This window comes from Proteus sp. G3927 (assembly GCF_963894685.1).
In the GTDB taxonomy this organism is placed as follows: Bacteria; Pseudomonadota; Gammaproteobacteria; order Enterobacterales; family Enterobacteriaceae; genus Proteus; species Proteus mirabilis.
Window position 1 is genome coordinate 230,686 of sequence record NZ_CAWQGX010000027.1, and the last position, 57,671, is coordinate 288,356.

Here is a 57,671-nt window from a genome sequence, read left to right on the forward strand (position 1 = left end):
GACTACTAAAGGAATAGGCTCATTCATTTGTAATTGGAAATCAGGGGCACAATGCCACAAAACAGGCGCTGTACGTAACGCTGTGCGTGGATGATGTCCAATACGTGCAGTGGTTAATGCTAAGTCGATTTCGTGGTTATCAAGCATAGTCTCAATAAATTGAGAACGCTTAATACGCACATCAACCGCTAAACGTGGATATACAGATGCGATACGATTTAACAAAAATGGTAATAGTGTATCGACGGAATCATCAGATGCACCAATACGTAACTCACCTTCAGCATCACTATATGTTAATGAAGCAGTTGCATCATCATTAGCACGGAGAATTTGACGTGCATAGCCTAATAATTGTAAGCCATGCTCTGTTAACAGTTTATTACGACCATGACGGGCAAAGAGTTCTCTGCCGACTAATTGCTCTAAACGTTGCATCTGCTGACTGACTGCAGATTGAGTTCGACATACAGCGGCCGCGGCGGCTGCAAAAGTATTCAAATCTGCTACAGCAACAAACGTTCTAAGCAGATCGAGGTCGAGATTCATTATCGGACGATTTGCATTAATCATTGTTTATTCTTCACTTATTTTTGATTTTTAAATTACATATACCTGGTGTTTTTTATCAAAAGTCTAAATTGGACTTCCGATTCAGACAGTACCTTACTCTGAAAAAGAGAGCAAAGACATACTGAATACTTTACATTTGTTTGTTGTCGTTTACACCTCCTAGTTCGCAAGCAACTGCATTTTTTTGTAACAAATTAAATTTTATTATCATTCTAAGGATCTACAAGAAAGAACTGTATACCATCATTACAAGTTAGATGTAGATCATACAATGCTCTCTAGGAATACATAAATTTTAACATTTTTAAAATAATTTAAATTACCTTAACTGTGTATGCTATTTTAAGTATCCACCCTTATAAAATATATTTAAGATTTCAATTTAATTTATATAAAAACTATTTGATTGATATGAATAAAAATAGATTTAACCATATTATTTGAAAATTTAATATATTAAGTAAGATAATACAAATCCGATAAAATTATTCAATAATTGATTATGCAACATCTTATCAACTTCCCTCTCACATCTGGTTATTGTTAAAAAACGCACTAAAAACCCTCTCTTCACCAGCATAATATTTTTGGTTTTTATTCAAAATAAGAACATACCACCAGATTAAGTGATACTTTCAGTCATCAAAATAAGTTCTTTAGAATAAACTGACCTTTTACACCAAAAATTATCTAGCATCTTCAAAAGTTTGTAGTGTAAGAGTAGAGTGATAGAACAGTTAATTTGCTGGGACAGCCTTTTCATTTATATCTTTCCGAGATGTGTATGAGAAATATAAATGTCGCTATGTAGATAAAGTCATACCCGATTAGGTAAACGTGCTATGAATCAAATAAAAAAATCAAGTAAACTCGACCATGTTTGTTATGACATTCGAGGACCGGTTTTGCAAGAAGCAAAACGTCTGGAAGAAGAAGGTAATAAAGTATTAAAACTCAATATTGGTAACCCAGCACCTTTCGGTTTTGAAGCGCCAGATGAAATCTTAGTAGATGTTATTCGTAACCTACCTAGCTCTCAAGGCTATAGCGACTCTAAAGGGCTTTTTTCAGCACGTAAAGCCATCATGCAACATTACCAAGCCCGTGATATGCGTGATGTAACTGTTGAAGATATCTATATTGGTAACGGTGTTTCAGAGCTTATCGTACAAGCTATGCAAGCATTATTAAATGATGGCGATGAAATGCTAGTTCCAGCGCCTGATTACCCATTATGGACCGCTGCGGTTTCTCTTTCTGGGGGTAATGCTGTTCATTACATGTGTGATGAGCAACAAGGTTGGTTTCCTGATTTAGATGATATCCGTCGTAAAATCTCCCCCAGAACGCGCGGTATTGTGATTATAAACCCTAACAATCCAACCGGCGCGGTATATAGCAAAGAGATTTTGCTGGAAATTGTTGAAATTGCCCGTCAACACAATTTGATTATTTTTGCTGACGAAATTTATGACAAAATTCTTTATGATGATGCCCAACATCACTCTATCGCCGCAATGGCACCTGATTTATTAACTGTTACCTTTAACGGTTTATCGAAAACCTATCGCGTCGCAGGATTCCGCCAAGGTTGGATGGTACTTAATGGCCCGAAAAAACAAGCAAAAGGCTATATTGAAGGCTTAAATATGCTGGCATCTATGCGCTTATGTGCCAACGTGCCGATGCAACACGCGATCCAAACGGCATTGGGTGGCTATCAAAGTATCAGTGAATTTATTCTACCCGGAGGCCGTTTATACGAGCAACGCAACCGCGCATGGGAGCTTATCAATCAAATTCCAGGGGTTTCTTGCGTTAAACCAATGGGAGCGCTGTATATGTTCCCTAAAATAGATTTAAATCGTTATAGTATTAAAGATGACCAAAAAATGATCCTCGATTTACTATTACAAGAAAAAGTCTTATTAGTGCAAGGTACTGCATTTAACTGGCCTCACCCTGATCATTTCCGTATTGTGACACTCCCCCGTGAGAATGATTTAGAGATGGCGATTCAAAAATTTGGTCGTTTTATTGTCGGCTACCATCAATAGTTATTATTAATAAAGATAAAACGCAATATCACTGAGGTTATATTGCGTTTTTTTATTTTCTTACTGATCACCGTTTACATCTAGTGTCTATCCACTCACAATAATCTCTTCAATCACGCTATTGGGAGATATTATGAGTTACTTTTTTGCCCACCTTTCTCGTTTAAAGCTAATTACACGCTGGCCTCTGATGCGTAATATTCGCCAAGAAAATGTCTCTGAGCATAGTTTACAAGTGGCTTTTGTTGCCCATGCATTAGCGGTGATTAAAAATCGTAAATTTGATGGCAATGTCAACGCCGAGCGTATTGCACTACAAGCAATGTACCATGATGCCAGTGAGGTTATCACCGGTGATATGCCAACTCCTATTAAATACCACAATCCACAAATTGCTCATGAATATAAAAAAATAGAAAAATATGCTCAGCAAAAATTGATTGAAATGTTACCCGAAGAGTTACAAGAAGATTTTCGCCCTCTTATCGATGAGCAATTACATAGTGAGGAAGAAACTTTTATTGTCAAACAAGCTGATAGTTTATGTGCCTATTTAAAATGCCTTGAAGAGTTAGCTGCGGGTAATAGCGAATTTAATTTGGCCAAAAATCGTTTAGAAAAAACGTTAGCAGAAAGACATAGCCCTGAGATGGACTATTTTATGAAAGTGTTTGTACCGGGCTTTAGTTTATCCCTAGATGAGATCAGTGAGTAAGTCGCAAAAACGCCGTTTATAATAAATGAAACTAAACGGCGTTTTTACAAAAGATAACAGATTAAAATGGGAATAATAGCGGTATTAAGAAAACGCTAATCAACATCACAATGATGGTAAAAGGCACCCCTATTTTAATAAAATCAGCAAATTTATAACCACCAGGCTCAAGGATCAGGGTATTAACCGGGGATGATACAGGTGTCATAAACGCCGCCGATGCAGCAACACCAATAACCATTGCAAAAGGTAACGGAGAGACATTCATTTGATGGGCCGCTGCTATTGCAATCGGTGCCATTAACACCGCCGTTGCCGTATTAGAGATAAATAAACCAATAGTGGCACAAAGTACAAATAAACAGACTAACATAACCTGTGGCCCAGCATTCCCTGCTACATCCATAAGTCCATTAACGATAAGCTCGATACCCCCAGTTTTTTGCAATGCAGCCGCAAAAGGCATCATCCCGACAATCAAGATAATACTTGGCCAATGAATAGAACGATAAGCACTTTCCATATCTATACAGCGAAATTTTCCCATCAATAAGCAAGCAATTAACGCGGCAATAAAGTTAGGTACTTCATTGGTCACCATTAATGCAACCATTAATGCTAATGAAAAAAGTGCATGTGGTGCTTGCGATGAGGCCGGTGCAACAGTATCAATTTCAGCCGCTAAATTTAATACAATAAAATTACGCGGTTTTGTCGAAAGTATACGAATTAATTTCCAATCACCAATAACCAGTAACACATCTCCCAGACGTAATGGCTCATCAACAATTTTCCCCGGTAAAGCACTCCCTTCACGGCGAATAGCCACAACGTTTAGCCCATAACGTGTACGGAATTTGATTTCTCTTAATGATTTTCCTAATAATTCTGAGTCAGGGTTCATAGAGACTTCCGCTAATCCCACATCACGAGATTGCTCAGAAAAATACTCTCCACGTAACACCATCGGCTCTAACATTTGTTCACGACAGAACTCTCGTAAATCTACCTCACTTGCTGACATATCCACTAATAGGACATCTCGCTCTCTTAATTCAGTGCCTCCCGTCGCACTGACCATAACACGCCGAAAACGCCTCCAGCGTTCAATACCGACAACGTTTGCTCCATAGCGAGAGCGTAAATGTAATTCATCTAGAGAGTGACCTATCAGTGGTGAGCCTTTACGTATGGCTAAGCGACGTGCACGCCCTGCTAATTGGTAATCACGGATAAGATCACGAAAAGTACGACGATAAACCTCTTTTTGCTTACCCCCTTCACTTGAACCTAACCAACGACGTACCACCAGCATATATAATACACCCGCAATTAATACAGCGATCCCTATTGGGGTAATAGAGAAAAACTGAAAACTGGGTAGCCCTTCCCTAACTAATTCACTATTAACCACCATATTAGGCGGTGTCGCAACTAGGGTCATTAAACCACTAATTAACCCCGCAAAGCCAAGAGGCATCATTAATCGACTGGGAGAAGTTTTCATCCGTGCCGCCACACTGAGCACCACAGGAATAAAAATAGCCACCACCCCTGTCGAGCTCATAAAAGCCCCTAAACTTGCAACACAGATCATTAATAGCACCAGCATTTTTACTTCGCTACTACCCGCAACTCGTACTAGCCAATCTCCCATTTGATATGCCACACCTGTTCTTACTAATCCTTCCCCAATAACAAAAAGGGCCGCAATCAGTAATACGTTCGGATCGCTAAATCCTACCGTGGCTTCATTTAATGAGAGTGTGCCGCTAAGAACAAAAGCGACGATGACAAGTAAAGCGACCACATCCATGCGGATTTTGTTGGTCGTAAAAAGGACAATAGCTATCAATAGCAGGCTTAAAACCCATAATAATTCGCTATTCAAAATGGCCTCGATCAGCAATAAGTGAAAACAGATTAATACGTCAATTCACTGCATTGATAAGTAGACCATTTTTACCAATATAAATCTCGTTATATGATCAAATAAATGATTAACATTTATGCTTAATAACGACTTGCTGATTTTCTTTGTCAATTTGTAAATCATTTAATGAATCAATGATTAAATCAATTTCATTACGACGAGGAAGGGAAATCGGAGCATGTACGGCAATAACCTGACACCCGGCATCTAAACCAGCATAAATACCTGCAGCAGCATCTTCAAAAACCACACACTCTTCGGGAGCCAAGCCTAATTTTTTTGCCCCTAAAAGGTAAGGCTCAGGGTTGGGTTTCCCTTGAGTGATACATTCTGCCGTCACCCAATGTTTAGGCTCTGGAATACCTGTAACTGACTGACGAGTAGAGGCAATTGGTACTGTGCCTGAGGTGACAATTGCCCAAGGGATCGCTAAGTCGTTTAAGCGATTAATGAGTTCGATAGCCCCCGGAAGAGGGGCTAATCCTTCTGTTTGTGTCGCTTCTAACTTTTCTAGCCAACGAAAAGTCTCTTCAATCTGTGCTTGCGTAGCATTAGGCATAAAATGGCGAATCGACTCAATGGCCGGCTTTCCATGGATATAGTTATTAATTTCTTGTGTTGATACCCCTACTCGCTCACCAAATAGTGCCCAACAGTATTCAACAACAGGCAATGAATCAACTAATGTACCATCTAAATCAAAAAGAAAGCCTTTACAGGTGATTGTCATATTTTATGCCTACCTTATCGTGATGCGTTAATAATTACGCATTCAGTATTTGTTGGATCTCAACACTGCTTAGGTGATATTGACGTGGACAGGCTAACCAAACAGCCAGCATTCTTTGGTATTTCTCCCACATAGGCGTTTGAGAGTTAAAACCATGACTACCACTATCAAAATGCGTATATCGCCCTTCAGTATTGACCATAAAGCGTACATAGCTAAGATAACGAGATTCTGTTGCTGCATCAAAGCCCATAAATGCCACTCGACGAGCATCCGGCATTTCTGGTGATTTTAAATTTTCTCGAGAAACTTGCAATGCATGGTACATTTCCATGATGTTAATAATGGTTCGGCAGGTCTCTTCTGACATCTCATCAAAATCGCGGTCTAATTCACGTAATTGTAATCCATAACCACGTTCAATAATTGTCTGATAGCGACGATAACGTTCAGCGTTATCAGGATCCATCATGGTCATCATTTTATATTGATTAGAGAGGATCAAGCGTTGTGCGTGTGTCATTTCCATCATTAATTCTCCAAAGAAATTATTGGAGAGAGCATGGCATTAATCAAAACACTTGAGTAGTGCTAACAACACGTTTTTTGATCTAAACAGGGGTAATTTTAATCCATTAAATAACCCATGAAGAAGGTAGAACAAATGTTCTACACATCATCAAGAAAAGAGCGATCAAGTTGCTTAAAAGCACGTTTAAGCAAATGCGCTAATGAGAGATAGGTTGGCGTCTTTTCTACTGGGGCTAATGCAATGCCCGCTTGCTCAAATTTTTCACGAATTTCATAAAACCAATTGAGTAACACAGCGGGTAATGGCGTTGCAGCGCGTTTTCCTAACCACCATAATCCTTGCATTGGCAAGCTACAGGCAAAAAGTGCAGTAGTGATCGCCGGCCCCAAATCGCCACCTAATGCAATTTGCCAGGTTAATGTAAAAATAGCGATAGGAGGCATATAACGTATGCCAAAACGCGTTGCTTTTATCATTCTATTTTCAGGAAAAACTGGGGCTAATTGCTTCTCAACCGGCCAGGTTTTTAGATACTCGTTCCCTAGGCGTAACTTTTTAAAGAAACCTGGGGGAGTCACTGTCGGTTCGTTCATAATGACCTCAATCAATTTTTTCTATAACTTTTAAAAAACATCTATAAAGAATAAAAATCTTTTAGTAGAATTAAGTATATTTTGTCTTTGTTGCCTTTACTCTGTATCCTGTGCTCATTCTAAAGGTTTGTGGCAATAAAGCGCTATATTTTGTTTGCCGGCGTGATTTTCAACCCTTTTCGCCGATTTTCGGGCAAAAATTTTGGGGTGAATAAAAATCGTCCAATTGATGATTGGCAACTATAATTAGCATCAAGTTTTTTACCCTAAGCATGATGCGTATCATTAATGTCATCATAGTAATGCGATAGGCTTTTATGAGTGACGTTTTATTAACCATCGTCTTTATAATATAAAAGACACTACGACAACAAGATAAATAGGTAATTCCATGTCAAGTAAGCTGGTGCTGGTACTGAACTGCGGTAGTTCTTCTCTTAAGTTTGCAATTATTAACCCAGAAAATGGTGAAGAATTCCTTTCAGGCTTGGCTGAGTGCTTCAACCTTCCTGAAGCCCGCCTGAAGTGGAAAATGGATGGTCAGAAACATGAAGCGGCTTTAGGCGCTGGTGCTGCCCACAGCGAAGCATTAAACTTTATTGTTAATACTATTCTGGCTGAAAAACCAGAACTTTCACAACAAATCGCAGCAATTGGTCATCGTATTGTTCACGGTGGCGAGAAATTTACTAAATCTGTCGTCATTACTGACGAAGTCATCAAAGGTATTGAGGCGGCTATTCCATTTGCCCCATTACATAACCCAGCTCACCTTATTGGTATTGAAGAAGCGCGTAAAGCCTTCCCTCATTTAATTAATAAAATGGTGGCAGTATTTGACACTGCATTCCACCAAACAATGCCAGAAGAAGCTTATCTGTATGCTCTGCCATACAGCTTATATAAAGATCACAGCATCCGCCGTTACGGTGCTCACGGAACTAGCCATTTCTTTGTTTCCCGTGAAGCAGCTAAAATGTTAAATAAACCTGTTGATGAACTGAACGTAATCACTTGCCATTTAGGTAATGGTGGTTCTGTTTCTGCTATTGTTAACGGTAAATGTGTTGATACTTCTATGGGTTTAACACCATTAGAAGGTTTAGTCATGGGTACTCGTAGTGGTGATATCGATCCTGCTATCGTGTTCCATTTACATGACACTTTAGGTATGAGCGTTGAAGATATTAATAAACTGCTCACTAAAGAATCTGGTTTATTAGGTTTAACGGAAGTTACTAGTGACTGCCGTTATGTTGAAGATAACTACGAAACAAAAGCTGATGCTAAACGTGCAATGGACGTTTACTGCCATCGCTTAGCAAAATATATCGGTTCTTATTGTGCACTGATGGAAGGTCGTTTAGATGCCATTATCTTCACTGGGGGTATCGGTGAAAATGCAGCAATGGTTCGTGAATTATCACTGAAAAAACTCGCTCTATTAGGTTTTGAAGTTGATCATCAGCGTAACTTAGATGCACGTTTCGGTAAATCAGGCACCATCACTACCGATAACAGCCGTCTTGCTGTTGTTATCCCAACTAACGAAGAGTTAGTTATCGCTCAGGATGCTAGCCGCCTGACCGCTTAAGTTTTTTGATGTACTGCCAGTGTTATGCTGGCAGTACTGTTTCACATAACGAGCAACCGATATTTAAAGAGGTTTCCGTGTCCCGTACAATTATGCTAGTCCCAACTGATACACGCGTAGGTTTAACCAGCGTCAGCTTGGGTGTAATCCGTTCTATGGAACAAAAAGGCGTTCGCCTTAGTGTATTCAAACCTATCGCACAGCCTCGTGTTAAAGGCGCATTAGATCAAACCACTGCGATTATCCGCTCTCACTCCACAATTCAATCCGCAGAACCTTTAAATATGGATTACGTTGAGTCATTACTCAGCTCCAATAAAAAAGATGTTCTGATGGAAGAAATTGTTGCTAGATATCACGAAAATACTGCTGATGCAGAAGTTGTACTGATAGAAGGCTTAGTGCCAATGCGTAAGCACCCTTTTGCACAATCTTTAAACTATGAGATTGCCAAAACATTAGGTGCTGAAATTATTTTCGTTACTGCATTAGGCAACAACACCGCTGAGCAGTTAAAAGAGCGCATTGAATTTGCTCGTGCTGAATTTGGTGGTGTAAAAAATCAAAATATCACAGGTGTGATTGTTAATAAATTAAATGCCCCTGTGGATGATCAAGGTCGTACTCGCCCTGATTTATCAGAAATTTTTGATGACTCAAGCAAAGCGATTATCTCTAATATCGATTTAAATACCATCGAAAAAAATAGCCCACTTCCTTTATTGGGTTGCATTCCATGGAACTTCGATTTAATCGCTACTCGTGCTACAGATATGGCAAAACACTTAAATGCGACTATCATCAATAAGGGTGATATTGAAACTCGTCGTATTAAGTCTGTGACTTTCTGTGCTCGTAGTATTCCACATATGTTAGAGCATTTCCGCCCAGGTTCATTGCTTGTCACTTCTGCCGATCGCCCAGATGTTTTAGTTTCAGCATGTCTTGCTGCAATGAATGGCGTTGAAATCGGTGCTATCTTACTCACAGGTGGTTACCAAATCGATGCACCAATTAAACAATTGTGTGAGCGTGCATTTGAAACTGGTCTACCTATCTTTATGGTTAATTCAAACACTTGGCAGACTTCATTAAATCTGCAAAGCTTTAGCTTAGAAGTGCCAGCAGATGACCATGAGCGTATCGAAAAAATTCAGAACTATGTTGCTCAACATATCAATAACCAATGGATTGATTCACTGACAGCAAACTCTGAACGTCCTAATCGTTTATCACCACCAGCATTCCGTTATCAATTAACGGAATTAGCTCGTAAGGCGAAAAAACGCATCGTATTACCTGAAGGTGATGAACCTCGTACCGTTAAAGCCGCGTCTATTTGTGCTGAACGTGGTATCGCAACCTGTGTACTGTTAGGTGATCCTGAAGAAATTCGTCGTGTTGCTGCAGCACAAGGTGTTGAATTAGGTACAGGTATTGAACTCGTCAATCCTAAAGAAGTACGTGAAATTTATGTACCTCGCTTAGTTGAACTGCGTAAAAACAAAGGTATGACAGAAGTTGTTGCTCGTGAACAGTTAGAAGATAACGTTGTTCTCGGTACCTTAATGTTAGAAAAAGGCGTCGTTGATGGTCTTGTTTCTGGCGCTGTTCATACAACCGCTAACACTATTCGCCCACCACTACAGTTAATTAAAACTGCACCCGGTAGCTCATTAGTGTCTTCTGTGTTCTTTATGCTATTACCAGAACAAGTCTATGTTTATGGTGACTGCGCAATTAACCCAGATCCAACCGCAGAACAACTGGCTGAAATCGCTATTCAATCTGCAGACTCAGCAAAAGCGTTTGGTATCGACCCACGCGTTGCGATGATCTCTTACTCTACAGGTAACTCAGGTGCTGGCAGTGACGTTGAAAAAGTGCGAGAAGCAACTCGTTTAGCACAAGAAAAACGTCCAGATCTGATTATTGATGGTCCTTTACAATATGATGCGGCTGTAATGGCTGACGTTGCTAAATCTAAAGCACCAAACTCACCTGTTGCGGGTAAAGCAACTGTGTTTATCTTCCCTGATCTAAACACCGGTAACACTACCTATAAAGCAGTACAACGTTCAGCAGACTTGGTTTCCATTGGACCAATGTTACAAGGTATGCGTAAACCTGTTAACGACCTTTCTCGTGGCGCGTTAGTCGATGATATCGTCTACACTGTTGCATTAACTGCAATTCAAGCAAGCCAACAAGAAAATGCCTAATTATTGAATTCACTTCAATAAATTATAAAAACGCCAGATTATCACTGGCGTTTTTTTATAATGGTTGATAAATCAAAGAACGCATTACAAACCCCACTTATAAAACAAAATAACCCATTGATTTAATAAATCTTTTTAGCTTTGTTTTGCCAAAATAAACAGAGACACACGGCTATTTTCTGTTAGTATACAGGCGGGTGCTTGGATCATTTTGGTTCAAGCATTTGCAAGGACCAAAAAGACGAAAGCCCCGAATTCTATTTACATAAAATTCGAGGCAGTCTCAAGCCATCAACAACTTGATTCTGTCTCCTTTAACAAGGAGTGTCAAGAGAAATGACTAAGCTTGCCCTTATTGGGCTGATTACTGTATGTATTACAGTTTTGTGTTTTACCCTACTGAGACATGAAAGATTATGCTCTTTTAATATCAGCAGTGGTAACACCCTAGTTCAAGCGAATTTATCTTGCGATAAATAGCTTTGTGGGGGAATTTTCCCCCACAATTTCTCACCCAATGTTGTTGCGCCTTGTGTTCACAAGCACCCTACTTTAAACAATCATATCACTTGCGTTCAATATATATCACGGACGTTTTTAAATAGATCATAAATCAAACAACGCATTATAAACCCCACTTATAAAACAAAATAACCTATTGATTTAATAAATCTTTTTAGCTTTATTTTGGCAAAATAAACAGAGACACACGGCTATTTTCTGTTAGTATACAGGCGGGTGCTTGGATCATTTTGGTTCAAGCATTTGCAAGGACCAAAAAGACGAAAGCCCCGAATTCTATTTACATAAAATTCGAGGCAGTCTCAAGTCCAGACAACTTGATTCTGTCTCCTTTAACAAGGAGTGTCAAGAGAAATGGCTAAGCTTGCCCTTATTGGGCTGATTACTGTATGTATTACAGTTTTGTGTTTTACCCTACTGAGACATGAAAGATTGTGCTCTTTTAATATCAGTAGTGGTAACACCCTAGTTCAAGCGAATTTATCTTGCGATAAATAGCTTTGTGGGGGAATTTTCCCCCACAATTTCTCGCCCAACGTTGTTGCGACTTGTGTTCACAAGCACCCTACTTTAAATAATCATATCACTTGCGTTCAATACTAATGCTAGTGTTTTATATTAAAATTTCTCATAAATGCATATTAATGCAATGGTTGTTAGAGACAAACAGGTGAGCTAATAAATTATTGTCTATTCTATTTATAAGATGGTAAGAAAGAATAGGACGATAGCATTATGAAAATATCACATTTCTATCGATGGATAGTATTCATCATACTCACAATATTGGCTCTTTACTTTACTGTACTCGGAGGGTATTTAGTTTCATTAGCAGGATCGCCTTTTTATCTCTTTACCGGTGTCATGCTTCTTATTATTGCAGCTTGCTTTCTAAGTCGAAGGAAAAGCACCCTATTACTCTTTAACTTTCTATTTTTAATAACGATTGTCTGGAGTATCTGGGAGTCAGGATTTGATTTTTGGGCACTCGCCCCTCGCTTAGATATTATTTTTATTCTAGGCTTACTCCTTATTCCTTTCACACTCAATAATAATGTTTACACTTGTCGTACCAATAAAATTGGCTTATTCACACTATTAGCCACAACACTTATCATTATATTAGGTAGTTCACTAACCGATCCTCATGCCATTAATGGTCAATTTACACAACAACAGCCCACCAACTCTATATCTCCTATCGGAGTAAATGATAATGACTGGCCCGCTTATGGCAGAACGCAAGCCGGAATACGCTATTCACCATTAACTCAAATCAACAGTGATAATGTTGATAAGTTAGTTGAGAAATGGACTTTTCATACCGGTGATGAAAAAAGAGCTAATGATGCCGTTGAGATAACCAACGAAGTTACGCCTATAAAAATTGAAGATAATCTCTTTCTATGTACACCTCACCAATATTTAATTAGCTTAGATCCCGCAACAGGTAAAGAGAAGTGGCGTTTTGATTCTAAATTGCAATATAACAAAAGCTTCCAGCATATGACTTGCCGAGGGGTTGCCTATTATAATCAAAATAATAGTGCCGAATTTGCCAAAAGCCTCGAAGTTCGCCAACCAAGCATATCAGATGAATGTCCTGAAAAAGTCTTTCTTCCAGTCAATGATGGCCGCCTAATCGCAGTTAATGCGCAAACGGGTAATGCATGCCGTGATTTTGGTCAGAATGGAGAAATCAATCTGTTAGCTTCTATGCCTTATGCTTATTTGGGTGGATATAACCCAACATCTCCCCCTATCGTCACCGGTAATACTATTATCATTGGTGGCTCTGTTACTGATAACTTATCAACTCAAGAGCCTTCTGGTGTGATCCGTGGCTATGATGTTAATAGCGGAAAATTAATATGGGTATTTGATACTGGCGCAGAAGATCCCAATGCGATGCCAGGTAAAGAGACTCAATTTGTTCATAACTCTCCTAATGCATGGGCGCCTTTAGCTTATGATGCACAAACGGATGTGGTCTATATTCCGACAGGAGTAGGTACACCCGATATTTGGGGAGGCGATCGTCATCCATTAAAAGAGCGTTACGCTAATTCAGTTTTAGCACTAAAAGGGTCGACAGGTGAGCTATTGTGGCATTTCCAAACCACCCATCATGATTTATGGGATATGGATGTTCCTTCGCAACCATCACTGGTTGATATCAAAACTGATAAAAATGAAACAATACCTGCCATTTATATCGTCACGAAAACAGGGAATGTGTTTGTTCTTGATAGAAGAGACGGTACACCTATTGTTCCCGTAACAGAAAAACCCGTTCCTACCAGTGTCAAATATGGTCCACAAACACAAGGTGAGCATTACTCACCCACTCAGCCTTTTTCAGCACTTAATTTAGCACCCAAAAATAAGTTGCAAAGTTCAGATATGTGGGGTGGCACAATGGCAGATCAGCTGTTATGTCGTATCGCTTTCCATCAGTTAAATTATGAGGGAATTTATACACCACCATCAGAAAACGGTACGCTTGTTTTTCCTGGTAACCTCGGTATTTTTGAATGGGGCGGTATTTCTGTTAATCAAGATAGACAAGTCGCGGTAATGAACTTTATTACCTTGCCTTTTATCTCAAAACTTTATTTAAAAGATCCTCAAAACAGTCAAGCAATTGACGCAGGCCACGGAGAGCAAGGTTTACAACCCATGACGGGAACACCTTATAGTGTTGATATTCATCCATTCTTATCACCACTAGGATTACCTTGTAAACAACCCCCTTGGGGATTTGTTGCTGGTGTTGATTTAACAAAAAATGAGCTTGTTTGGCAACAACGATTTGGCACCATTAGGGATAGTTTGCCTAATTTAGTGGAATTACCACCATTAAAAATTGGTGTTCCTGGGCTAGGAGGCGCTATCTCAACCGCAGGTAATGTGATGTTTGTTGCTGCTTCTCAGGATAATTATATTCGAGCATTTAATGTGACGAATGGCAAAATGTTATGGGAAGCACGATTACCCGCAGGTGGACAAGCAACGCCAATGACCTACTCTATTGGAGGCAAGCAATATGTGGTCATTATGGCCGGCGGACATGGTTCATTTGGTACTAAAATGGGCGATAGCTTAGTGGCTTATGGGTTACCTGATAATTTATAGCTTTAAGTTATCAATAATATCAGGCGATTGTTATTTTCAATCGCCTTTTTATTATTTGGTAACACTCACAACCTAGCTTAATCAACTAATACCCGTTGATTGGTTGCTCCCCATAAAATTGACATTTCGGTAAACAATGCACCACTGATATCTTCAATTTCTTCTGCGGTAATTTCGCTATTACCTTGTTTGCCAAAAAATACAACTTCATCACCTGGTTTGATATTGTTAAGATTGGTAATATCAACCATAACGGTATTCATTGATATTTTTCCTAAAACAGGTACGCGTTGCCCAGCAATTAATGCATGCCCCGCATTACTAAAAACGCGACGATAACCATCTGCATAACCTACAGGAATATTAGCTAGTACTGAGTCACGTTTTAATGTGTAAGTACGATCATAGCCAACCGTATTACCTTTAGGATAATAATTGATTGAAGCAATGTTGGATTTAAAGGTCATCACACGTTTATAGTCTGTACTCGCAATGGTATCACCATAAAAAATACCTCCCACACGTACCATATCCAGCCATGACTCAGGCACGGTAATTGTCGCAAAGGTATTTGCCATATGTAATGTGACATTGTTACGCTCTAATCCCATCACCTCTAACACTTGCTGAGATTGTTGCTTAAAACGAGCCAGATCTTCCCTTACTTTATTAGCATCTTCTTCGGGATAATGAGACATAATACCAACCACTTTTAGGTTAGCTAATTGAGAAATTTGTTTTGCTTTTTCAAGCCCAGATTTATTATCGACCTCTAAACCATTACGAGACATGCCACCTGAATTTAATGCTAAATGAATAGGAATGACTTTATTTTGTTGCTTGGCAATAGCATCTAATCTTTTTGCCATATCAAGATCACCAATTAACTCTTCTACGTTATAGTTGGTTGCCTGTGCCATTTCTTGTTCTGTCGCATTACGTACTCGCATTAAACGGCCTTTAAATCCTAAATCACGTACTTCTTTTAATTCTTGGTTATTTGTTACACCAATACATTGCACATTATTTTCTATCATAATTGGGGCAACTAACGATAAATCATGCCCATAAGCATCTCCTTTTAACACTGCACAAAGAGAGGATTGCTTACCTAATAATGATTGGACTTTTTTTACATTAAAGTCGAGTGCGCTTCGTGAAATTTCAATCCATGAATTATTGACAATAGCAGGCTGAGCTTGAGCCACTTGAGTTGCTGGTGGATTATAATTTACAGGCTGTTGGCAAGCAGTAATAACGAAAAGTGGTAATAACGCAAGATATCGAATAGCTAAAGACATCTTCTTTCTTCCTTAGTGATTATGATGTTAAACCTATTTTTATAATTAATTAGGCACAAAAATATACACTTTGTGAATATTCACTTAGGATAATAGCATTATTATTCATATAATAAATATAAAAATTCATCTCTGCATACATACCAAGTAAGAGAGAAGACTTGATGATAATTTATCCCCGTGTATACGGGGATGAACCGACAGATGCGCCACTATCGACAAAGACACACATGTGTTCCCCGTGCATACGGGGAACACTCTAATCATAATAGATTGAATCTATAAAGAAAATTTAAATACACTATTTCTACCAAAAAAATGCCCGACGGGTTAAAAAGTCGGGCATTTATTAAAATTCCACTAATAAGTAATATCAACGTCGGTAATATTAACGAACAATAATCCCTAATAGAATACCAATCACACCAAAGTCTGCATCACTAAATGTGGTATTGGCAATACCAATATCACCAAGTACGGGTAATAAAAATACGGGTAAGAAAGTAATCAATAAACCTTGAGCAAAAGCACCTAAAATAGCGCCACGGCGTCCCCCTGTGGCGTTACCAAATACGCCTGCAGTTGCCCCCACAAAGAAATGAGGTACCACCCCGGGTATAATCACAGTCCAATCTAAAGCATAAAGAATAAACATGCCAATGACACCCGCTGCAAAACTACTCAGAAAACCGACTAAAACGGCATTAGGTGCATAAGGAAATACCACGGGACAATCAAGCGCAGGTTTTGCATTGGGGACTAACTTATCAGAAATGCCTTTAAATGCAGGAACAATCTCTGCAATCACCATACGTACACCTTGTAGGATAATATAAACACCTGCCGCAAAGGTGATGGATTGCATTAAGGAGAACATAAACCAGTTTTTACCACCACTAACTTCACGAACAAAAGTGTCACCGGCAAATAAACACGTAATAATAAAAATTATGCCCATGGTGAAAGCGATCGCAACTGGCGTATCACGCAAAAAGAGTAAACTCTTAGGTACATTCATCTCTTCCGTTGAATGCGCTTTATTGCCAAATTTACTACCAATAAAACCAGATACAACATAGGAAATAGTAGAGAAATGGCCTAATGCGACATCATCAGAGCCGGTGATCTTTTTCATATAAGGATGTGCAATGGCTGGGAAAAATACCATTGATACCCCAACAACTAATGAACCTACTGCAACTAATACCGCCCCTTCTAAACCCGCTGTTGCCAAAATCACCGCGACCATCATCGACATAAATAAAGTGTGGTGACCCGTTAAGAAAATATATTTCCACGGTGTTAAGCGTGCAATTAATATATTGATTAACATGGCAAAGAACATAATCAGTGCCATCTCTTTACCAAAGCTTTTTTGTGCAATAGAGACAATGGCTTCGTTATTAGGTACAACACCTTGAATGCCAAATGCATGTTGGAAAATCGTTGAGAAATCACCAAGCGAGTTAATGACTAAACCTGCCCCTGCACCTAAAATAACAAAACCCATAATGGTTTTAACGGTGCCCTTAATACATTCTGTCGCAGGTTTTTTCTGAGCAATTAAACCAATCAATGCGATTAAACCCACCAATATAGCAGGCTCTGAAAGCACATCGCTCATTAGAAAGCGGAAAAAGTCCATACTAGGCTCCTTATAGCGCGCCTAATTCACGTAATGCGGTCGAAAGTTTCTCTTTCATCGCGACTTTATCAATCATATTATCTAAAGAAACAATTTTGCCATTGACCGCTTGAGCATTAAGTTGTTCCGCAATATCACGAGTTCCCACATAAATATCACTCGGTGTCCCTTTTGCCGAACCTAAATCGACATGATCAACATCAGCATTGACGGCCAGATCTTTTAAAATACTTTTGATGCTCATTTCCATCATTAAGCTACTGCCTAAACCATTTCCACATACAACGGTAATTTTCATCATATTCCCCTTGGTTATTTAAAATTGAATTAATAGTGATTAATAACAGCCAATACTTCTGCCTTACTTTTTGCTTGCAACAAAGTGTCTATATCATCTTGGTTATCAAAAAGTTCAGCTAATTTCACAATGGCATTAATATGGCTATCGTTATCTGTTGCGGCTAAAACAATTAAAAGTTTCACCGGATCATTTTCATCAGCACCAAATTCCACCCCTTTTTCGATGATAGTTAATGCTAAAGAGAGCTGATTAACCCCTTCTTCAGGACGTGCATGAGGCATAGCAATACCTGGCCCTAATACATAATAAGGGCCTATTTGCTCGTGTGATTTATAAATCGCATCAACATAACGAGGCTCAATACAACCTTTGTCAATTAATGGCTGACAGGCGATTTTAATTGCTTCACGCCAATCTTTGACTTGTGGGATCACTTGTACCACATCCGGTGTTAATAATGTTTTAAGCATATTTATAACCTCAGTAAGGTGCTTTTTTGATCTCTGTATTAAGGATAATAATCACTAATGGTAGCGCTATCTAGATAGATTATGTGTAATTGTGATAGCGCTATCATTTTGATGAAATGTTAATTGCGAACAAGTGCAACAATTGACACTGTATTGTTTCTGCAGAGTGAGAAAATTTCAGGTAGGATCTGCGAATTAAAAATAAAGCCGAATAAATCTGATCACGATGATAAAAACACGTAAACGCCGAAATACAGGTCGCGTCACTTTACAAGAAGTTGCTAAACATGCCGGAGTCGGTTCAATGACCGTATCTCGCGCATTGCGTACGCCTGAATTAGTGTCGGATAAATTAAGAGAAAAAGTTAACCAAGCAGTGGCAGAGTTGGGATATATCCCCAATGCCTCAGCAGGGGCCTTAGCTTCCGCTCAAAGCCATATTATTGCTGTACTACTGCCCTCTTTTACTGATAAAGCCAGTGCTGATTTTATGCAATCATTGCAGCAGATCCTCAGCCGTCATCATTATCAAATATTAGTGGGATGTTATGAATATCAGCTCCATAAAGCAACTGATGTGATTAATATGCTATTACAGAGTAACCCTGCCGCATTAGTTGCCTTTGGCTCCCAATTAAGTGATGTACAGTTCTTACATATCAGTAATGCCAATGTGCCTGTTGTCAGTGTCGCGAGTCAATCTAATGAGCAATCTGCAATAAGTATTGATTGCGGTTATGAAAAAGCGGCATTTGATTTAACCCATTATTTAATTCAGCAAGGTAAACGTTGTGTCGGCTATGTTGGTGCGCTACAAGGACAACGTTTACACCACCAGCAAATTACCGGCTGGTCGCGTGCTTTATTAAAAAATTATTTAAATGCTGAGCAAAGTGTTACTACGCCCGACCCCGCTTCTATGGCATATGGTCGACAAGCATTAACAGAGATTTTATTACGTCAGCCCGAACTAGATGCCGTTATTTGTAGCCATGAGAGTATTGCTTTGGGAATGATGTTTGAGTGCCAACGAAGATTAATTAAAATTCCCCAAGATCTCGCTATCGCCTGCTTAGAAGGCTCTGAAAATAGCGCCCAAATAGCACCTTCCCTGACATCTATACATTTTAATTACCATAAAATAGGTAAAGAGGCAGGTAAGCACCTAATTGCACTATTGCAACATTTACGTGATGAGGTTGATAACGCTATGTTTGAAAATACCGTTATCAACTATGCTTATCGTTTAGAACTCGGACAAAGTACCCCTTAGTCAGTGGTTTCTTTTGTGTCCAAGCGAGTACTATTATTTCGCGTTAACCATAGAGAGAGTGCTTTAAGTGAATCAGGGGTAAATTCATCACAACGTTCCGTGATTTCTAAGGGAGTAAGCCAGCATACTTCCTCAATTTCTTCTGGCTGTAATGCAAATGGCCCATGTGATACACAACTAAATAAGCTTCCCCAAACGCGGCAACTCTCATCGTCATAATAGAATTGTCCATGTTCGGCAAAAGGAACTCCGGCAATACCTAGCTCTTCTTCTGCTTCACGACGTGCACTTTCGAGTGCATTTTCACCTTGTTGTACTACACCACCCGCGGTTGCATCTAACCAACCTGGATAGAAATCTTTTGTTTCAGTACGGCGTTGTGCCAAAATTTTTCCCATGCCATCGTGCACGACAATATAAGTTGCTCGGTGACGTAGGTTTTCTGCTCGCATTTGTTGACGTGTTGCTTGTGCAACAACTTCATTTTTTTCATCAACAATATCAACCCACTCGACCACTGCCGTATTTTCTTGTTCCATCCTCAACAAACCTTTTTTAATCGATGCTAAACGATCGTAATTTTTATCCTGAATATACCAAAATCACCATATTTCACCACTATAATAATCATAGGTAATTTGCTTTATTCATCTTGCGATTTTTTGCTTTTTATGATGTTACTAGGCAGACTGTAAAATATACGCTATTGAATATCACCTTATTGCGGAGGTTTTTATGATCGATCTTTATTATGCAAACACCCCGAATGGCCAAAAAATTACGCTTTTCCTCGAAGAAGTCGCCATGCCTTATACTTTGCATCATGTTGATATTGGCAAAGGTGATCAATTTAAACCCGAATTTTTAGCTATATCACCCAATAATAAAATTCCTGCTATTGTCGATAATGCTCCCGCTGACGGTGGTGAGCCACTCTCTATTTTTGAATCAGGTGCTATTCTTATCTATTTAGCAGAAAAAAGTGGCAAATTACTTAGCCATGATCTGCGAGAAAAAATGACCCAACTGCAGTGGCTATTTTGGCAAGTGGGGGGATTTGGTCCTATGCTTGGACAAAATCATCACTTTACCCGTTACGCCCCTGAAAAAGTACCTTACGCAATTAATCGTTATACAAAAGAGACCGAGCGTTTATATCAGGTGTTAGAGAGCCGACTCGCTCAATCTCCTTATCTTGGTGGAAACGATTATAGCATTGCTGATATAGCCACCTATACTTGGGCTCGTTACCATGACACACACCATATTGATCTAGCAGATTATCCTGCGGTAGAAAAATGGCTAAATACAATAAGCCAACGTCCAGCAGCCAAAAAACTGTTTGGTTAGTGACTAATCTCACCTATCAGGATGATACAACCTTAATTAGGATAGAGTAATCAGGAGGATGGTGATGAATATACTTATCACAGGTGGAACCGGATTAATTGGCAGAGCACTTATCTGCCAACTCGCATTAGATAAACATAATATTACCGTACTTTCCCGTTCGCCACAGAAAGTCTACTCTCATTTCTGTAATGAAATGACGTGTTGGACTCATTTAGATGATAAAGAAAACTTAAACCAATTTGATGCAGTGATTAATCTTGCTGGAGAACCAATTGCAGACAAACGCTGGACACCGGAGCAAAAACAAACGTTAGTTAATAGTCGATGCAAATTAACCCAAAAGCTGGTGGATTTAATAAAAGCCAGCGACTCTCCCCCTAGTGTTTTAATTTCTGGCTCTGCGGTGGGTTTTTATGGTGATCAAGGTGAAAATAATGTCACTGAAGAGACGCCACCTAAGGATGAATTTACTCATCAACTCTGTGCCAAATGGGAAAATATTGCACTCGATGCACAAACGCCATTAACACGGGTGTGTTTGCTACGTACTGGTATTGTACTCTCTACAAAAGGAGGGGCATTACCTAAAATGAGCCCGCCTTTTAAATTAGGTTTAGGGGGAAAATTAGGTAATGGTAAGCAATATATGCCATGGATACATATTGATGATATGGTCAATGCCATCGTATTTTTACTTAATAATAACAATACCCAAGGCGCCTTTAATCTGACAGCCCCTCATCCAGTACAAAATAAAGCATTTACCACGACTTTAGCTCACGTACTGAAACGCCCTGCATTTATGACGGTTCCTGCCACAATATTAAAATTAATGATGGGAGAAAGTGCCACATTAGTTTTAGGTGGGCAACAAGCGTTTCCTAAGAAACTGCTCGATGCAGGATTCAGCTTTCGTTACCCACAACTGGAAGGCGCTTTAGAAGATATTATTCGCCATAAAAAATAGTCACTCGTCACACAGGGGATCAACGGGCAGGTTTATCCCCTTGCCAACGCTGAAAAAGATCATCCGGCAAGTCAATGTCAAATTGATCAAGCACTCGATTTACTGTCTGATTAACAATGTCATCGATCGTTTTAGGCTGAAAATAAAATGCAGGTACTGGTGGCATAATGATGGCACCAAGCTCAGCAGCTTGAGTCATTAAACGTAAGTGCCCTAAATGTAACGGTGTTTCGCGTACACATAGCACTAATTTACGTCCTTCTTTTAACACGACATCAGCGGCACGTGTCACTAACGTATCAGTATAGCTATGTACAATACCGGAGAGGCTTTTAATCGAACAAGGTAAAATAACCATACCATTGACCCGAAACGAGCCTGAAGAGATAGTCGCCCCTATATCTCGATCGTCATAAATAATATCAGCTAAAGCATGAATATCTTTGAGAGAATAATCCGTTTCTAATGAAATGGTACGACGCGCCGCTTGACTGATCACCAAGTGAGTTTCTACGGTTGGCACGGATTTAAGTATTTCTAATAAACGAATACCATAAATTGCGCCACTGGCACCTGTTAGCCCGACAATCAGCTTTTTCATTATAATCCTCAGAATATATATCTTTGTTAATCATTATGATGATTAACCCTCAAAAAACAAGCGCCGATGTAGTGTTACGCTAGCATCGACGCTTGATAAAGGTGGCTATTTTAACGGAAAATTAGCCTTCGTTATAGATTTCTAAGTTCTCAGCTTCATGTTGATCACGAATTTTATGTTCATCATCACGACGTAAATTTTCAAGGTAATCTAAATAGCCTTGATCAATATCTTTTGTGATATAGACACCATCAAATACAGAGCATTCGAATTGGTTGATATCTGGATTTTCTTCTTGAACAGCGGCAATTAAATCAGAGAGATCTTGAAAAATAAGTCCATCAGCACCAATCAGTTTACGTATTTCATCCACTTCACGCCCATGAGCAATTAATTCATTGGCATTAGGCATATCAATACCATAAACATTAGGGAAACGCACTTCTGGAGCGGCTGAGGCAAAATAAACTTTTTTAGCCCCCGCTTCTCTCGCTAACTCAACAATTTGCTCTGATGTTGTGCCACGTACGATAGAGTCATCGATAAGTAACACATTTTTATCGCGAAATTCTGCACGGTTGGCATTTAGTTTACGACGTACTGATTTACGACGCTCTTGCTGACCGGGCATAATAAAAGTACGTCCAACATAACGATTCTTCACAAAACCTTGTCGATAAGGTTTATTTAAGATGTGGGCAATTTCTAATGCAATATCACAAGAAGTTTCAGGAATAGGGATCACCACATCTATTTGTAAATCTTCCCACTCTTTAGCAATTTTAGCGCCGAGCTTTTGCCCCATACGTAGACGGGCGTTATATACGGAAATTTTATCAATAAAAGAGTCTGGGCGCGCAAAATAAACATACTCAAATAGACAAGGCACTAATTGCGGATTTTCAGCACATTGACGGGTAAACAGTTGTCCTTGCTCTGTGATATAAACAGCCTCACCGGGTGCTACATCACGCAAGAATTCAAATCCTAGTGTATCTAGAGCGACACTTTCAGACGCAACCATATACTCACTGCGTCCATCTTCTAAAGTACGTTTGCCTAACACTAAAGGACGAATGCCATAAGGATCACGAAAAGCTAATAAGCCGTGGCCGATGATCAAAGCAACGCAAGCATAAGCGCCACGTAATTTTTTATGCATAGCCGCAACAGCGGTAAAAATATTATCTGGCTCTAGCGGAAAATGATCGAAGCGATCTAATTCATACGCTAGCACATTGAGTAAAATTTCGGAGTCTGAGGTGGTATTGATATGTCGACGAGCAGTTTCAAATAATTGACGACGCAGCAAATGCGCATTGGTTAAATTACCATTATGTGCAAGTGTGATCCCAAAAGGTGAGTTAACATAAAAAGGTTGCGCTTCTGATGCACTCGAACTGCCCGCGGTTGGATAACGTACATGTCCTATTCCGATAGTTCCTTTTAAACGCAACATATGACGCGTTTCAAAGACATCTTTCACCAGCCCATTTGCTTTGCGTAGACGAAAACCGTTATTCTCATCAATTGTTGCAATGCCTGCTGCATCTTGACCTCGGTGTTGTAACACCGTTAACGCATCATAAATCGATTGGTTTACTGGATTAACTCCAGCGATACCGACAATACCGCACATGAAAAGATCCTCATCAGCCAGACGGAGAGGTTACATTTTCTCCGACACGAAACTTGACGCATTTTGTAGGTAGTCAAAGAACCACCTAATAATATGGTTGAATTGAGGAATAAGCTCAGAACGTTGCCAATCGGCACTGTCTGCCATAGGAGTAAAAGCACCCAAGACAAAAAGTAACGCTGATACAATCAGCACACCTCTTAAAGCCCCGAAACAGATCCCCAACACACGATCTGTACCTGATAACCCTGTGCGTTGAACAAGAGAGCTAATCACATAATTAATCACCGCACCGACAATTAGCGTTGCAATAAACAGTGTGACAATCGCAATCCCGTTACGAACCAGCTCATCTTCAAACCGAGTAAAATAGACGGCTAGATAAGGATAAAACTGACTTGCAACAAAAAAACCACAACCCCAGGTGATAAGTGATAATGCTTCACGAACAAAGCCACGGATCAGGCTAACTAATGCAGAAAAACCGATAATGGCAATAATGGCGTAATCTATCCAGACCATAAATCTCTATCCAATAATGATGCCCCGCATTAATACGGTAGCATTCTAACAGAAAACGAAAACGTTTGCGTAACCCTAATTTTCGATAATTTTAAAATAATTTACGGCGACATGAAAAATCATAATCGCCGCAATAAGTTAACACCTTGTTACTTCACTCATCTGATGTCTCATCAACATAGTTATGGTTTATAGGCTCTTACTTCACCTTGCAGGCCTGTTAGCTCTTTAAGGCGAGGTAACATCGCCTGTAACTCTGCTTTTGAGGCATTAGGCCCAATATAGATACGTGTCACTTTTCCTGAAACAGGGCGAGCAGGCACGGTATATACTGGATAACCGGAGAGATGCATTTTTGCAATAATTTCTTCAACCTTCGCCGCATTTTTCAAGGCACCTAACTGCACAACCCAAGCCTCACCTTTCGGCGCGGTTGTTTCTGATACCGCCGGTGGCGGAGTAGTTGGTGGCTCTACAGGCGGATTAACCACTTTAGGTGGCTCAACAACCGGGGTTGATGGTGCTACTTGAGGCTCCGATACTTCAGGAGTAGAAACTTGAGGCTGTTCAACCCCCGTTACCGCTTCAGAGATCATCGCCTCAGAAGCACCCTCTGATGGCGTTGACGGTGTCGTGGTTTGCTCAATCGGCGCTATTGATTCAATATCTTGCTCATCACCGGGTTTGGGGACTAAAGGAATAGAGGCAAATTGGTCTTCGTTATATTTCTTATCGCCGTCAAATAATGTAGGAAGAAAAATAACCCCTACCGCCACAAGAACAACGGCTCCGACTAAGCGATTTTGAAATTTACTTGCCACTCGCACTCTCCTTTTCCAATAGTTCCATTACATGAGCAACGGTATGGAATGATCCACATACAACCACAATATCATTTTTTTGCGCCTCAGATATTGCTTGTTGCCATGCTTGCTCGACACTATCAAATACTGCCGGATAGTCGAGGTGCTGAGCTAATACCTGGGCTGATGCGCCACGAAACTCATTCAATGGCGCAACATACCACTGATCGGCTTGAGGGGATAAACACGCTAATGTACCCGCAATATCTTTATCACCCAGCATACCAACAACAATGCGCACTTTGGTATCAGAATAACGCGGTAATTGCGCCAGTTTTTCGGCTAAATATCCAGCAGCATGCGGATTATGAGCAACATCAAAAATAACTAATGGATGCTGCGAAATTATCTGAAAACGTCCCGGCAACTGAGCTTTACTCATTCCCTCAACGATACTTTGATGGGTGATCCCTTGACTCACTTTATCATCGGTTTTCAATAAGCAGCGTATTACTGCCATTGCCGTACCTGCGTTGGCTAAGGGAATATTAGGGATGGGAAGTTTTTCAAACTGCTTATCTGCACTACGCCAATGCCAGTGATCACCATCAATAGAAAATGACCAATCAACACCACGACGAAATAATTTAGCCTGTTTCTGTTGCGCGACTTGTGCAATAGAAAGTGGCATATCTGGCTCGCCTACAACAGCATAGTGATTTTTACGGAAGATACCGGCTTTTTCATGACCAATATGCTCTCTATCAGCCCCTAGCCAATCGGTATGATCAAGGGCAATACTGGTGATAGCTGCAATATCGGCATCAACAATATTGGTCGCGTCTAAACGCCCCCCTAACCCAACTTCAAGAATAACCACATCAAGCTGAGCTTGTTGAAATAGTTTCAATGCCGCGAGTGTGCCGTATTCAAAAAAAGTCAGCGAAATATCGCCTCTGGTTTGCTCTATTTCAGCAAATACTTGACAAAAATCAGCTGGTGAAAGCTCTTTACCTTGAATGCGAACACGCTCGGTATAACGGACAAGATGAGGTGAACTATAAACCCCCACTTTCAATCCTGAAGCCATCAAAATTGACTCGAGCATATGGCAAGTGGTTCCTTTACCATTAGTACCCGATACAGTGATAACTTTAGGGGCAGGACGTAATACATTCAGTAATTGACCTACCTTGCCCACGCGCTCAAGTCCCATATCAATAGCACTTGAGTGTAAGTGTTCAAGATAAGAAAGCCACACCGACAAAGGCGATGTGGCTTGAGGAGCAGTTATGATATTAGACATCTTCTTTTTTATTCGTTTCGATGTTAATTTCTGGCTCATTGTCAGAAGATTCGATGTCATCAGCGATCATTTCTTCGCCTAGCAGTTCATCTTCGTCTTTCGCTAAATCATACTGAGTCAGCTTAGCCAGTAATTCAGCTAGCTCATCACGCATTTCAGGACGGCGAACTATCATATCTATCGCCCCTTTTTCTAGCAGGAATTCACTACGTTGGAAACCCGCGGGTAATTTCTCACGTACAGTTTGTTCAATAACACGTGGACCGGCAAAACCAATCAAGGCTTTCGGCTCAGCAACATTAATATCGCCTAACATTGCTAAACTTGCAGAAACGCCACCCATAGTAGGATCGGTCATCACTGAGATATAAGGTAAACCACGCTCTTGCATTTTAGCTAATGCGGCACTGGTTTTTGCCATTTGCATTAATGACATCAATGCTTCTTGCATACGTGCACCACCACTTGCAGAGAAGCAAATCAGTGGACAATTATCTTCTAATGCTTGTTCAACCGCACGAACAAAACGCGCACCCACAACAGACGCCATAGAGCCGCCCATAAATGCAAATTCAAAAGATGCAGCCACAACAGGCATTTCTTTTAACGTACCTTTCATCACCACTAGGGCATCTTTTTCATGGGTTTGTTTCTGAGCCGCAGCAATTCTGTCTTTATATTTTTTAGAGTCGCGGAATTTCAGAATATCTTTAGGCTCTAACTCACTGCCCAGCTCAGTCGTGCTTCCTGTATCAAGAAAAGTTTCTAAGCGACGGCGTGCTGAAATACGCATGTGATGATCACATTTGGGGCACACTTCTAAATTACGCTCTAATTCTGCGCGGTAAAGTACTTGCCCACAGCTATCACATTTTGTCCAAACCCCTTCTGGGATATTGGCTTTACGTGAACTCGTGATATTGCTTTTATTAAGAATTTTTTCAATCCAGCTCATTAACGGACCTTTTCGTCTGAATCTGACCTTCGCCAGTTTATACTCGTCATATTTTAAGTTGCAGCATGTTGACTGCGTTAATTGCACAAGTCACCTACTTTGTCGGTGTGCTTTTCGTGCTGCATTCACTTATCGCCTAGCTACAACCCTAATTATTTAGAGCAGATTATTGTGAACATGTTAACTCACAATATACTGGCTATGTGGTTAGCAAAGTTTATGATGATACCGCTTACTGAATTTCAGCGCATCTCTTTATTATTGCTATTCTACGGCAAAAGCTAATGATAACTGCTCAAACCTCTTGGTTATCACTCTCTTTTTTGGCCTTTGCACTCGCTCTACGATGGCGTATCACTTCGATAACACCAGGTAAAATAGAAATAACAATAATGGCAACAATTAGCAATTTTAAGTTCTTTTGAACAATATCTAAGTCACCAAAAAAGTATCCAGCATAAGTAAATAGCAGTACCCATGCAATGGCACCCGTAACATTATAAAAAGCAAAATGACGATATGACATTTTGCCCATTCCTGCAACGAATGGCGCGAAAGTTCGGACAATCGGCACAAATCTTGCCAAAATTATCGCTTTACCACCATGTTTTTCATAGAAAGCATGGGTTTTATCTAAGTATTCTCGTTTAAAGATACGTGAATTGGGATTACTAAAGAGTTTTTCACCAAAAATGCGCCCAATAGAATAGTTAACCGCATCACCTAAAATCGCAGCGAAAAGCAGTAAGAGAACCATTAGGTGAACATTAACATCATTGGTATCTAACGCAGATAAAGCCCCCGCAACAAACAGTAACGAATCGCCCGGTAAGAATGGCGTGACAACAAGCCCCGTTTCACAAAAAATAATTAAAAATAGAATGGCATATACCCATGTACCATATTGAGCGACTAACTCGGCTAAATGGACATCAATGTGTAAAATAAAATCAATTAGAAATTTTATTAAATCAGCAAATTGCGTTAATAATTCCATAAATCCTCAGAAAACGGGGTAATTTTATGTTTAAAGTATTTAAAATGGGTTATCTGCTAAAAATAGCGGCCCCATTGCAGGTTTAGGAAGTTCGAAACGTTCAGGGTAATCAACCGAAACAAGATATAAACCATTTGCTTTTGCAGTTGCTGCTGCTTTAGTCCTATCTTTTAAGGCTAATAATTCAGCCATCCAAGTAATAGCCTGATTACCACAGCCAATTTCCAATAAACTCCCCACAATATTTCTTACCATATGATGGACAAAAGCATTGGCTTTTATATCTACCACCACATAATCACCATAGCGTGAAACATTCACATGCATCACATTACGCCAAGGTGTTCTAGATTGGCATTGTACGGCTCTAAACGAGGTAAAATCATTCTCGCCCAATAAACATTGGGCAGCTTGATGCATTCGTTGTGCATCTAGAGGGTAATGGAAATGCGTTACCCCTGAGGATAAAATTGCAGGACGATAGCGATGATTAAAAATCACATAACGATAACGTCTTGCGGTTGCGCTAAATCGAGCATGAAAATCATTCGCTACCGTTTTTACCCAACGAACGGCAATATCTTGTGGTAAATGGGTATTAACCCCCATCGTCCATGCCGCATCTTTGCGATGAGCCGTTGTCTCAAAGTGCACAACCTGCCCGGTTGCATGAACTCCGGCATCAGTTCTGCCGGCACAAAAAACAGAGATAGGCTCATTTGCTACTTGAGATAACGCTTTTTCTAACCTTTCTTGGACACTACGAACCTCATTTTGACGTTGCCAGCCATAATAGTGGCTACCGTCATATTCAATGCCTAGCGCTATCTTTAATGGTGTACTTTCTGCCACAATCGCAGGCTCACTGATTGACTGCGCTATCACATCAGCACTCTCTTGGTCGTTCATCAGTAAAACTGCTCCTGCACTAATTTTTCAGCCACTTCTACAGCCATTAATGCTCCGCCAAAACGCACGTTATCTGCAACAGACCAAAATTGTAGCGCTTCAGGCACACCATAATCATTACGCAAGCAACCTAAGTTCAAGCTAACATTACCGGAGGCATCGGTGACTTGAGTTGGAAAATCATTTTCATCACTAATATTGAGGGAGTCATGTTCTTGTAATGTTTCCCGTGCTTCTTCACTTCCCATTGGACGTGATGTTTCCAACTGCACAGATTGTGCATGACCATAGAAAACAGGCGCTTGTAATGTGGTTACTGAGATAGGTAGTCCATCGTCTTGCAAGATTTTACGGATCTGATCAACCATTTGGCGCTCTTCTTGAATAGAACCTTCATTATCAACTAACAATGGTAAAATATTAAATGCCAGTTGTTTATTAAAGCGACCAAGCTCTGGAGGAACACCGTTCAGTAAACGCGCACTTTGCCCCGCTAATTCATCAACAGCTTGTTTACCAAAACGAGATACTGACATCAAATTTGTCACATTCAAGCGAGTTAAGCCTGCGGCTTCGGTTAATGGATAGATAGCGCGTAACAGTTGGCTTACCATGCTATCAGCAATAGCGATAATATTGCGGTTACGATACTCTGCCAGCATAGATGTATTCACCCCTGGTACAACTAAAGGTACATCCCACTCCATCGCAAATAAACCACTGCAATCAATAACAATACAACCTGAATCTGCTGCAAGTTGTGCGTATTGCGCACTAATCTCAACCGGCGCGGCAAAAAAAGCGAGTTGAATATCCGCCCATTCGATATTATGAATACCTTGTACTGCAACACTTTTACCCTTTACTCGGATAGTTTTGCCAATACTGTCTTCACTGGCGATCGCCGTTAATTCGCCAATAGGAAAATCACGCTCTTGCAGAAGCTCTAAAATAGCTTCACCCACAGCACCTGTTGCGCCCACAAGCGCAATATTCCAACCCTCTCCCATAAAATATCCTCCAATACAGTAAAATGTTTAAATAATGTCACGTCTTATTTATGTGTTGCATTAAACCCAATAGCATTGAGTAAGCTCGCCGTTGTCGGGTTATCACATACCACCTGTAATGAAGACCATTCACGACGGACAGGATAAAACTTACGTAGCTTATCAAACTCCCCTTTGATACCAGCAACTTTGCGCAATGGTGCATCATCACGACGTACATCATAGACAAGATGAATAAGCTGTTTGAGTAATGTTTGAGTTAATTCACCTTGTACAGAAATTGTGGAGATCAACGGTTTTGGTAACAGTGTTGATAATTCAACGTGTTGAGGTTGACCAATAAAATCACAATAAGCTTCATAAACCTGCGTTGTTCCTCTCGCCTTCCCTTCTAAGGTATAGCCGGCAATATGTGGTGTTGCGATATCAACTTTATTTAATAACTCAAGAGAAAGATCGGGTTCTGGCTCCCAAACATCTAGAACAACGCGTAATTTTTTACCTTGGTTTAAGGCTGATAATAATGCAGCATTATCAATAACCTCGCCACGGCTTGCATTAATTAAAATACGACCTTCAGGTAAAATATCGAGGTTGCTCTCATTAATTAAATGGTAGCTGTTATAACGACCCGATTTATTTAGCGGTGTATGGAAAGTCAGGATATCCGCCTGCTTTAATAGCGTTTCTAAAGAATGAAATTGTTCATCATCCCCTCTGTCAGCTCTAGGCGGATCACAAAGTAGCACATTCACACCTAATGCGCGTAAGCGTTTTGCCAGTCTCCCTCCAACATTGCCAACGCCAACAATGCCAACGGTTTTATCTGTTAATTGAAATCCTTCTTGCTCAGCAAACACCATCAACGCAGAGAAGACATATTCAACAACAGCGATCGCATTACAACCTGGCGCAGATGAAAACGCTATTTTTTGTTGCTCTAGCCATGCTGTATCAACATGATCAAAACCTGCCGTTGCGGTGCCGACAAATTTTACCGGTTTGCCCGCTAATAGTGATGCATTGACTTTAGTAATCGATCTCACCATCAATGCATCAGTATCATCAAGCTCTTCAATAGGTAAAGGGCGACCCGGTACAGCTTTTACTTCGCCTAATTGGCAAAAAAGCTGCTGCGCATAAGGCATGTTTTCATCAACCAGAATTTTCACGGTGTTATCTCACTGATTTGTTTTTTATGTGTGTAAACAAAGGATCAAAAATAAAATTAAGCGGTCTATTTTGCCACTTATTCCAAGTAAAGCCTATTATTGACGATAAAAACTGACGCTATTTTAAGTAAATATATGAAAAGAAACCTTAACCATTGGGTAAGCGACGAAATCTTTCTGGTGTTGTTCCAGCAAATTGCTGAAACATGGCAATAAATGAGGATGATGAGCTATATCCAACATCAAAGGCCACATCATTAACACTTTTTCCTTGCTCTAACAAAGAGATAGCATGTAAAAAACGTAATCGCTTACGCCATTCACTAAAAGACATGCCTAACTCTTGCTGACAACGACGTGATAAGGTTCTTTCTGAGGTATAACGTTTTTTTGCCCATAATTCTAATGAGGTATTATCAGCAGGATTTTGCTCTAATGCTGCCAAAACGGGTGCTAACAGCTTATCTTTTGAGGAAGGTAAATAGGTATGGTGAATAGGAGATACTTTTAGTTGGTCTATTAACACTTGAGATAAACGTAGATCTTCTTTTGTTTGCGGTTTACAAACGCCACGACGGAAGAAATCGGCAAAAATCGTCGAAAAAATAGGACTTAGTTGAATAAGACAGGGTTTATCCAATAAACCTTCACACCAACTGGGTGCAATATCTAGCACCTTAAAAGATAAGGTTTTTTTATTGTAACTTGCGTGCCCTACTTTTTCAGGGATCCATACACTAAATTCAGGTGGCGCTAAAAAACGCTGCCCGCCAGCTTCTAAATCCATTACTCCAGAGATCACATAAAGCAATTGACCAAACTCATGTTGATGATAACGAAATTCAGTTTCTGCAAGCAATTGCTCATCACGAAAACGGACCGTATCTGGATCAGAGAGTAACCACTGCATCTCTTTTTGTTGTTCAATTGTCATCTTAATGTTGCTCTTTTATCGTTTTGTCTTTATTGGCCTATCGGTTGTCTGCTTTTCATTATATATATCTAATCAGACAGGCTTACAATAGCCGTCTGGTTTAAAAATAGATGTGAGAATAATGAAAAGTGTAATCTTCCCGCTGTTAGCGGTACTTATTTGGTCAATTAATGCGGTTGTCAATAAAGCGGCAACATCTGTGATAGATCCAGCCGCTATCTCATTTTATCGCTGGTTCTTAGCATTTTTACTAATGACGCCGTTTCTGTTAGTCCCTGTTTGGCATCATCGTAAAACCGTAAAACAATATTGGTGGAAATTATTTATTCTCGGCGCATTAGGTATGGGGTTATATCAAAGTTTAGCTTACTATGCGGCTTATTATGTGACAGCAACCTTTATGGGAATATTGAATTCACTTATTCCATTATTAACCGTTATTATTAGTATTTTTGTACTGCGTGTCGTGCCTACTGTAGGGATTGCACTCGGAACTATTTTATCTATTAGTGGACTTGTCTGGTTAGTCAGCCACGGTGATCCTTCACAACTCCTTTCTCAAGGATTAGGACGTGGTGAATTAATGATGTTTATCGCATCAACTGCCTATGCATTTTACGGAGTACTTACCAAACGTTGGTCAATTCCTTTACCTAATTGGCAGTCTCTATATGTACAAATAGGTTTTGGTGTTTTATTACTAATACCTAATTTTCTTACCGCAGAAAGTATTGCATTAACAAAAGATAATGTTGGATTAGTTATTTTTGCAGGGGTTGGCGCCTCTATTTTAGCGCCTTATCTGTGGATCTTAGGTGTAATGAAATTAGGTGCAAATACAACCTCTATCTTTATGAATTTAATTCCTCTATTTACCGCAATGATCGCTGTAGCGGTGCTAGGTGAAGAGATGCACAGTTATCATTTTATTGGCGGAGGCGTTATTTTATTGGGAATATTCTTAGTACAAAAACTAAGAGCACCACTGAATTTCCGTCGTCAATCTGTCACAAAAAAAGCAGATTGTCAGCAGGAGATGTGAGTCAATGTCAGCTAGACTATAAATAAAAAAATACCGGCTAAGCAATTAGCCGGTCACTTTGCTCCCCTAGTTTTTATAAATAAAAACCAAGGCAAGAAAATCAAAGTATAAAATATAAAGTAATACAAGTATCCGTTGCAAACATTACCAACTTTTATATTAAATATCTCCTGCTTATTTAATATAAAATAATCCAGATCAATTTTTCCCCTCACCTTTTTAATGCTATCGATATTTTCATTAAGTTAACTATTTATAAAATAAAGGATTTAATCTATAAAATTAGTTTTTAATTAAATGATTGATTTAAAATCATAGTGAAAACAACTAATTTTAAACAATTAGATAGTTATTTTATCTATTGGAACTGTATGATAAAAAAATGACAATCAATAAGATTATGCTTTAATAATATTTACAGCATTTTTTTAACATAGTTTTCTATAAAACCAAAAGGATCTTTATTTATTTTGCAGAACAAATTTATTTATACAAAAAATAAAAAAGCAGTCACTTATTATAAGTAACTGCCTTTATCATTTATACAAGGAAAACTAAGTATAACTAACTATTTCTTATACTTACTCATCACAAGTGAAGCATTAGTGCCACCGAAACCAAAGCTATTTGACATCACTGTATCTAGTTTTTGCTCTGTTGGTTTGGTAATGATATTCATACCATCCGCTTTATCATCAAGCTCTTCAATATTAATACTTGGTGCGATAAAACCATGCTCTAACATCAGTAAACTGTAAATGGCTTCATGAACACCTGCAGCCCCTAATGAGTGACCTGTCATTGCCTTAGTTGCAGAAATAGCCGGTGTTTTAGTTCCAAAAACTTCAGCAATCGCTTCAAGCTCTTTTAAATCACCCACAGGCGTTGATGTGCCATGAGTATTGATATAATCGACATGATCAATACCTTGCATTGCCATTTGCATACAACGTACGGCACCTTCTCCCGATGGAGCAACCATGTCAGCACCATCAGATGTTGCACCATAGCCGACAATTTCAGCGTAGATATGCGCACCACGTGCTAATGCGTGCTCTAATTCTTCAACAACCACAATACCGCCACCACCAGCGATAACGAAACCATCACGGTTTTTATCATAGGTACGAGAAGCTTTGGTTGGTGTATCATTATATTTTGTTGAAAGTGCCCCCATAGCATCAAACTCACAGGTCATCTCCCAACTTAGCTCTTCACCACCACCGGCGAAAACCACATCTTGTTTACCTAATTGAATTAATTCAACCGCATGACCAATACAGTGTGCTGATGTTGAGCAAGCTGAACTAATTGAATAGTTAACGCCTTTAATTTTAAACGGTGTAGCTAAACAAGCTGATACACCAGACGCCATTGCACGAGTTACCATATAAGGACCTACACCGCGTAGACCTTTAGCTCTCATGCCGTCCGAACCTTGTACTTGGTTACGAGGAGAACCACCACCGGAGCCGACAACTAAACCAGAACGAATGTTAGAAACTTGATCTTCTGTTAGACCTGAATCTTCAATCGCTTGTTGCATAGATAAATAGGCATAAACCGATGCATCACTCATAAAACGGCGGATTTTACGGTCAATAAGACCTTCAGTATCAAGCTTAACATTACCCCAAATGTGGCTACGTAGCCCCATCTCTTTAAATTCTTCTGAGAAAGTTATCCCGGAACGGCCTTCTTTTAAAGAGTCCAGCACTTCTTGCTGGTTATTACCAATGCTCGAAACAATACCCAGACCCGTGATCACTGCGCGCTTCATTTATACCTCTTTACAATAATAGTTGTAGCTGCGGGATTTCTGAATAGCACTTTAGCGTACACTTGTACGCTGAACAAGTCCGATCAGGATCTTTTTTACAAAAATGCAGATAATATGAAAAATCTCTGCGTACTCAAAAGGTGGAAGATGCTTAAGAACAGCGTTAAGATAGCCCATTATTTTTGGTAAAATACAGGTAGTTCCGTGAATAACACTGCTATAAATACCGCCTCTTTAAGTTGGAATGAACTTGGTACTCCGATTTCAAAACAGTTTGATGATATCTATTTTTCCAACCAAGATGGTCTTGAAGAAACTCGACATGTATTCCTACATGGAAATCATTTTCCATCTCGTTTTGGTACACATGTACGCTCTGAGTGTGTTATAGCAGAAACCGGATTTGGCACAGGATTAAACTTTTTAACACTGTGGCAAGCCTTCGAGCAATTTCGTCATCACTCACCTGATGCGTCATTAAAGCGTTTACATTATGTCAGTTTTGAAAAATTTCCTCTGACTAAAGCTGATTTGCAAACAGCCCATAGCCATTGGCCAGAACTAGCACAATATTCAACAGCGCTTTGTGCACAGTGGCCTTTACCTATTGCCGGTTGTCATCGTCTTATTCTTGCTAATGGCACGATAACGCTTGATTTATGGTTCGGTGATATCAATACATTACTGCCACAAACTCGCCAAGCTTTACATAATAAAGTTGATGCGTGGTTTCTTGACGGCTTTGCACCAAGTAAAAACCCACAAATGTGGAGTGAAACATTATTTCAAGCAATGGCAGACTCGATGCGTGAAAATGGCACTTTTGCCACCTTTACCGCAGCTGGGGTAGTAAAACGAGGATTGCAACATGTTGGTTTTGAAATAAAGAAAATAAAAGGCTTTGGTCAAAAAAGAGAAATGTTAACAGGGGTATTTCCCCATCCTCCTGCCAATGCATTTGTTCCCTACTACGCCAGACCTTGTGCTACACAAAGAAAAGATATCGCCATTATCGGTGGGGGGATCGCCAGTGCATTAACTGCGCTCGCCTGCTTAAAAAGAGGCGCCAAAGTCACGCTCTATTGTGAAGATACACATCCTGCGGCAAATGCCTCAGGCAATCGGCAGGGTGTGTTATACCCATTACTTAATGGTAAATCTGATGAGTTAGAACACTTTTTCACTAGCGCTTTTTTATATGCCCGCCGTTATTATGATGAGTTAAACCATAATGGCGTCAACTTTTCACATCAATGGTCCGGTGTTGCCCAAGTCATTTATAATGAAAAAGTGCGCAAAAAAATAGCGCGAATAATCGAGCATTCCACACCTTTTTCTCAACTCGGTCATTATGTCCATCAAGATGAAATGAATTCACTTTGTGGATTAGCCATCAACCAAGATGGTCTTTTTTATCCTCAAGCAGGTTGGCTTTCTCCCACAGAGTTAACCACCAATGCATTAAAATACGCACAACAACAAGGTCTCAAGCTACTCTTTGAACATCAAGTCACTCAATTAACCTCACAACAACAGCATTGGCAGTTAGAGGTGACTCACCAAGCAACAACGTATAAAACACAACATGATTGCGTTATTTTAGCTAATGGGCACCGTATTACTGATTTTATACAAAGTGAAAAACTGCCTATCAGTGCAGTAAGGGGTCAAGTTAGCCATATTTCAACGACACCTGATATCGCACAATTAAAAGCGGTGCTCTGCTATGATGGCTATTTTACGCCGGTTGATCCTCAAGATAATCTGCATTGTGTTGGGGCAAGCTTTCGTCGTGATCGACTAGATTTAAATGTTTCATTTGAAGAGCAACAAAATAATCAATGGCACCTCACGCACTGTTTAGCACAATCACCTTGGGCACAGCAGGTAGATTTTAGTGATAACGATGCGCGTGTCGGGATCCGCTGTACAATAAGAGATCACCTTCCTTTATTAGGTGAAGTACCCGATTTTGAAAAATTAGTTGTCGCCTATACGCATTTAGATCGATTTAAGCGTAGAAAGCAAACACCTATTTTGGCACCGAGTTATCATCAGCTTTATATTATTAGTGCATTAGGTTCACGTGGTTTATGCTCTGCACCTTTATCTGCGGAGATCTTAGCAAGCCAAATCTTTGATGAGCCATTTCCTGTAGAAGATAGTGTGTTAAATGCCTTACATCCAAATCGTTTCTGGGTAAGACCATTACTACGCGGAAAAGCTATTGAATTAAAATCATAGGATCAGTCACTGAAATTACGGTTGATATTTAAGTAACTATTGTTTATTGGTTACTTAAATATCTTTATAGTATTTAAATTATAGTATTTAAATTTCACACTTCATCGCACAACGCATTTCTCTCGCAAATCCCCCATGCTCTACTTCATTATCTAAAATTTGTTGTAAAGAATAGGGTATTTGATGCTCAAGTAAGATATGGAAACCTAAACGCTGATAATAGGGAGCATTCCAAGGGACATCACGGAAAGTCGTTAACGTTACCGCATTAAATTGCTGTAATTTAGCTTCATTTTTTACTGTCTGGATCAGCAATTTACCAATCCCTTTATTTTGCCAATCTTTACTTACCGATAATTCATGAATAAATACACTTTCAGGTAATTGTTGCGTCATGATAAAACCAACGGGATGATTGTCATGATTAACAGCAACCCAGTGAGCATGTTGATGGATAAATTGAATATGCGCCTCAACACTTTGTACACCACTTTCGCTGATCCAACTTAATTCTTTTATGCTGCTAAATAACTCTCCTGCCGATTGTTCAATCTTCGGTAGTTGGTTGGCATCAGCCAATTGAGTTGGCCGAATAGTGATCTCGTGAGTGGCGATTTTATTTGATGCGTTGGTCATAAATAATCTCTGTTATAACTTGCTATTTGCTTATTAAGAGTATCAATTACCTATAAAAAAACCATCCATAAGGATGGCTTTTTATCCGTTCTACCAAAAATTTAATCTCTAGGTAAGATCCCATAAGATTGATATTGGCTCGCTTGGTGAATAAAAGAATTATAGTATTTATTATCTTCAACAGAGTTTTTTACTGCTCTTTCACTATCGGCTTTTGATAACTTATTTATTGCTTCATGTAATGGTGTTTTAAGCTGTTTATGGATATTAGGATCATTACTTTCTTTAATTTGATCAAGCAATGCAACCCAATTTTCTGCCTCTGCTTGAATATCAGGATCAGTAAATTGTGGTTGAGGTAAACTGTAGTCTAACGCTAGATTAACAGTATCGTTATACTCATCTTGAGGGGAAAGCGGTTTTAGATCTTGACCATAATCAGTCATAATATATTGGATTAATTCAGGTTTATCAAAACATTTGGTTTTGATATTCCCCATTTCGTTTTTATTATGGCTTTTAATTTCACTGGGGAAAGGTTCACCTAACGTATAAGTACATTTAAATACATTGCCATCAATCAAGGTAGCATTCGTGCTTTGTAATGGCATTTCTAACTGATAGCCATTAATAACCACTTTATATTCTGTTGGTTTAAAGCGATCTCCCTTACCTTGTACGGCATAGACTTCAGATAAACGGTAATACATAAAATTATCAGGATTTAAAATTCCACCATTGTTGTTTTCATACACCATAAAAGTGGATTTATTACCTGCACTATCTTGTAAACTATGTTCGCCCGGTGAGAGTGTTAAATAACCACTTTTACCCGGCTCAACCTGATATGTTTTATCATCAACAACAAAGCTCATGCTTTTTTCACTGGGATTACTGTAATAAAACTTATCTTTTTTATTATCTAAATCAAGTTGATCACAGGCAGATAAAACCAATACCGTGCTAGCAATAAGGCTTATTTTAAAGAAATTTTTCATCGTATTGTTATCCTTATCATAAATATTTTATGCAAATCATTTGCATCCCGAGAAACATTCCTAAAAAACATTTAAAAGTAATTTGGCAGAAATGGCAAGGAGTAACAAAAGATAGCACTATTATGCTTTAATCAATGAAAGAGACATCGACTTTGAAAAATCAAATAAAAACAATTGATAAATAGTAAGGAGAATTTTTGTATAAAATCCTTTCTTTTTCAAGCTCAACTGTCTTAAACAAGGTTTTCGATGTGGTTAATCGTTAGCAATCAAAGAAAAACAACCGATAGTATCGGTTGTTCTCAATATAGGTTATTTATACTAATTAATCGAGTTAACTAAATCATGCCACGTCGATAAAACCAATATTTGATCAGGAGGAGAAAGCTCTCCTGCTTTGATAGCTTTTTGAATGCTCTCTTCTACACGGGATTTTAATGCTGATAATTGCGTATTGTTTTCTTGCTCAAGCTCCGCAATCGCTAAAGTGATGTGGCCTTGTAAATATCCACCAGCAAATAATTCATCATCCGTAGCATGTTCAACACGGCTATCAATTTTATCTAATAAGTACGTTTCATACTCAGAAAGCATTATTTATCCTCAATATATAATGTTGCTATCAGATTTAAGTCACTCGATGTTTCAATAGCAACCTTATTACCTCAGGCTTTATTGGTTTACTAAAACCTGCGCAGTGGATAGACGAGGATAGTTTATCTCGTCATCCTTAATTAACGAGGGGATTTTCCTGATAAGGAAATTGCTCCGGCGTTAACTCAGGTGTATTGTAAAACAAATGTAACGCATTAATAAATAGCTGTGCACGTGGCGGGATATTTTTATCGCGCAAATAAGCTAATACTTGCTCTCTCACCTTGTTTCTAAACTGGTAACGGTCTGGCTCAAAATCCCCGTCTAAATTATCGCAACTCACGTTAAATGGATAATTGGCTGCTTGGCAGAATAACCAGTCAAGAGCTTGAGGCTTGATTTCAACTCGTTCAAACTGCTCTTGAGTCACTTGATCTCGCCCATCAGGACAATACCAATAACCATAATCAACCTGCTGACGACGCGCGTCCCCAGCAATACACCAATGCGATATTTCATGTAATGCACTCGCGTAAAATCCATGTGCGAAAATGATTTGGTGATAAGGTATCTCTTCACTCTTAGGCAAATAAATTGGCTCGTTATCACCTTTAACTAAACGTGTTTGGTAACTATCGCTAAAACATTGATTAAAAATATCAATTAACTGCTGATAATGATGTGCTGACATTTAAAAATTATCTTTCCTAATTAAAAAGTGCAGAAAACCAAAGTGCAATAGTATCACCATGATTGTCATGAATGAGTTTGATGCTCATCAAAAAGGAGATAATGACCAGCATTGGTCTAATTAATTTTTGTCCTTTGGTTAACACCAACCCTGCACCTAAGCGAGCACCAATAAACTGCCCGCATAACATAACTAAACCTATGGTCCAAATTACCTGTCCACCAAGAATAAAAAATAGCAAAGAGCCAAAATTAGAGGTGAAATTGAGTAATTTAGCATGTGCTGTCGCCTTTGAGAGATTATAACCAAGTAACATGACATAACCTAAAGCGAAAAAAGATCCCGTTCCAGGACCAAAAACACCATCATAAAAGCCAATACCACCGCCAATAATAACCCCGAAAGTATAATAGCCAAGACGTTGCTTACTATCCTTAGCTCCAATAGATGGTGTTAATAAAAAATAGAGACCGATTGCGATAGTAAGAACAGGTAGCGCTTGTTTTAGTAATTCAGGATTAATAAATTGTACTAACATCGCACCAGAAACAGCACCAATAAAAGTCATAAAAATGGCAAAGCGCTGTGCTTTTAAATCAATGACGCGACGACGAATAAAATAGAGTGTGGCTGAAAAAGAACCGCCCACTGATTGAAGCTTATTTGTTGCCAACGCTTGTACGGGTGATATTCCCGCAGAGAGCAAGGCAGGAATAGTGATCAAGCCACCACCGCCAGCAATAGAGTCAATAAAGCCTGCTAATACAGCAACAAAAAAGAGTAGAAGGTAGATGCCATCTGAAAATAGCCAATCCATTTATCTATCCGAATTATCAGAAATGAGGGGGCGTGTGTTACTGATTTATTTGACTATTTTAAATAAAAACAGTAACACTATCTGAGCATAGAATAATAAGGCGCTCACACCTTTAAAAACTCATAGCAAACTTACTACAGATTATTCGCTGTATTATTGATTTAAGCTAAGATCACCATTGCATTAATGGAGGAATAACATCACCACATTGACCCCGTTGACGTAACGCATGATCAAGTAACACAATAGCCATCATAGCTTCTGCAATAGGAACAGCTCGGATACCGACACACGGATCATGTCGCCCTTTAGTGATCATATCGACTTCTTCACCTTGTCGATTAAGCGTCTTGCCTGCAATAGTAATACTTGAAGTCGGCTTTAAAGCAATATGTGCAATAATAGGTTGACCACTACTAATGCCACCTAATACCCCTCCCGCGTGATTACTGCTAAAACCTTCTTTGGTAATTTCATCGCGGTTTTCAGTCCCTTTTAAGGTCACCACATCAAAACCATCTCCGATTTCAACGCCTTTTACTGCGTTGATGCTCATTAACGCATGAGCCAAATCGGCATCAAGTCTATCAAAAACGGGTTCGCCTAATCCTGCAGGTACACCTTCTGCAACCACGGTAACTTTGGCACCTATAGAATTACCCTCTTTTTTTAGCGCTCGCATATATTCATCAAGGGCATCTAGGCGAGAAGGATCTGGGCAAAAGAATGGGTTGGTTTCTACAATTGACCAATCAACTAACTCACAACTAATCGGCCCTAATTGAGATAAGTAACCTTTTACTTCAATACCAAATTTTTGTTTAAGGTATTTTTTGGCAATAGCACCCGCTGCGACACGCATGGCGGTTTCTCGAGCAGAAGAGCGTCCCCCGCCACGATAATCACGTAAACCATATTTCTGTTCATAGGTGTAGTCTGCATGCCCTGGGCGGAATACATCTTTAATTTCGCTATAATCTTGAGAGCGCTGATCCGTATTTTCTATTAATAATCCAATACTGGTTCCCGTTGTTACACCATTAAAAACACCCGATAAAATACGCACTTGATCAGGCTCTCTACGTTGTGTGGTATAACGTGAAGTTCCCGGTTTACGTCTATCTAAATCAACTTGTAGATCCGCTTGCGTTAAAGGTAGTCCGGGAGGAACACCATCCACAATGCAACCTAACGCTGTGCCATGAGACTCACCAAAAGTGGTTACTCTAAATAATTGCCCGATACTGTTTCCCGCCATCCCTCAATTCCTATCTTATGACTGACTGTGTGATGTTATTAATATGTTATTTGCAACCATAACAATCTACCGTTTCATCACATTGACATCAACGTTTATCGCTAGCAAAGCTATCTGAAAATTCGACAAGTTGCTCACGCGTTAACATAAAGACGCCAATGCCTCCCTTTTCAAACTCAAGCCAAGTAAAAGGAACTTCAGGAAATTGTTCGATAAGATGCACCATGCTATTACCGACTTCACAGACAAGAATGCCTTTTTCGCTTAAATAATCAGGCGCTTTTAGTAAAATTTGTCTGGTGATATCTAAGCCATCCACACCAGAAGCCAATGCGAGTTCGGGTTCGATATGGTATTCATCAGGCAAGTCCCCCATATCTTCAGCATCAACGTAAGGTGGATTCGTCACGATAATATCGTATGGTGTAGGAACAATTGCCTCAAAGAGATCAGATTGCATTGGATAAACACGATGAATTAAACCATGATTTTCAATATTAAACTCGGCAACTTCTAACGCATCAGCTGAAATATCGACTGCATCGACTTCTGCTTCTTGAAATTCATGGGCGCAAGCAATAGCAATACATCCACTGCCAGTACATAAATCAAGGATACGGGTTGGCTCTTGCCCAATCAGTCCAGCAAAATGGTTATTAATCAATTCACCAATGGGAGAACGAGGGATCAAGACACGTTCATCAACATAAAATTCATGTCCACAAAACCACGCTCGATGCGTTAAATAAGGCACAGGAATTTTTTGTTCAATACGAACCTCAATAAGTTGAATGATTTCCATTTTTTCAGAGGTTGTAAGTTTGGTTGATAAAAGAGCATCAGGAATATCTAAAGGAAGAGCCAGTGTAGGTAGAACAAGCTGTAACGCTTCATCCCATGCGTTATCCGTACCATGACCATAATAAATATCTGATGAATTAAACTGACTCATAGCCCAACGTAACATATCTAAGATCGTGCTTAAATCAGCTACGGCTTCTTCTTTTGCTGTGATATCCAAAACTGTTGTCCTCTGACGGATCTGACGAAATAGAAAGTCTGTAGTTTGCCATGAAGATCGTGATAAATCAGCGTTAGATAATAAAAAAAGGCAATATTATTAAATTCATCTCGTTTTATCTTTATAACGAAACAAATTCAATATTAGCCAGATAAACCAAAACAATCACACAATAACCATACAATCAACTAACAACAAACAAAAAACCAGAACAAATAATTATATTTATCACTTTAACTAGTAATTATAAGAAATCGATCCATACTTATTTACATGTGATTTATTATTGAACTGAACAGTCAGTAATATCAATAACATCTTGTTCTGCAATTGGTTGTTCTGTTTACGATGTTGTTCTCTCAATAATACTTTTTCGATTTATTAGGAGATGAAAATGAGCAGTAAAAAACTAACCCCTGCTGAAGTTAATGATGCACATAAACTCCAAACCCGTCCTCTATCTACCCCTACAGATTTAGCACCTAAAGCAACAAAAGAAGTTAGTGCAGCGATGAATGCTATTCTTGCGGATGTGTTTGCTTTATATCTAAAAACAAAGAACTTCCACTGGCATGTGAGCGGTCCTCATTTTCGTGACTATCATCTAATGTTAGATGAACAAGGTGATCAGCTCTTTGCCATGACAGATCCTATTGCCGAGCGTGTACGTAAAATTGGTGGCATGACATTACGCTCTATAGGCCAGATCTCAAAAATGCAACGTATTAAAGATAATGATGCTGAATTTGTTGAACCTTTAGATATGTTAGCTGAGCTATGTCAAGATAATCAATTACTTGCAGCAGAACTGAGAAAAGCACATGTTGTCTGTGATGAAAATAACGATATTTCTACCGCAAGCTTAATTGAAAATTGGATCGATGAAACAGAGCGTCGTACTTGGTTCTTATTTGAAGCTTGTCGACGTGCAGAAACATCAGGGCACTAATTAATCTATTTGCTAGCTATGTGACTATTTTGGCAGGGATCCCCCCTGCCTTTTTTGTTTCATCTATTTAACAATAGTTTTTTATCTCCCCTTATATTTAAGGTACTATTATTTATAGATATAGATGATAGCAATGATGAAGAACGCTAAAAATGAACAAAAAATTCATATTACCTCCTTCAGAAATAGAATTATTTCAGGAGATGATAAAAGGCACCAAAAAGCTCCCACAAGATAAAATACGCCACCAAACACCGCGAAAAAAAGTGACTCATTATCCAACAGAGCGATTACAGCAAGAGCAAATAGATGCTTCTTACTATTTCTCCGATGAGTTTCAACCTAACTTGGCAACAGAAGGCCCGATGCGTTATTTAAGAGAAGGGGCAAATGCGTACGAGCTAAAAAAATTGCGTCGTGGTGATTATGTACCAGAGTTTTTTTTAGATTTACATGGATTAACACAATTAATCGCCAAACAAGAAATTGGTGCCTTAATCGCGGCCTGTAGAAGAGAGCATGTGTATTGTGCCTGTATTATGCATGGGCATGGTAAACATATTTTAAAACAGCAAACCCCTCTTTGGTTAGCTCAACACCCTGATATTATTGCTTTTCATCAAGCACCAAAAGAGTGGGGAGGTGATGCTGCACTATTACTGTTAGTCGAAAATGATGATATTGCGCGTCGTTAACATCACCGAATAAATCAGAACAATATAAATAACATATAGACTTTATTCGGTAATTTGTTTTAAGTTTGCTGGGGAGACTTGCCACAGCAATTTCCCCGAGCCTGTTGATAAATCAAAATCAACACAAGCAATCGTTGAGGTAGAAAACATCGGTGCACTCACTGTTGGACAAAGCTCTGCCACGACATACCCCACTAAAGGTAGATGTGATATAACTAGAATATTGTGATATCCCACTTCCCCTAATGCCCTTAAATAATGAGCAATATGATCAGGATTGCCCCCAGGAATAAGCCCTTCATCGGTTTCTATCTTAGCGGGTAATACTAAGCCTTGTTGCACAACATTCAGTGTTTGTTGTGCCCGCAAATAAGGACTAACTAAAACATAATCAATACTTTGATCTTGCTGTGTCATCCAATTCGCCATGGTTAATGATTCATATTCACCACGCTCTGTTAAAGATCGTAGTGCATCACTGGGCGCATCAAAAGTAGCCTCACCGTGGCGCATAATAAAAATTTGCATAATCAATATAAACCTATTTTGTTGTTATCATTTCTAAGGGTATCAATACATAAAGCAAGTAAGAATAACAAATATCTAGTCTTAACCAAAAGCCCCAAACAAATAATACGCTATTTTAGCCAGTAAATTTGCTCTATTTGGTATATTTTAACACCAAAAAATTATATTTAATCTCTTATTAAAACAAACTGTCTTTAGAATATACCATTGGCATTTATTATCCCCCAAAAACACTTTTCACTCAGCTATCATTAACATTTATGAGCCGATTTTTCATTAATAATAAAACCTTGTTTAATCAGCGCTTAATTTAGCGAAAAATGCCGTAAACCCTCGCCCAATGTGTGAACTGCACCTCAACTATACAGATACAAAAAAAGGCGCATAAGCGCCTTAATCATCATTTCTACTCATTACATTATAGAATAGATAGTTAGCTATAGAATCGTTCATTTAACTTGGCCATTGCCGCTAATCGCTCACATGGCTGGAACTTTTCACCGTATTTTTCAGTTAATTGATTAAGCTTATCGACTATTTTTGTTGTTCCCATACTATCTATATACCGGAATGGTCCACCAAAGAAGGGAGGAAAACCAATACCGAAAACAGCACCAATATCACCATCCCTAGGTTGTTGAATAATGTTTTCATCTAAACAACGAACTGCTTCATTAAGCATAAGCAATAAACAACGTTCGGTTATTTCTGAAGCCGATAACTGATTTTTAGGTTTAACCTGTAATAAGCGATAAATCATCGGATCTGCACGCTTTTTATTTTTTCCTAAAGAGAAAGGTAAGGCATGCTGATTATAGAGATAAAAACCACGACCGTTTTTACGCCCTTTTCTGTCATCCGCAATAACCGCATCCACCGCAGAAGGAGATGCAAAACGCTCACCAAACTCATTGACTAAAATAGGCGTTATTTTAGTACCAATATCAATTCCCACTTCATCTAAAAGTTGAATGGGGCCGACTGGAAAGCCAAATTGAACTAATGCTTTGTCAATATTCTCTATCGTTTCCCCTTCAACCAAACAGGTTAAGGCTTCACTAATATAAGGGGCGAGAATTCGATTGACATAAAAACCGGGTTTATCTCCTACCACAATGGCAACTTTGCCTTGTTTTTTAGCAAAAGCAACGGTTGTGGCGATTGTCTTAGCATCCGTTTTTTCATGAGGGATCACTTCAACTAAGGGCATTTTTTCAACGGGACTAAAATAGTGCAGCCCAATTATTTTTTCTGGATATTGTGCTTTTTCAGCAATTTTATGGATAGGAAGAGAAGAAGTATTTGAAGCAAAGATGATCTTACCTTCACCTAAGGCTTCAATATCAGCCACCATTTTTTGCTTTAAAGCCAAATCTTCAAAAACAGCTTCGACAATAAGGTCAGTTTGATGGAAACCGCTATAATCCAATGTCCCTGATAATAACCCCATTTGTCTTTGGCGTTCACGAGCAGAGAGCCGTTTTTTCTTGACCTTAGTTGATAACGCTTTCCAACTATAGTTAAGTGCCTGCGCAATACCTTTATCACTAATATCTTTAATTCTAACGGGTAAATTACCTTTTGTTGCTGTCACAAAAGCAATACCGCCCCCCATTAACCCCCCACCTAAAATACCTATATGGTGTAAGTTATCTGGCTTTGCAGATGATCCTGTTTCATTTTTCAATACTGTTGAGGCAAAAAAGAGATGCCGTAATGCAGATGAAACCGGGGTCATGGCTAATTCACCAAACGCATTAGCTTCTTCTTTAAAACCTGTTTGAATATCTTTCTCTAAGCCTCGTTCAATAACATGAAGAATACGCTCTGCCGCTGGGTAATGACCTTTGGTTTTAGCTAAAGTGCGCTTTTTAGCTTGATCAAAGAGGATATTCCTTCCTAATGTGGTATTTGCCCAAAAACGCTCCATAATAGTCTGTTTTTTAGCAGCTTTTTTAGCTGTTAAAATCCATTGGGCTGCAACATCTAATAAAATAGCTTGTGGCACAACGTCATCGACTAAGCCAAGCTTGAAAGCCCGTTTGGCATTAATTTGTCGCCCAGTTAAGATCATATCTAAGGCGGTCGTAACCCCTATTAAACGTGGTAATCTTTGGGTTCCCCCCGAACCTGGTAGTAATCCTAATTGAACTTCCGGAAGGCCTAAACGTGTTTTACTGTTATCGGAGCAAATTCGCCCATGGCAGGCTAATGCTAGTTCTAATCCTCCACCTAAACAGGCGCCATTGATGGCTGCGACGACAGGCAAAGGATAATTTTCTAATTGAGTAAAAAGATCTTGTCCTGCTTTTGCTAATGCGGTGGCCTCTTCTTTGGTTTTGCAATCTGCAATCATTGATATATCAGCACCAGCAATAAAATTATCAGGTTTACCTGAGGTGATAATTAATCCTTTTACACCTGAATGTTGCTGAGCCTGTTTTAATACATTTTGAAACTGTTCAACAAAAGCAGCTTTCAGTGTATTGACCTTTTCATCTACAACATTAATGGTGATAATTCCGACCTTATCGGGACGTACTGAAAACTGGAATACCGGTGATTTCTCAGATGAGGTTTGTATCCTTTGTTGAGTCGCCATTATTCCACCTCCAAAATCATCGCTGCACCCAATCCGCCCGCAGCACAAGCTGTTGTTAAACCAAAGCCACCACCTCGGCGTTTCAGTTCATGTAATGTTTGAGTCACCATTCTCGCCCCTGTTGCAGCAAAGGGGTGTCCATAAGCAATAGAGCCACCAAGAACATTGAATTTATCCATATCAACTTCGCCTATTGCTTTTGACAGTCCGAGTTGCTCTTGAGCAAATTTATCACTTGCAAATAAGGTTAAGTTACTCAACGTTTGAGCAGCGAAAGCTTCATGCATATCTATTAGTGTTAAATCACTCAAAGTAAGACCGGCTCTTGATAGTGCTAACGGAGTCGCATAAGAAGGCCCCAGCAACATATCTTTCCAGACATCAATGGCGGTAAAAGCATAACTACGTAGATAACCTAAAGGTTGATAGCCTAAACTTTTGGCAACAGACTCTTTCATCATTAGCACAGCAGCAGCACCATCCGTAAGAGGCGTACTATTAGCCGCTGTCACACTACCGTGGCGCCTATCAAAGGCGGGCTTCAATTTTGCGTAAGAATCAAGTACAGAATTTTTTCGGATATTATTATCTTGATGAAAACCTGATTTATAGGGTGGGAAAAATGCCGTCATAACTTCGTCATTTAATTTTCCCATTTCCCACGCTTTGGCCGCTAATTGATGAGAGCGATGCGCTAATTCATCTTGCGCAACTCTTGAAATATGATGAGTCTTAGCCATCTGCTCAGCAGTATCCCCCATACGTAAACCTGTGGAATACTCAGCCACTGCGGGTGCAACGGGTAGCAGATCACCAAAGCGTAGTTGACTTAAATAACTAAGCCGTTGCCCTAATGTTTTCGCTTTACTTAAACTGAGTAAGACATCGGCTAATTTTTTACTCACGCCAATCGGTAATACAGAAGATGAATCTGCGCCACCAGCAATACCCACTGAAACATGACCTGCCAACATACTTTCAGCCACATTAGCAATAGCCTGAAAACTCGTTGCACAAGCACGGGTTACACTATAAGCATCTGTTTTTACACTTAGCCCTGCGCCAAGTACAATTTCGCGGGCAATATTCGGTGCGGCAGGCATTTGTACTACTTGACCAAACACCAGTTGATCAATAATTTCAGGAGGAATTTCATTACGGATCACTAATTCTTGTACAACCGAGCGCCCCAGCTCAACCGCAGGGATCCCCCGATAAGCGGTTGCTTGTTTAGCAAATGGGAGACGCAATCCACTGACAATCGCAACACGATCTTTTATGGTACTGCTCGCTGATGACTTCATAACGACTCCTGACAAAATGAATTCCTAACACCAAAGAGGTCTGACCTGATTAATAGAGTTAACAAAATTTTCACTTATCAGAAACATCATTTTATAAGAAGTGGGAGTTAGCGCTCATTATTTCATTCAATTAGCTGTAACTCGAAGAAAACAATAAAAGGAAGGAATAAATAATGATAAAAAATAAAAAAGGCTACTGAATTTCAATAGCCTTGAAGAAGTTTAATTTCAAAGGATTAACGTAATCCTAATTGGAAGATCAGATTTTCTGCTTCACAAGAGAAAGTAAAATCAGCGGTTAATTGAACGCCACCTTCGACATCAGCAAATTGATGTTTAATTTGGCAAGGTTCAGATGCAGTGGCATTAGCTTTAGCTGTTAGCTCATTTAACATCGCTTCAGCTTGAGCCTTATCGGCAAAAACGTGCTGATAAGATGCGGTACAATTTTTGTTGTCGATAATAGTACCAACATCAACACAACAACAAGCAGCTGTTTCTTCTGCATTACAACGATTAATTGCGTCTGCCATTTTAGTCTCCCAACAAAAGAAGTGTTAATTATCTATCATAATAGCAAAAAAATAAAATAACCTGCGTTAGCTCAAATTAACCTACAATTTTACAAAAAAAATTGATTTTACTGTTTGTTTAATAAACAAAACCATCTTTATTGGCATTTAATGTAAAATTAATGTTAACTAAATCCCAAATTTTAAATCAAATTGGAAATATATATAAAACAAACTTGCAACATCACCACTATTCATCTTTATACTTAAGCAACTGGTCTGATTTGTCATAGCGACAACCGCACCTAAAATCCAGCGCTTCTAATCAGAAGTTACTTATTTAAAAAAATTATGAGGGTTTAGGTCATGAACCGTAAAAACCTGTTTACTCGCACAGCTCTCGCTGCCATTGTAGGAACACTTTCCTCTTATGCAAGCGCTGCCGGTTTTCAGTTAAATGAATATTCAACTTCAGCACTAGGTCGTGCTTTTTCAGGAGAAGGCGTTATTGCAGATGATGCGAGTGTAGGTAGTCGAAACCCTGCCGCATTGACCATGTTTGATCGTCCTGAGTTTTCCGTCGGTGCTATCCATATTAATCCCAGTGTTGATATTAAAGGTAAATCCCCACTCTCTGGCGCCAGCACTAATGCCGGCGATATCGCCCCAAGTGCTTTAGTCCCCAATATTCACTTTGTTGCGCCTATCAACGATAAATGGGCAATTGGTGCATCAGGTACCACTAACTTTGGTTTAGCTACCGACTTTAAAAAAGATTACCCAGCAGGTTTAATTGGCGGAAAAACTGATTTAAAAACCATGAACTTAAATTTAAGTGCAGGTTATCGAGTTAATAAACAATTTAGTGTCGGTTTAGGCTTAAATGCGCTCTATGCTGATGCTGAAATTACCCGCCATGTAGGTGAAGCCGGTAAGCTATTGGGTGGTACCTTATCTCAACATCCAGATCCTAACTATCAGGGATTAGGCCGTTATTTATCAAGCTTATCGCCAAGTGATCGCTTTGCACAATTAAAAGGGGATGCTTGGGGCTTTGGCTGGAACGCCGGTTTATTATATGAGTTTGATGAAGATAACCGTATTAGCTTCACTTATCGCTCTAAAGTAAAAGTGAAATTTAAAGATGGTGATTATCAAAGTGATATCCGCTCATTACCCGCACTAGAAGGTATGGGAGTGATTGGTACTAATGGAGACACCATCAAAGGTAAATTAGACCTTAACCTACCGGAGATTTGGGAATTTGCCGCTTACCACCGTGTCGCCCCTAAATGGGCTGTCCATTATAATTTAGCTTATACCAGTTGGAGTGAGTTTAAAGAGTTAAGAGCAACACGTAAAAGTGATGGTCAACAACTCTTCAACAAAGAAGAAGGCTTCCGTGATGCATGGCGTATTGCATTAGGAACCACTTATTACCATGATGATAATTGGACATTCCGCACCGGTATTGCCTTTGATGATAGTCCTGTTCCTGCGGATAAACGCTCTATCTCGATCCCTGACCAAGATCGCTTCTGGTTAAGTGCAGGGGCAACCTACGCATTTAATAAAGATATGTCTGTGGATGTTGGTTTAGCCTATATGCACGGTAAGAAAGTGACGATTAAAGAGAAGCTATCTGAAAGCTTACCATTGCCGGCTTATGAATTTGAATCATCAGGTAAAGCATGGTTATACGGTATGAACTTTAACTATCGCTTCTAAGCTGATTTGCTACTTTAAATACAAAAAATGGTCTTAAAAAAGACCATTTTTTATTTAAACAACCAGATAAACAGATTAATCGATAGAATCTAAATCATCTTCAATCGCTTTTGCGTTTGGATTTTCACCTGTTTTCCCGCCATTAGCATCGAAATCATTTTTTTGGAAATAGGCTTCACGCATCATTAAATATGGATCAGATGAGTTTTGTAAAATTGCATCTGAATCTAATAATTGAGCTCGCGTTTCAATACCTTCAAGGGCCCATTTACCCGCAGACATCCAGAAAGTGAGGTAACTCAGTACTGGATAGGTGGCATCAGCCCAATCGCCCCCCTCTTCTCGCACTGTAAAGCTGCCATAGCCCGGTAATACCACATAAGGGCCATATCCCACACCATAATGCCCTAACGTACTACCAAACCTTACAGGAACTTCTTTTTCCATTGATTCTCTAGACATTCCTGCAACATCGATTAAACCACCAATACCAAATACGGTATTGATCCAAAAACGTCCGAAATGCTTAGCCCCTTTTTCAAAATCTCCACGTAAGATGCTATTTAGCATACTTGCTGGCTCTTCAAGGTTACCTAAGAAATTCGATAGTCCATTACGTGCTGGTGGTGGAACATAATCACGCCATACTACGGCTACAGGTCGTAATACGTAAGGATCTAAAACATAATAGTTAAAATTAAACATCTGGCGGTTAAACCCTTCCAAGGGATCAGAACGACTGTCACCATTGTTAGGTGTGCTTGCACATCCTGAAAGTAAAGCTACTAAAAGAGCAACACCGCACAGGCGATACTTCATAATGTTCTCCGCTAACTGTCCTATGATAATCAGAGCATAGGTCACTATTCATCATCTTTACATATAATACTGTCAATAGGCGATAAGTGATACTGTTATTCGTTTTTAATCTTATAAGAACATTCGGGATTTATTTTTACCCAATAGAGCTAACTATGCCCCATTGACAAAAATATTTTAGATTGTTTTTTATGCACAATACCTATAGTTACATAGTTCAAAAAGAAGTAATTCGCAATAATCAAGCTAAGAATTTTCTTACCTTAAAGTATCTATCTATATAAAAAATACGCTATTTTATTTGTTATTTTTATCCATTTTATATCAAGAAATAAAAAAACATAAAGATACATATACAAATTTCCCTATCCAAATAAAACATAAAAATAATTTATCAATAATTTTTAATTATAATAAGCAAAATTAGAATAGATTAAAGATAGTCATAAATAGATAAAATAAAGATATCATGATTAGGCTATCAATAGCTAAATTATCATTTTCGATATTAGGATATAATGAAGAAAAATTTCTCTATTTTTCCTTGCTGACCCATTATATCATCAAGTTTTACCAGATACCTTCAGCTAAGTTACAAATTAATCGAGATATCAAGCCACCAACATGCACTATCAATTATTCCTGAAAATGCTAAGTATGCATTAGGCTCTCAACGTAGCGATATTAAAACATCCTGTAATGTAGATACTTTTTTAACATTTACAGTTTCAGATTTGTTTGTAGAAAATAAAGCTAACACATGGAAAAAACTTTAGTGTAATTTTAGAAACTAGAGGAGCAGAAAGTAATGTAATTTATTGATATATAAATCAATTAAAAAACCTCTAAATAAAATATAGATATTCCTGAAGAATTTAGATTATATAGGTCAAGCTACTATTACATTTAATTTTGGCGTTTAACATTTAAACAAAATGAGTAATAAATATAACATTATAAGTAAGCCATTATTAATAATCTCTTTTTGATACCCCACTAAATATAAAATCAAAAAACGTTAAAAAATTTATTGCTCATTATTAAAATATACAGAAATAAAAACATCCCCATTAACGAAATGATTATACTTTTTATAACAATATTTTTAACAATCACTCTACGCTTTACTTAAAAGTAAACATTTTATGATTGCTTTAATTAGACACTATTTAATAAATATACTTCAATCGCATCATTATTTGATCAAATAGACTAAAATAAAAGAAAATATTTAATTTTAAAACTTAAATAATAATTTAAAAGGGATATCATGTGATCCTCTAACTTAATAATTCATTACTCACTCTCGGAAAGGAAGCGTAAAATGAAAAAGAATTTTCTCTATTTTACCTTATTTACGGCTATATCAACATCAGCACTGGCTGTAACACCTTCAGCTCAATTACAGATCAATGGGGATATAAAACCGCCAACTTGTACAATCAATAGTTCTAACAATACAGAAGTTGTCTTTGACTATGGCCGCATATCGCCAAGCTTGATACCACAATCTTCAAACTATCAATATGTGGATATGAAACCAGAAACAAGCATCAGTATTGAATGTGATGCTAAAACTTATTTGACTTTTATACCTACTGACACATATGGTGATGTAGATCTTGATTATAATACTAGTTTTGATAGTGCTTGGTTTCGCTTAGTTGATAAAGCCAACCCAGATAAAGCTGTTGGGGCTTCATTTTTTAATTGGAAAGATGCAACTGTTGACGGAAAAACGGCTTTTATAAGCCGAGCAACACCTAAAACAGCTGAAGTAGGGGTATCTGTCTTAGTTAAAAATAATATTCATGGGTGGACATCAGAGCAACAAGAGGATGTATCAGCCGCATCTCTTAAATTAGTCTCAGGTGAAATCTTTACCACAAAATTTATACCAGGAATATCATCTCATACATTCATTCTTTCTCGTGATAAGCTAGCTAAAAAAGCGATAGATATTAGTAATGGACTCGATTTTATTGGTGAGGCCGTATTAACATTCTCTTTCGGTGTTTAAAAAGTTTAACAAAAACACTCTCACTATATTAACAAGCTATTAGCTTGTATACATTAAACGGGTAGGAGCCTTCTTTATTTTATTCCCCTCCCGTTTATTGCTTTAATTTTTTATGACTCATTCAATTAACCTACTAATTTTATATTTATCATTTTTATTACGATCTACTGTGACAATATAAAAATATAGAAATAGCGATTAAGGCAGTATTATCATTGATTACAAAATAAACCTTGCTAACTCAATGACTAAATACCTTGATCCCTCCACCACAAAAACGGTACTATACGGACACTGAGAAACAGTTAAGCACCCTCTCGCAAAATGTTCCCTTAGTTAAATGGATATAACGAGCCCCTCCTAAGGGCTAGTTACAGGTTCGATTCCTGTAGGGAACGCCAATTATAACAACCTATCATTTTACCCACTGTTTATTCTCGCTATAAAGAATAGGTTATTTATTAACAACACCCAATGAGAGTTTGGTGATTTAATAAAGCCTTATCAAAAATAATAACCTTTATTGTCGATAATTTGGCCTAAATTCCTATTTCACTGTCTGCACCACAGAAGTAAATCAAATCTATATTCGGTAGCTTATATCACCTGTTATGGACAGGAGAATTTAAATGATACTTTGGCTGATCTCTTTTGGCTTAATTTCAGGTATTACTACATGGTTATTTGGTTTTGGCGGTGGTTTTGTTACTGTGCCCCTACTCTATACTTTGATTCTTACACTTTGGGCTGGTGATAGTTTAGCGGGTGAACATGCTATGCAAATTGCTGTGGCTACCTCTGCGCTCATTATGTTGTTTTCCGCTATTATTACGACCCTAAAACACCATAAGGCGAAAAAAATAGATTGGAAATTAATTATGATCTTATTTTGGGGGATTGCATTCGGTGGGATCTTCGGTGCCTTACTTGCCTCATCCGTCCAAGGTGAATGGATCCGATGGATTTTTATTGGCTATCTATTCCTTACTATCTTAGATTGCTATTTTCGCCCCGGATTTATGGCGCCACGCAAAGAAATACAAAAAGTAACCAACAAAAAAGAAGCGTTAACTGGCACTATTATTGGCATTATTGCAGCTTTTTTAGGTGTAGGTGGCAGTGTTATGACCGTACCTTTATTACGCCGTAGAGGTATGTCAATGACTCAATCGGCTGCCATGGCAAACACATTGACATTCCCTTTAGCATTAACGGCAACACTCACTTATATCTTATTGTCTTTCACTACCCCGTTAGGGGATAGCGCTGGATTTGTTGGCTATATTTGGATAAAAGCAGCCGTTATTCTAATCTGTAGTACATGGATAGGATTAAAAATAGCTGAACGTTTTTTATCACGTATACCGGATAAATGGCATGCTAGAGTTTATCCGCTGTTATTGATATTGGTGTTAGTCGTTATGCTGAACTAACCCGCTAACATACCTCTGGACAAGGCAATTCTTATCTATCTGTATTGCCTTTAATATTTCACACAAAAGTGAAATTGTTACATTTACTCGACTCAATAGTAGCGTATTTTGACACCCTAGATACAACCCAATAACCATTAATATAATTAATTAAAAATTATACATAATGAATAATATATTATAATTTATCTTATCTTTTTTATGATGGCATAATTATCTACCTCTTAGATAAATTAAATCTTAATTGACATTTAATTCTATCTTTTATAGATATTTCATTATTAAAATAAGACATTATAGCAAATATAATAAAATAGCTTCTTTAGCTTAAGAAAATTAAAAAACTTATTTAGTCTTTATTTTAATAACAATTTAATTACAATTAAACCTCTCACCGATATATATAAAAATACATATCGATTGAAAATTATATCAATATTTTTTCTTACCTTAATAATATATTATAGATACACTTTAAAAGAATAAATCATTCCTATAACCATATGAATATTAAAGGCATGGTTATTTTTTTATAAAAGTCTTAATTCATTTCCTTTAACAATATCCAGCCCCTAACTAATACCTTAGAAGAAAATAATTATCATTTTAGTTTGTCTCTATTTGTTAAATTATTTTATGATATTTATTAACTTCTTTGTTGCTATTATTTATTATTTCCAACTAACTCATCACTTATTAATGAATAAATTGAAGACACCATCAAATATTTATTTAACCAACTGTATATAATATTTAGCTATAAGAAGAAACTGGAGGTTATATGAGTATTAGTCGTCGTTCTTTTATTAAGGGGATGGGTATAGGATGTGTTGGTTGTACGGTGGGAAGTTTACCACCAGGGGCCCTCGCACTTAATCCAGTAACATCTCTTAAGGGTCAGTCTAAATTAACACCAAGTTTGTGTGAGATGTGTTCTTACCGTTGTCCTATAGAAGCTCAGGTTGTTAATAACAAAACTGTCTTTATCCAAGGTAACCGAAATTCACCTCATCAAAAAACTCGAGTCTGTGCGAGAGGAGGCAGTGGTGTTAGCCTTATTTATGATCCGAAACGCATTGTAAAGCCCATGAAACGCAAAGGCCCTAGAGGTGCCGGAGAATGGGAAGTTATTAGCTGGGAACAAGCTTATACAGAAATTGCCGAAAAGATGGCAAGCATCAAACAACATTATGGTGCTGAAAGTATCTTTTTCTCATCAAAATCAGGCTCTCTTTC

General features: G+C 38.7%; 52 protein-coding genes and 1 tRNA gene (2 of these 53 only partly in view). 19 read left to right on the top strand and 34 right to left on the bottom strand.

The genetic code is table 11. The features are described from left to right. A protein-coding gene (gene hexA / locus AACV00_RS10550; RefSeq protein WP_004243703.1) for a transcriptional regulator HexA crosses the window boundary here: on the bottom strand, positions 1–573 show its 5' portion. It extends 345 nt beyond the left edge of the window; 573 of the gene's 918 nt are visible here — the first part of the coding sequence; it begins with the start codon at positions 571–573; its stop codon lies beyond the left edge, outside the window. An 842-nt stretch (positions 574–1,415) separates the two neighbouring features. Between hexA and AACV00_RS10555 the strand changes: the two genes are divergently transcribed. Both AACV00_RS10555 and yfbR read left to right on the top strand, forming a co-directional pair. Continuing rightward, positions 1,416–2,630 carry a pyridoxal phosphate-dependent aminotransferase gene (locus AACV00_RS10555; RefSeq protein ID WP_004243704.1) on the top strand — a complete coding sequence of 405 codons (1,215 nt, stop codon included), beginning with the start codon at positions 1,416–1,418 and terminating at the stop codon, positions 2,628–2,630. Between the two features lie 133 nt (positions 2,631–2,763). Further along, a complete protein-coding gene (yfbR, locus tag AACV00_RS10560; RefSeq protein ID WP_004243705.1) occupies positions 2,764–3,345 on the top strand; it encodes a 5'-deoxynucleotidase in 582 nt (193 codons plus the stop codon). A 61-nt stretch (positions 3,346–3,406) separates the two neighbouring features. On the opposite strand, the gene AACV00_RS10565 is transcribed toward yfbR, so the two are convergent. From AACV00_RS10565 to yfbV, 4 genes are all read right to left on the bottom strand, one after another. Further along, positions 3,407–5,236, bottom strand: a complete 1,830-nt coding sequence (locus AACV00_RS10565; RefSeq protein ID WP_036895279.1) for an SLC13 family permease — start codon at positions 5,234–5,236, stop codon at positions 3,407–3,409. Between the two features lie 109 nt (positions 5,237–5,345). Further along, positions 5,346–6,008 carry a sugar phosphatase gene (locus AACV00_RS10570; protein ID WP_071233525.1) on the bottom strand — a complete coding sequence of 221 codons (663 nt, stop codon included), beginning with the start codon at positions 6,006–6,008 and terminating at the stop codon, positions 5,346–5,348. Positions 6,009–6,042: 34 nt separating this feature from the next. Next, a complete protein-coding gene (locus AACV00_RS10575) occupies positions 6,043–6,537 on the bottom strand; it encodes a YfbU family protein (protein WP_023843594.1) in 495 nt (164 codons plus the stop codon). Positions 6,538–6,677: 140 nt separating this feature from the next. Beyond that, positions 6,678–7,133 carry a terminus macrodomain insulation protein YfbV gene (yfbV, locus tag AACV00_RS10580; protein WP_004243712.1) on the bottom strand — a complete coding sequence of 152 codons (456 nt, stop codon included), beginning with the start codon at positions 7,131–7,133 and terminating at the stop codon, positions 6,678–6,680. Between the two features lie 391 nt (positions 7,134–7,524). On the opposite strand from yfbV, the gene ackA reads away from it, so the two are divergent. The 5 genes from ackA to AACV00_RS10605 all read left to right on the top strand — a co-directional run bounded on the left by ackA (position 7,525) and on the right by AACV00_RS10605 (position 14,606). Continuing rightward, entirely contained in the window at positions 7,525–8,727 is a 1,203-nt protein-coding gene (gene ackA, locus AACV00_RS10585; RefSeq protein WP_004243716.1) for an acetate kinase, read from the top strand. Positions 8,728–8,804: 77 nt separating this feature from the next. Beyond that, a complete protein-coding gene (pta, locus tag AACV00_RS10590) occupies positions 8,805–10,949 on the top strand; it encodes a phosphate acetyltransferase (protein WP_110706585.1) in 2,145 nt (714 codons plus the stop codon). Between the two features lie 336 nt (positions 10,950–11,285). Then, positions 11,286–11,429, top strand: coding sequence for a Hok/Gef family protein (locus tag AACV00_RS10595; protein WP_004247166.1), 144 nt, complete (start codon positions 11,286–11,288; stop codon positions 11,427–11,429). 396 nt (positions 11,430–11,825) lie between these two features. Continuing rightward, positions 11,826–11,969: a Hok/Gef family protein gene (locus AACV00_RS10600; RefSeq protein ID WP_017827865.1), complete on the top strand. Its 144-nt coding sequence runs from the start codon at positions 11,826–11,828 to the stop codon at positions 11,967–11,969. 237 nt (positions 11,970–12,206) lie between these two features. After that, the gene (locus AACV00_RS10605) at positions 12,207–14,606 is read left to right on the top strand and encodes a membrane-bound PQQ-dependent dehydrogenase, glucose/quinate/shikimate family (RefSeq protein ID WP_049211784.1); all 2,400 of its coding nucleotides are present in this window, start codon (positions 12,207–12,209) and stop codon (positions 14,604–14,606) included. A gap of 77 nt (positions 14,607–14,683) precedes the next feature. Here AACV00_RS10605 and alr read toward each other — a convergent pair whose 3' ends face one another. The 4 genes from alr to AACV00_RS10625 all read right to left on the bottom strand — a co-directional run bounded on the left by alr (position 14,684) and on the right by AACV00_RS10625 (position 18,323). Further along, a complete protein-coding gene (gene alr / locus AACV00_RS10610) occupies positions 14,684–15,907 on the bottom strand; it encodes an alanine racemase (protein ID WP_161680432.1) in 1,224 nt (407 codons plus the stop codon). A gap of 388 nt (positions 15,908–16,295) precedes the next feature. Further along, on the bottom strand, positions 16,296–17,552 hold the full coding sequence (locus AACV00_RS10615) for a PTS ascorbate transporter subunit IIC (protein ID WP_004243721.1): 1,257 nt from the start codon (positions 17,550–17,552) through the stop codon (positions 16,296–16,298). A 10-nt stretch (positions 17,553–17,562) separates the two neighbouring features. Then, on the bottom strand, positions 17,563–17,850 hold the full coding sequence (locus AACV00_RS10620) for a PTS sugar transporter subunit IIB (RefSeq protein WP_012368108.1): 288 nt from the start codon (positions 17,848–17,850) through the stop codon (positions 17,563–17,565). A gap of 29 nt (positions 17,851–17,879) precedes the next feature. After that, positions 17,880–18,323: a PTS sugar transporter subunit IIA gene (locus tag AACV00_RS10625; protein WP_004243724.1), complete on the bottom strand. Its 444-nt coding sequence runs from the start codon at positions 18,321–18,323 to the stop codon at positions 17,880–17,882. A 226-nt stretch (positions 18,324–18,549) separates the two neighbouring features. On the opposite strand from AACV00_RS10625, the gene AACV00_RS10630 reads away from it, so the two are divergent. After that, positions 18,550–19,596, top strand: a complete 1,047-nt coding sequence (locus AACV00_RS10630; protein WP_004243725.1) for a LacI family DNA-binding transcriptional regulator — start codon at positions 18,550–18,552, stop codon at positions 19,594–19,596. Here the strand turns inward: AACV00_RS10630 and yfcD are convergent. After that, positions 19,593–20,135, bottom strand: a complete 543-nt coding sequence (yfcD, locus tag AACV00_RS10635; RefSeq protein WP_004243726.1) for an NUDIX hydrolase YfcD — start codon at positions 20,133–20,135, stop codon at positions 19,593–19,595. The genes AACV00_RS10630 and yfcD overlap by 4 nt on opposite strands. 196 nt (positions 20,136–20,331) lie before the next feature. Here yfcD and AACV00_RS10640 point away from each other — a divergent pair, with 196 nt between their 5' ends. Beyond that, positions 20,332–20,946, top strand: a complete 615-nt coding sequence (locus AACV00_RS10640) for a glutathione binding-like protein (RefSeq protein ID WP_004250689.1) — start codon at positions 20,332–20,334, stop codon at positions 20,944–20,946. 64 nt (positions 20,947–21,010) lie between these two features. Further along, entirely contained in the window at positions 21,011–21,916 is a 906-nt protein-coding gene (locus AACV00_RS10645) for a TIGR01777 family oxidoreductase (RefSeq protein ID WP_049256230.1), read from the top strand. 19 nt (positions 21,917–21,935) lie between these two features. On the opposite strand, the gene AACV00_RS10650 is transcribed toward AACV00_RS10645, so the two are convergent. The 11 genes from AACV00_RS10650 to AACV00_RS10700 form a co-directional block, all read right to left on the bottom strand. Next, on the bottom strand, positions 21,936–22,517 hold the full coding sequence (locus AACV00_RS10650) for a UbiX family flavin prenyltransferase (RefSeq protein ID WP_004243729.1): 582 nt from the start codon (positions 22,515–22,517) through the stop codon (positions 21,936–21,938). Positions 22,518–22,638: 121 nt separating this feature from the next. Further along, complete coding sequence (gene purF / locus AACV00_RS10655; RefSeq protein WP_004243730.1) at positions 22,639–24,156, bottom strand: amidophosphoribosyltransferase; 1,518 nt, start codon at positions 24,154–24,156, stop codon at positions 22,639–22,641. Positions 24,157–24,186: 30 nt separating this feature from the next. Beyond that, the gene (cvpA, locus tag AACV00_RS10660; protein WP_004243731.1) at positions 24,187–24,678 is read right to left on the bottom strand and encodes a colicin V production protein; all 492 of its coding nucleotides are present in this window, start codon (positions 24,676–24,678) and stop codon (positions 24,187–24,189) included. A gap of 182 nt (positions 24,679–24,860) precedes the next feature. Next, complete coding sequence (dedD, locus tag AACV00_RS10665; RefSeq protein WP_004243732.1) at positions 24,861–25,499, bottom strand: cell division protein DedD; 639 nt, start codon at positions 25,497–25,499, stop codon at positions 24,861–24,863. Further along, positions 25,489–26,787 carry a bifunctional tetrahydrofolate synthase/dihydrofolate synthase gene (gene folC / locus AACV00_RS10670; protein ID WP_036918656.1) on the bottom strand — a complete coding sequence of 433 codons (1,299 nt, stop codon included), beginning with the start codon at positions 26,785–26,787 and terminating at the stop codon, positions 25,489–25,491. Before folC ends, dedD begins: the two co-directional genes overlap by 11 nt. Beyond that, complete coding sequence (gene accD, locus AACV00_RS10675) at positions 26,780–27,742, bottom strand: acetyl-CoA carboxylase, carboxyltransferase subunit beta (RefSeq protein ID WP_004243734.1); 963 nt, start codon at positions 27,740–27,742, stop codon at positions 26,780–26,782. Before accD ends, folC begins: the two co-directional genes overlap by 8 nt. Before the next feature lie 295 nt (positions 27,743–28,037). After that, positions 28,038–28,739 (bottom strand): DedA family protein, encoded by a 702-nt coding sequence (locus AACV00_RS10680; protein ID WP_004243735.1) that lies wholly within the window; start codon positions 28,737–28,739, stop codon positions 28,038–28,040. A 39-nt stretch (positions 28,740–28,778) separates the two neighbouring features. Continuing rightward, on the bottom strand, positions 28,779–29,648 hold the full coding sequence (gene truA, locus AACV00_RS10685; protein ID WP_004243736.1) for a tRNA pseudouridine(38-40) synthase TruA: 870 nt from the start codon (positions 29,646–29,648) through the stop codon (positions 28,779–28,781). Further along, on the bottom strand, positions 29,648–30,658 hold the full coding sequence (locus tag AACV00_RS10690; RefSeq protein WP_004243737.1) for an aspartate-semialdehyde dehydrogenase: 1,011 nt from the start codon (positions 30,656–30,658) through the stop codon (positions 29,648–29,650). The genes truA and AACV00_RS10690 overlap by 1 nt, the downstream gene beginning before the upstream one ends. A gap of 44 nt (positions 30,659–30,702) precedes the next feature. After that, positions 30,703–31,830: a 4-phosphoerythronate dehydrogenase PdxB gene (gene pdxB / locus AACV00_RS10695; protein ID WP_004243739.1), complete on the bottom strand. Its 1,128-nt coding sequence runs from the start codon at positions 31,828–31,830 to the stop codon at positions 30,703–30,705. Between the two features lie 148 nt (positions 31,831–31,978). Beyond that, positions 31,979–32,764 carry an AraC family transcriptional regulator gene (locus AACV00_RS10700; protein WP_004248400.1) on the bottom strand — a complete coding sequence of 262 codons (786 nt, stop codon included), beginning with the start codon at positions 32,762–32,764 and terminating at the stop codon, positions 31,979–31,981. A gap of 121 nt (positions 32,765–32,885) precedes the next feature. Here AACV00_RS10700 and AACV00_RS10705 point away from each other — a divergent pair, with 121 nt between their 5' ends. Beyond that, positions 32,886–33,806, top strand: coding sequence for a DMT family transporter (locus AACV00_RS10705; RefSeq protein ID WP_004248401.1), 921 nt, complete (start codon positions 32,886–32,888; stop codon positions 33,804–33,806). 568 nt (positions 33,807–34,374) lie between these two features. Here the strand turns inward: AACV00_RS10705 and fabB are convergent. Next, positions 34,375–35,586 (bottom strand): beta-ketoacyl-ACP synthase I, encoded by a 1,212-nt coding sequence (fabB, locus tag AACV00_RS10710; protein WP_036971797.1) that lies wholly within the window; start codon positions 35,584–35,586, stop codon positions 34,375–34,377. 204 nt (positions 35,587–35,790) lie between these two features. On the opposite strand from fabB, the gene mnmC reads away from it, so the two are divergent. Next, positions 35,791–37,830, top strand: a complete 2,040-nt coding sequence (mnmC, locus tag AACV00_RS10715; protein WP_104459611.1) for a bifunctional tRNA (5-methylaminomethyl-2-thiouridine)(34)-methyltransferase MnmD/FAD-dependent 5-carboxymethylaminomethyl-2-thiouridine(34) oxidoreductase MnmC — start codon at positions 35,791–35,793, stop codon at positions 37,828–37,830. An 87-nt stretch (positions 37,831–37,917) separates the two neighbouring features. On the opposite strand, the gene AACV00_RS10720 is transcribed toward mnmC, so the two are convergent. The 7 genes from AACV00_RS10720 to prmB form a co-directional block, all read right to left on the bottom strand. Then, entirely contained in the window at positions 37,918–38,466 is a 549-nt protein-coding gene (locus AACV00_RS10720) for a GNAT family N-acetyltransferase (RefSeq protein ID WP_004248403.1), read from the bottom strand. A gap of 101 nt (positions 38,467–38,567) precedes the next feature. Next, the gene (locus AACV00_RS10725; protein WP_004243747.1) at positions 38,568–39,464 is read right to left on the bottom strand and encodes a hypothetical protein; all 897 of its coding nucleotides are present in this window, start codon (positions 39,462–39,464) and stop codon (positions 38,568–38,570) included. Between the two features lie 321 nt (positions 39,465–39,785). Beyond that, positions 39,786–40,058 carry a YfcL family protein gene (locus AACV00_RS10730; protein WP_004243748.1) on the bottom strand — a complete coding sequence of 91 codons (273 nt, stop codon included), beginning with the start codon at positions 40,056–40,058 and terminating at the stop codon, positions 39,786–39,788. Positions 40,059–40,194: 136 nt separating this feature from the next. Continuing rightward, entirely contained in the window at positions 40,195–40,749 is a 555-nt protein-coding gene (locus AACV00_RS10735) for an elongation factor P hydroxylase (RefSeq protein ID WP_004243749.1), read from the bottom strand. Positions 40,750–40,765: 16 nt separating this feature from the next. After that, positions 40,766–41,566 (bottom strand): sulfite exporter TauE/SafE family protein, encoded by an 801-nt coding sequence (locus tag AACV00_RS10740; RefSeq protein ID WP_004243750.1) that lies wholly within the window; start codon positions 41,564–41,566, stop codon positions 40,766–40,768. A 172-nt stretch (positions 41,567–41,738) separates the two neighbouring features. Next, positions 41,739–42,824: a chorismate synthase gene (aroC, locus tag AACV00_RS10745; protein WP_004243753.1), complete on the bottom strand. Its 1,086-nt coding sequence runs from the start codon at positions 42,822–42,824 to the stop codon at positions 41,739–41,741. Between the two features lie 88 nt (positions 42,825–42,912). Continuing rightward, positions 42,913–43,791, bottom strand: a complete 879-nt coding sequence (gene prmB / locus AACV00_RS10750) for a 50S ribosomal protein L3 N(5)-glutamine methyltransferase (protein ID WP_046334445.1) — start codon at positions 43,789–43,791, stop codon at positions 42,913–42,915. Between the two features lie 448 nt (positions 43,792–44,239). Here prmB and AACV00_RS10755 point away from each other — a divergent pair, with 448 nt between their 5' ends. Both AACV00_RS10755 and smrB read left to right on the top strand, forming a co-directional pair. After that, positions 44,240–44,794, top strand: a complete 555-nt coding sequence (locus tag AACV00_RS10755; RefSeq protein ID WP_004250672.1) for a Dps family protein — start codon at positions 44,240–44,242, stop codon at positions 44,792–44,794. A gap of 152 nt (positions 44,795–44,946) precedes the next feature. Further along, complete coding sequence (smrB, locus tag AACV00_RS10760; protein WP_004243759.1) at positions 44,947–45,489, top strand: endonuclease SmrB; 543 nt, start codon at positions 44,947–44,949, stop codon at positions 45,487–45,489. A gap of 42 nt (positions 45,490–45,531) precedes the next feature. Here the strand turns inward: smrB and sixA are convergent, their stop codons facing one another. The 4 genes from sixA to AACV00_RS10780 form a co-directional block, all read right to left on the bottom strand. After that, positions 45,532–46,017 (bottom strand): phosphohistidine phosphatase SixA, encoded by a 486-nt coding sequence (gene sixA / locus AACV00_RS10765; protein ID WP_049199331.1) that lies wholly within the window; start codon positions 46,015–46,017, stop codon positions 45,532–45,534. A 433-nt stretch (positions 46,018–46,450) separates the two neighbouring features. Then, positions 46,451–48,619, bottom strand: a complete 2,169-nt coding sequence (gene fadJ, locus AACV00_RS10770) for a fatty acid oxidation complex subunit alpha FadJ (RefSeq protein WP_049217245.1) — start codon at positions 48,617–48,619, stop codon at positions 46,451–46,453. Further along, positions 48,619–49,923: an acetyl-CoA C-acyltransferase FadI gene (gene fadI / locus AACV00_RS10775; RefSeq protein WP_161680430.1), complete on the bottom strand. Its 1,305-nt coding sequence runs from the start codon at positions 49,921–49,923 to the stop codon at positions 48,619–48,621. Before fadI ends, fadJ begins: the two co-directional genes overlap by 1 nt. A 236-nt stretch (positions 49,924–50,159) precedes the next feature. Then, positions 50,160–50,456 (bottom strand): YfcZ/YiiS family protein, encoded by a 297-nt coding sequence (locus tag AACV00_RS10780; RefSeq protein WP_004243769.1) that lies wholly within the window; start codon positions 50,454–50,456, stop codon positions 50,160–50,162. A gap of 345 nt (positions 50,457–50,801) precedes the next feature. Here AACV00_RS10780 and fadL point away from each other — a divergent pair, with 345 nt between their 5' ends. Further along, on the top strand, positions 50,802–52,163 hold the full coding sequence (gene fadL / locus AACV00_RS10785) for a long-chain fatty acid transporter FadL (RefSeq protein WP_049203534.1): 1,362 nt from the start codon (positions 50,802–50,804) through the stop codon (positions 52,161–52,163). Positions 52,164–52,238: 75 nt separating this feature from the next. On the opposite strand, the gene mlaA is transcribed toward fadL, so the two are convergent. After that, positions 52,239–52,982 carry a phospholipid-binding lipoprotein MlaA gene (mlaA, locus tag AACV00_RS10790; protein WP_004248410.1) on the bottom strand — a complete coding sequence of 248 codons (744 nt, stop codon included), beginning with the start codon at positions 52,980–52,982 and terminating at the stop codon, positions 52,239–52,241. A 1,324-nt stretch (positions 52,983–54,306) separates the two neighbouring features. Here mlaA and AACV00_RS10795 point away from each other — a divergent pair. The 4 genes from AACV00_RS10795 to phsA form a co-directional block, all read left to right on the top strand. Continuing rightward, positions 54,307–55,002, top strand: coding sequence for a fimbrial protein (locus AACV00_RS10795; RefSeq protein WP_049217248.1), 696 nt, complete (start codon positions 54,307–54,309; stop codon positions 55,000–55,002). A gap of 326 nt (positions 55,003–55,328) precedes the next feature. Continuing rightward, positions 55,329–55,403: transfer RNA gene (locus AACV00_RS10800), tRNA-Arg, on the top strand. A gap of 228 nt (positions 55,404–55,631) precedes the next feature. Next, positions 55,632–56,435 (top strand): sulfite exporter TauE/SafE family protein, encoded by an 804-nt coding sequence (locus AACV00_RS10805; RefSeq protein ID WP_004250658.1) that lies wholly within the window; start codon positions 55,632–55,634, stop codon positions 56,433–56,435. A gap of 781 nt (positions 56,436–57,216) precedes the next feature. Beyond that, on the top strand, positions 57,217–57,671 hold the beginning of the coding sequence (gene phsA, locus AACV00_RS10810) for a thiosulfate reductase PhsA (RefSeq protein WP_004248412.1). It continues 1,825 nt past the right edge of the window; 455 of the gene's 2,280 nt are visible here — the first part of the coding sequence; its start codon is at positions 57,217–57,219; its stop codon lies beyond the right edge, outside the window.

Bases quoted from the DNA above. Each gene is read 5' to 3' on its own strand.
- AACV00_RS10555 (WP_004243704.1), top strand. From the start codon at position 1,416: ATGAATCAAATAAAAAAATCAAGTAAACTCGACCATGTTTGTTATGAC.
- yfbR (WP_004243705.1), top strand. From the start codon at position 2,764: ATGAGTTACTTTTTTGCCCACCTTTCTCGTTTAAAGCTAATTACACGC.
- AACV00_RS10570 (WP_071233525.1), bottom strand. From the start codon at position 6,008: ATGACAATCACCTGTAAAGGCTTTCTTTTTGATTTAGATGGTACATTA.
- AACV00_RS10575 (WP_023843594.1), bottom strand. From the start codon at position 6,537: ATGGAAATGACACACGCACAACGCTTGATCCTCTCTAATCAATATAAA.
- yfbV (WP_004243712.1), bottom strand. From the start codon at position 7,133: ATGAACGAACCGACAGTGACTCCCCCAGGTTTCTTTAAAAAGTTACGC.
- ackA (WP_004243716.1), top strand. From the start codon at position 7,525: ATGTCAAGTAAGCTGGTGCTGGTACTGAACTGCGGTAGTTCTTCTCTT.
- AACV00_RS10595 (WP_004247166.1), top strand. From the start codon at position 11,286: ATGACTAAGCTTGCCCTTATTGGGCTGATTACTGTATGTATTACAGTT.
- AACV00_RS10600 (WP_017827865.1), top strand. From the start codon at position 11,826: ATGGCTAAGCTTGCCCTTATTGGGCTGATTACTGTATGTATTACAGTT.
- AACV00_RS10605 (WP_049211784.1), top strand. From the start codon at position 12,207: ATGAAAATATCACATTTCTATCGATGGATAGTATTCATCATACTCACA.
- alr (WP_161680432.1), bottom strand. From the start codon at position 15,907: ATGTCTTTAGCTATTCGATATCTTGCGTTATTACCACTTTTCGTTATT.
- AACV00_RS10615 (WP_004243721.1), bottom strand. From the start codon at position 17,552: ATGGACTTTTTCCGCTTTCTAATGAGCGATGTGCTTTCAGAGCCTGCT.
- AACV00_RS10620 (WP_012368108.1), bottom strand. From the start codon at position 17,850: ATGAAAATTACCGTTGTATGTGGAAATGGTTTAGGCAGTAGCTTAATG.
- AACV00_RS10625 (WP_004243724.1), bottom strand. From the start codon at position 18,323: ATGCTTAAAACATTATTAACACCGGATGTGGTACAAGTGATCCCACAA.
- AACV00_RS10630 (WP_004243725.1), top strand. From the start codon at position 18,550: ATGATAAAAACACGTAAACGCCGAAATACAGGTCGCGTCACTTTACAA.
- yfcD (WP_004243726.1), bottom strand. From the start codon at position 20,135: ATGGAACAAGAAAATACGGCAGTGGTCGAGTGGGTTGATATTGTTGAT.
- AACV00_RS10640 (WP_004250689.1), top strand. From the start codon at position 20,332: ATGATCGATCTTTATTATGCAAACACCCCGAATGGCCAAAAAATTACG.
- AACV00_RS10645 (WP_049256230.1), top strand. From the start codon at position 21,011: ATGAATATACTTATCACAGGTGGAACCGGATTAATTGGCAGAGCACTT.
- AACV00_RS10650 (WP_004243729.1), bottom strand. From the start codon at position 22,517: ATGAAAAAGCTGATTGTCGGGCTAACAGGTGCCAGTGGCGCAATTTAT.
- purF (WP_004243730.1), bottom strand. From the start codon at position 24,156: ATGTGCGGTATTGTCGGTATCGCTGGAGTTAATCCAGTAAACCAATCG.
- cvpA (WP_004243731.1), bottom strand. From the start codon at position 24,678: ATGGTCTGGATAGATTACGCCATTATTGCCATTATCGGTTTTTCTGCA.
- folC (WP_036918656.1), bottom strand. From the start codon at position 26,787: ATGTCTAATATCATAACTGCTCCTCAAGCCACATCGCCTTTGTCGGTG.
- accD (WP_004243734.1), bottom strand. From the start codon at position 27,742: ATGAGCTGGATTGAAAAAATTCTTAATAAAAGCAATATCACGAGTTCA.
- AACV00_RS10680 (WP_004243735.1), bottom strand. From the start codon at position 28,739: ATGGAATTATTAACGCAATTTGCTGATTTAATAAAATTTCTAATTGAT.
- truA (WP_004243736.1), bottom strand. From the start codon at position 29,648: ATGAACGACCAAGAGAGTGCTGATGTGATAGCGCAGTCAATCAGTGAG.
- AACV00_RS10690 (WP_004243737.1), bottom strand. From the start codon at position 30,658: ATGGGAGAGGGTTGGAATATTGCGCTTGTGGGCGCAACAGGTGCTGTG.
- AACV00_RS10700 (WP_004248400.1), bottom strand. From the start codon at position 32,764: ATGACAATTGAACAACAAAAAGAGATGCAGTGGTTACTCTCTGATCCA.
- AACV00_RS10705 (WP_004248401.1), top strand. From the start codon at position 32,886: ATGAAAAGTGTAATCTTCCCGCTGTTAGCGGTACTTATTTGGTCAATT.
- fabB (WP_036971797.1), bottom strand. From the start codon at position 35,586: ATGAAGCGCGCAGTGATCACGGGTCTGGGTATTGTTTCGAGCATTGGT.
- AACV00_RS10720 (WP_004248403.1), bottom strand. From the start codon at position 38,466: ATGACCAACGCATCAAATAAAATCGCCACTCACGAGATCACTATTCGG.
- AACV00_RS10725 (WP_004243747.1), bottom strand. From the start codon at position 39,464: ATGAAAAATTTCTTTAAAATAAGCCTTATTGCTAGCACGGTATTGGTT.
- AACV00_RS10730 (WP_004243748.1), bottom strand. From the start codon at position 40,058: ATGCTTTCTGAGTATGAAACGTACTTATTAGATAAAATTGATAGCCGT.
- AACV00_RS10735 (WP_004243749.1), bottom strand. From the start codon at position 40,749: ATGTCAGCACATCATTATCAGCAGTTAATTGATATTTTTAATCAATGT.
- AACV00_RS10740 (WP_004243750.1), bottom strand. From the start codon at position 41,566: ATGGATTGGCTATTTTCAGATGGCATCTACCTTCTACTCTTTTTTGTT.
- aroC (WP_004243753.1), bottom strand. From the start codon at position 42,824: ATGGCGGGAAACAGTATCGGGCAATTATTTAGAGTAACCACTTTTGGT.
- prmB (WP_046334445.1), bottom strand. From the start codon at position 43,791: ATGTTACGTTGGGCTATGAGTCAGTTTAATTCATCAGATATTTATTAT.
- AACV00_RS10755 (WP_004250672.1), top strand. From the start codon at position 44,240: ATGAGCAGTAAAAAACTAACCCCTGCTGAAGTTAATGATGCACATAAA.
- smrB (WP_004243759.1), top strand. From the start codon at position 44,947: ATGAACAAAAAATTCATATTACCTCCTTCAGAAATAGAATTATTTCAG.
- sixA (WP_049199331.1), bottom strand. From the start codon at position 46,017: ATGCAAATTTTTATTATGCGCCACGGTGAGGCTACTTTTGATGCGCCC.
- fadJ (WP_049217245.1), bottom strand. From the start codon at position 48,619: ATGGCGACTCAACAAAGGATACAAACCTCATCTGAGAAATCACCGGTA.
- fadI (WP_161680430.1), bottom strand. From the start codon at position 49,923: ATGAAGTCATCAGCGAGCAGTACCATAAAAGATCGTGTTGCGATTGTC.
- AACV00_RS10780 (WP_004243769.1), bottom strand. From the start codon at position 50,456: ATGGCAGACGCAATTAATCGTTGTAATGCAGAAGAAACAGCTGCTTGT.
- fadL (WP_049203534.1), top strand. From the start codon at position 50,802: ATGAACCGTAAAAACCTGTTTACTCGCACAGCTCTCGCTGCCATTGTA.
- mlaA (WP_004248410.1), bottom strand. From the start codon at position 52,982: ATGAAGTATCGCCTGTGCGGTGTTGCTCTTTTAGTAGCTTTACTTTCA.
- AACV00_RS10795 (WP_049217248.1), top strand. From the start codon at position 54,307: ATGAAAAAGAATTTTCTCTATTTTACCTTATTTACGGCTATATCAACA.
- AACV00_RS10805 (WP_004250658.1), top strand. From the start codon at position 55,632: ATGATACTTTGGCTGATCTCTTTTGGCTTAATTTCAGGTATTACTACA.